Below are 49,656 nucleotides of genomic sequence, written 5' to 3' on the forward strand. Positions count from 1 at the left end.
TCGAAGGGGTAGTGCTTGAGGGTGAACCGGTCCGCGTGACCGCTCTCGGCCGCGACCCGCAGGGCCTCGGCTCCGGTGCCGTCGTCGGAGTTGTTGTCCACCAGCAGCACGTGGTCCACCGCACGCAGCAGGGGCGGCAGCACGAACCGCAGGCTGGGCGCCTCGTTGCGCACCCGCAGCACCGCGGTGGCGCCCCGGCGCAGCCCCCCGGGGCGGCGCCACGGCCAGACCACGTCGAAGTCCGAGTGACCCTCGAGGTTCTTCAGGCCCTCGCCGGAGCCGATCGGGATCACTGCTGGTCCCGGGTCCGGCCCAGTGCCTTGCGCACGCCCTTGCGCACCGACGGGGGGATCTTGGCGCGCACCTCGTGCGGCACCAGGTCGGAGATCGAGCGCTCGTGCGCGTGGTCCTGGGCCGCTGCGGCCGACTCCCGGGCCTGGGCGATCCGGGCCGCCACGACCGAGGACTTGCTGATCGCCTCGGACTCCTCGTAGAGCGAGGTGTAGGCCTCCCGCAGCTGGTCGAAGGTCTGGTGCGCCGCCGGGGTGTCGCCGCCCTCGTCGGCCAGCAGGTTGAGCTGCTCCCAGGTCTCGGCGGTCAGCTCGTGCAGCCGCGGCGGCAGCGCCAGGTCGTCCAGGGTGCCGGTGACCCGGCGCAGGCTCGGGTCGATGAACCGGTGCACCTCGCGGATCTGGTCGCTGCGGGTGTGGATGACCGACTGCACGTCCAGCGCGTGGCCCAGCGCCATCGTGGTCTTGACCCAGTCGTCGAGCAGGTCGGCGTACCGGACGAAGACCCGGCCGCCACCGGCGTGCGGGTCGACCCCGGCGATGCTGTCGCGGGTGGCCCGCTCGGTGTGCAGCAGCATGTTGAGCCAGCTGGCCGCGAGGTGCGCCGAGCCGAGCTTGTTCTGGTAGTACTTCTGCTTGCTCCCGACCACCTCGGCCGGCGGGCGCAGCATGGTGGCGAAGACCGGGGTGGCGCCGGTGCGGATCGCCGCGACGCGCCACAGGCCGAGGAACCAGCTGAGCCTGGGGTCCTTGACCACCAGCTCGGGGTGCTCGGCGAAGTGGCCCTCCAGCCAGTCCGCGACCCGGATCCGCGCCGGTTCGCGGGTGGCGATCCGGCCGGTCTCGAACCACGCGGAGGGACGGCTGTCGCTGACCTGAACGCCGGCCTCGGCGAGCAGGCGGTCGTGCAGCTCCACCGCCCACTGCGGCTCGCCGAACCCCTTGGGGTTGGAGGCGTCGGCGGCGACCTCGGGCTTGGGCACGTGCATGCCCAGCAGGCTGAGGATCCCCGACAGGGTGCTGGTGCCGCTGCGGCCTGCGCCTGCGACGAACAGCACCTTCCGCGGCACTCCTTCGGGGTCGATCTCGTCGGGTGCTCTGTCGGTGCCGGTCACGGGGCGGAGCCTACAAGACCGGACCCGTACCATCTGAGCCGTGACCTGGCCCTTCTCCCGACGCAGTCGCGGAGCGGGCCAGACCCGCAGCACAGCCCGCAGCACTGCCCGCAGCACAGAGCCCAGTACCGCCAGCGTGGGCGTCGTGATCCCGGCGTACGCCGTGGCGCAGTGGCTCCCCGCCTGCCTGGACAGCCTGCTGGCCCAGACCCACACCGCCTGGCAGGCGGTGGTCGTGGACGACGGTTCGCCGGACCGGTCCGGGGAGGTGGCCCGGGAGTACGCCGCCCGGGACCCGCGGATCCGGGTGCTGCGCACCGAGAACGCCGGGCTCGGGGCCGCCCGCAACACCGGCACCGACGCCGTCACCGGCGACTACCTGGCCTACCTGGACTCCGACGACGTGCTGCCCCCGAACGCGCTGGCCGACCTCGTCGGCCAGCTCGAGGCGAGCGGCTCCGACTTCGCCTGTGGCTCCGTGCTGCGCTGGGAGGCCGACCCCCCGGCCGGACGCGGGCTGCACGAGCCGGGGTGGATGCACCGGCTCCACGAGCAGGCCCGGACCGGGATCAGGATCGAGGACCATCCGGAGCTCCTGGGCGACGTGTTCGCCTGGAACAAGCTCTACCGGCGCTCCTTCTGGGACGGGCAGCACCTGTCGTGGCCCCAGGGCCTGCGCTACGAGGACCAGCCGACCACCACCCGGGCCTACCTGGCCGGTCGCTTCGACGTGCTCCCCACCCCGGTCTACCACTGGCGCATCCGTGCCGACGGCAGCTCGATCACCCAGCAGCGCAGCTCGATGGACGACCTGCAGGACCGCCTGATCACCAAGGGCCTGGCGCTGAGCTCGGTGCGCACCCACGGCGACCCCGAGGTCACCCGGGTCTTCCTGGACCGGGTGCTGCCCGGCGACCTGTGGCGCTACTTCGAGGTGCTCCCCGGAGCCGAGGCGGAGTGGGCCGCGCTGCTGCGCCGCGGCGTGGTGGAGCTGTGGGGAGACCACTCGCTGGTGCACTCCGCACTGCCGCCGGTGCACCGGCTCTGCGGCTGGCTGCTGGAGCAGGGCCGGGTGGCCGAGGCCTCCGCGCTGATGGCCTACCTCGCCACCCTGGGCGGGGCACCGGTCCCCCGCACCGCCGACGGCTCCGCCCTGGCGGTGCCCGCACACGTGCTGGACCCGGCGACGGTGGCACCCGAGGCGCTGGCGCTGCGGTCCGGCGAGCGGCGGCCCTCGTCTACGATTTCTCACCAGGAGGACCGATGACCGAGGTGAGCATCCCAGCCCCGCCGGTGACCTCGCGCCGTGCGCGGGTCGCCGCACTGCTGGTCTACGCGGTGGCGCTCGCGCTCTACATCGAGTTCGTGGAGGTGCCCAAGTCGGTCTACCAGGCGTTCGCCTGGATCTGGCTTGCGCTGATCGCCTGGGACGTCCAGGCCCCGCTCCGCTCCCACCTCAGCTTCCTCCGGGACTGGTCGATCCCGCTGCTGGTGCTCACCTTCTACCTCTACAGCCGCGGGCTGGCCGACGAGATCGGCCTCACCCAGGTGCACGTGACAGCGCCGATCGAGGCCGACCGCGCCCTCTTCGGCGGCACCCTGCCCACCGAGTACCTCCAGGCCCAGCTGTGCGGCGTCCCGTGCGAGCGGCAGATGCCCCGGGCCTGGTACGAGGTGGTGCTGACGACCGTCTACTACTCGCACTTCTTCGTCGCCCCGGTGGCCGCCGCGGTGCTGTGGAAGCGCCACCGGCCCGCCTGGATCCGGTTCATGCGCCGCTACCTGGCCCTGAACATCCTCGCGCTGGTCATCTACCTGCTGTACCCGATGGCCCCGCCGTGGCTGGCCTCGCGCAACGGCTACCTGACCTCAGACATCGCCCGGATCACCGGCCGCGGCTGGTACGACCTGGGCCCGGGCAACTTCCAGGACAGCTTCTCCGCGGTCGGGAACCCGGTGGCCGCGATGCCCTCGCTGCACGCCGGGATCGCCATGCTGGTGGTGCTGTATGCCTGGTGGCGGACCAGCGGCCCCTGGCGGGTGCTGCTGATGATCTATCCGCTGACCATGGCGCTGGCGCTGGTGTACTTCGCCGAGCACTACGTCGTCGACGTGCTGGCCGGCTGGCTCGCCGCCGCCGTGGTGATGTGGGGCTGCGCGTGGTGGGAGCGGTCCCGGACCGTCCCACCACGCACCGAGGAGCCCGTGCGCGAGGCTGCCTCGGCTGAGCTGGGTTAGCCGACCAGGCCGCTGTCGCTCAGGAACTGCTGTGCCACGTCCTCGGGCTTGGCGCGGTTGGCCGACACCTCGTTGATCAGCGGCGCCAACGTGTCGTTGTCGAGCTTGGCCATCAGCGCTCGCAGCCGGTCCCCCACCTCGGGGTTGGCCTCGAGGAACTCGGTGGAGACGGCCGGCACCAGGTTCTGCGCCGGCTGGATCCCCTTGTCGTCCTCCAGCAGCACCAGGCCCTGCTCCTCCAGGGTGCCGTCCAGGGTGCCGGTCTGGCCCAGCTGGGCCTCGCCGTCCAGCACGGCCCGGTAGGTCTCGGCGCTGCCGAAGCCCAGCGGGAGCAGCTTGGTGACGTCGAGGTCGTAGACCTCGCGGAGCCCCTTCTCGCAGTCATCGCGACCCTCGCAGTCCGGCGCCGCGGCCAGCACCACCTGCTTGCCCGCGAGGTCGGACAGCGCCTGGACGTCGTTGGCCTCGGCGTACTCCTCGGTCACGAAGTAGGCGTTCTGCGAGGTCGCCTCGGACGGCTCCAGCAGGGTGATCCCGGCATCGTCGAGCAGCGCACTCGCGGCCTCGATGGACTCGCCGGGCTCGTTGCTGGTGATCGGCTCGGCGTCCGGCCCGTTCGCGGCGGTGTTGAGGTAGTCGGAGATGCCGGCCACGTACTCCGGCACGATGTCGACCGAGCCGGGGAACTCCCGCATGTAGACCGACCGGCTGCCCACCAGCTTGGGCTCCACGTCGTAGCCGGCGTCGGTGAGCACCCCGGCGTACATGGCGGTCACCAGGGCCGCCTCGGGGAAGTCCTGGCTGGACAGCGTCACCGAGCCCTTGGCGTCCTGGCTGGAGCCGTCGTCGTCGGCGAGGTCGTCGCCGGCGCAGGCGCCCGCCAGGACCACGCAGGCGAGTGCGGTCGCGGTCGTCGCGAGTCGTCGTAGGTGCATCGTTCTTCCCCCTGTGGGTGTGGTTGTGGGTGTGGTGCGGTCAGGTCGTCGCCGGGGCGGGATGGGTACGTCGGTAGGCGGTGCGCTGCGCCTGCGCCGCCCCGACCTCCAGCACCAGGGCGACCACCGCCACGACGACGGCGCCGGCGATGCCCTGGCCGTAGTCGTTGCGGTAGAAGCCGTCGGTGATCACCCGTCCCAGCCCCGGTCCCGCGACCAGGGCCGCGATCGTGGCGGTGGCCCATACCTGGACCAGTGCCAGCCGTACCCCGGCGGTGACCAGGGGAAGCGCCAGCGGGAGCTCGGCGCGCCGGAACTGCTGCAGGCGGGTCATCCCCATCCCCCGGGCCGCCTCCTTGATCTCCGCCGGCACCTCGGTGACCGCGACGTAGCCGTTGGTGATGATGGGGGGCAGCGCGAAGAGGGTGAGCGCGATGAGGGTCGCCAGCCCGGCCCGGCCGTAGGGGCCCAGGGTGGCGGTGCCGGGCCAGTCCGCGGCCACCAGGATCGCGAGCAGCGCGAACGTGGGCACCGCGCGGCCCACCCCGGAGATGTTGATGATCGCGAAGCCGCCGCGGCCCCGGTGTCCCAGCCAGAGCGCCAGCGGCAGACCCAGCACCACGGCCAGCACCATCGCGGTGCCGGTCAGCAGCAGCTGCTGCCAGAGCAGGTCGAGCATGCCGCCGGAGCCCAGCCAGCTCTCGGAGCGGGTGAGGTAGTCGAGGGTCTCGCCGAACAGGCTCATGCGCGCGTCCAGGGAGTCAGGGCCCGCTGCGCCAGCACCAGCAGCGCGTCGAGCAGCACCGCCAGGACCACGCAGAGCACGGCGGCGGTCAGGATCTGGGCCCGGAAGGACTGCGCCACCCCGGTGACCAGCAGGTTGCCCAGGCCGCCGTAGGAGACCAGGGCGCCCACCGTGGTCAGCGCCACCGTCGAGACGGTCGCCACCCGCAGCCCTGCCATCACCACGGGCAGCGCCAGCGGCAGCTCCACGCGCAGCAGGCGCCTGGACCGGGAGTAGCCCAGCCCGGTCGCGGACTCCCGGACCGCCTCGGGCACCGCGCGGAGCCCGTCGAGCAGGGCCCGCACCAGGATCGTCAGCGCGTACAGGGCCAGGCCGATCACCACGGTGGTGGCGGAGAGGCCGGTGAAGGGCAGCAGCAACGAGAAGAGCGCCAGGGAGGGCACGGTGTAGATCCCGGTGGAGACGGCCAGCACCCCCGCCTCCAGCCGGGGCAGCCGCCGCGCCAGCAGCGCCAGCGGTACCGCGATCAGCAGGCCGACCAGCACCGCGGCCACGGTGATGCCCAGGTGCTGCACGGTGGCGTCCAGGATCTCCGAGCGGCGGTCCGCCAGGTAGGCCGGGCAGAACCAGTCGTTGCGCGCCAGGCTGTAGCACGGCGGCTCGTCCGCCGCCGACGGCACGGCGCCCAGTATGGTCACCGCATGGACGCTACCGCCTCCGACCAGGCGCCAGCCACGACCGGCTCGGGTGAGGAGCCGATGATCCGGCTCACCGGAGTCGGCAAGACCTATGACGACGGCACGGTCGCGGTGCACGAGCTGGACCTCGACGTCGCCCGCGGCGAGCTGGTCTGCCTGGTGGGACCCTCGGGCTGCGGCAAGTCCACGACGCTGAAGATGATCAACCGGCTCATCGAGCCCTCCACGGGTCAGATCCTGGTCGACGGCCAGGACGTCACCCAGGTCGACCCCAACGCCCTGCGCCGCGGCATCGGCTACGTCATCCAGCAGGTGGGCCTCTTCCCGCACCAGCGGGTCGAGGCCAACGTGATGACCGTCCCCCTGCTCTACGGCGAGTCCAGGGCGTCCGCCCGCGCCCGGGCGCACGAGCTGCTGGCCCTGGTCGGGCTGGAGCCCGAGCTCTACGCGCAGCGCTACCCCCACCAGCTCTCCGGCGGACAGCAGCAACGGGTGGGCGTGGCCCGGGCGCTGGCCGCGGACCCCCCGGTGCTCCTGATGGACGAGCCGTTCGGCGCCGTGGACCCGGTGGTGCGCACCCGGCTGCAGGACGAGTTCGGCCGACTCCAGCGCGAGCTCGGCAAGACGGTGGTCCTGGTGACCCACGACATCGACGAGGCCGTCCGGATGGGCGACCGGGTGGCGATCTTCGCCGACGGCGGCCGGCTGGCCCAGTACGGCACCCCGCAGGAGGTGCTGGCCCGGCCCGCCGACGAGTTCGTCGAGGACTTCGTCGGCGCCACCCGCGGGCTGCGCCGGCTGGCGGTGACCCGGATCGACGAGGCGCACCTGGAGCCGCTCGAGGGGGTCACCGCGGGTCAGCTGGGCGCCGCGATCGACCTCGACTCCACCCTCGAGGAGGCGCTGGCGCTGATGATGCGCGACGACAAGTCGATGATCGGCGTACGCCGGGGGCCGCGGTTCCTGGGCGTGCTCACCCCGGCGGGCGTGCATCGCCAGCTGCGGGCCTCCCTGACGCGGTGATGCCCTGACGGCGGCTGGTCAGCGGACCGGCACGTCCTTGTGCCAGGACTCGGTGACGTACTTGGTGACCCAGCCCATGGCGACGTAGAGCCCCTCCGCCCCGGTCGGGGAGTCGGCGTCGACCTCCAGCCCCACGCGGTCCCGGCCGCGCTCCGCGGCGTCGGCGATGATCGTGTGCAGCAGGCCCTTGGCCACCCCGCGTCCCCGAGCGGACTCCAGCACCCCCAGGTAGGAGACGTAGGAGCCGTCCGTGCCGCTGGCGGACTCGCTCACGGTGCCGACCAGGGCGCCGCAGGCCTGCGGCTGCTCGCCGTCCAGGAGCTCCGCTAGCCACCAGTGGTCCCAGCGGTGCCCCGGGTCCTCACGAAGCCGGTGCACGAACTCCTCGAACGTCTCCTCGGAGGAGTTGAAGTGGTCGGTGAAGGCGCCCTCGAGCACCTCGTGGACCGCCCGCAGGTCGGCCTCGTCCGGCATGCCGTCGCCCTGGCGGCTCACCGAGCGGAACCGGACGCCGTTCTCCTCCCACAGCTCGGGTGAGGGCACCAGCTCCGACTCCTCGGGAGTCACCGGCCGGCTCATCTGCCACCAGGTGCGGACCTTCTCGAAGCCCCGTCCCTCCAGCCACAGGTGCTGACGCTCGTCGTCGGCGAAGGAGCCGGTGTCGATCTGCTGCACCGCGACCTCGCGAGCGGCACCGACGGCCTGCGCCTGCGCCTCCGCCCAGGTGAACAGCACCTGCGAGCAGGCCCGCGCCGTCGCCTCCTCCAGGGTGCGGTCCACGATGTGCACGTAGAGCATCCGGCCCTCAGCGCGGTCGTGCACCGAGCCCCAGGCGCGGATGTCGCCGGTCTGGTCGCGCACCACCAGGTTCTCCCGCATGGCCAGGCCGTGCTCGGAGACCTCGACCAGCACGTCGTCCTCCGACGCGCCCGCCCAGCCGCGCCCGGCGCGCTCGTGGTTGCGCAGCAGCGAGGTCAGACGCAGCACGTCGCGCTCGTCGGTGGCGTCGGGGGGCTCGGCGACCCACCCCTCGGGGAGCCCGGGATCCTCGGGAAGAACTGTCGCCGGGTCGCTCTCGAACCTGTTGTCCTCGGGAATCACAAGACCATTCTCCCTCACGCCGGCCGCGACGCAGACAGTCCCCGGCGGTTCGGACGCCACGCGTGGTGGGAGGTCCGAGCCGTCCGGGGACTGCTGCAGAAGGCGGTGAGGTCAGGCGCGCTTGTACGTCGAGGTCGCGGCGGCGCGCTGCCAGGCGTCCAGCTCGGCCCGCAGGGTGTCGATCTCGGCCTCCAGCTCGGCCACGCGCACGATCGCCTCGGCGGCGCGGGTGTCGCTCTGCTCCAGCAGCTCGCCGAGCCTCTTGCCCTCGACCTCGGCGACGTCGGCACGACGGGCCTCGGCGCTCATCTTGAGCGTCGCGGTGGCCGCGCGCTCGAGCGCCTTGCCCAGCTCGGTCTCCAGCTGCCCGATGGTCTCCTCGCGCTCGGTGATGCGCGCCTTCATCGAGTCGGCGAACGCCACGTTCTCCGCCGTACGACGGGCGGTGATGTCGCGGTAGGCCTGCGCCTGGCGGGCCCGGTCCTCGGCGGCCTCGTGCCGGGAGGCCATCAGCTCGGAGTGGGTGATCCGGGTGGAGGCAGCACCGAGCACGACAGCAGCAAGCGCGGAGAGCAGGACCAGGGTTGACTGGCCAGTGGCGATCGACCCGAGTACCAGGGCGGCCGCGATCAGGAGCAGCGCCGAGGCGACCACCAGGCGCGTGCTGCGCTGGCGTCGGCGGGCACTGGTACGAGCAGACGGGGAAGTCATGAGCCTCAGGTTAAGGGTGAGGGTCGGACTTCGGGACGCGACACGCGCGCTCAAGCAACTTGCCGGTAATAAGTATGCCCGCTGCGCCTGCCGCAGCCACCAGGGAACGGACCATCCGGGTCTGCGCCAGCTCGGCCGGGGAGCCGAGCCAGGAGACCGCGTAGCCGACGTAGCAGCCGGCGACCAGGGCCCCGACCAGCATGCAGGCCCGGGCCAGCACCAGTCGGTTGACCGCCCGGCGCGCCTCGAGGTGCTCGCGACGCACGTGCACCGCCCGCCAGGTGACCAGGGCCAGACCGCCGAGGATGGCGGTCACGAAGAAGAGGACCGCGCCCTGGGTCCAGCCCACCACCGGTGCGGTACCGCTCATCTGCTCCGCGACCGGGTGCCAGGCCCAGCCGCCGGCCAGACCCAGCACGATGGCCGCGACGACCGGACCGGGGCCCAGCGGAGCCAGCCGCCCGGGCGGCGTCGACTCCGGCTCGGGCTCGGGCGCCTCGGGCGGCTCGGAAGAGTCCCTCACCAGCGTGCCCTACTGCAGCTCGAGGCTGAGGTCCTCGCGCCTGGTGACGCCGGACAGGTCCACCTTGTCCAGCAGCTGGGCCACGGGACCGTGGTCCAGCAGCACGGCGTCGGGCTCGAGGTCGTGCCAGGGCTTGAGGACGAAGCCGCGCTCGTGGGCACGGGGGTGCGGCAGCACCAGCATGTCGTCGTCGGCGCGGCGGTCGCCGACCTGGATCAGGTCGACGTCGAGGGTCCGAGGGGCGTTGCGCACGTCGCCGCGCTCGCGGCCGAAGGCCGACTCGATGGCCAGCGCCCGCTCCATCAGGCGGTGCGCGGGCAGCGTGGTGTCGAGCAGCACGATCACGTTGAGGTAGGGCTTGGCCTCGGCGGGCGAGTCGACCGGGGCGGTCTCGTAGACGCCGGAGACGCTGGTCAACCACACCTCGGGGGTGTCCGCCATGGCGTCGAGGGCGCCCTGCAGCGCGGTCAGGCGCTCTCCGAGGTTCGAACCCAGGGCGACGACCACCCGACGGATGGGGTGCATCTCGCCGGTCAGGGAGTCGGCGTCGACGATGTGGGGATTGGGGGTCTCGGTCACGAGTCGGTCCTCTTGTTCCTGGTGATGGTCAGCGCCACGTCCCGAAACGTGGCGTCGATGGGTGCATCCGGCTTGTGGACGGTCACCCGCGCCCATTCAACACGGTCGTCGCCGAGGGCGACATTCGCGAGCCGGTCGGCAAGCCTCTCGATCAGGTCGACCGGATCGGTCTCCACCGCGGTCTTGACCTTGGCCACGAGACTCCCGTAGTCCACGGTGTCCCGCAAGTCGTCCGAGGCAGCCGCCGGAGCGGTGTCCAGGCCGAGCGTGAGATCGATGAGGAACACCTGGCCCTCGCGGCGTTCGAAGTCGAAGACCCCGTGGTGGCCGAAGGCCTCGATCCCTGCGATGGTCAGCTCGTCGGTCATCCCTGCTCCTGACTCAGTCTCTGCCACACGGCCAGCGCGTCTGCGGTGGCTCGCACGTCGTGCACGCGGAGCGCCCAGACGCCCCGCTGGGCCAGCAGCACCGCGAGCGCCACCCCGGCGTACTCCCGCTGGGCAGGCGGAGGTACGCCGTCCGGCCCGGCGAGGAGCTGCCCGAGGAACGCCTTGCGGCTGGCACCGACCAGGACGGGCCGTCCCAGGGCCTGGAGCCGCGCAAGGCCGGCGAGCAGCTCCCAGTTCTGCTCCGTGGTCTTGGCGAAGCCCAGGCCGGGGTCCAGGATCACCCTCGACTCCGGCACCCCGGCCTCGGCCAGGGCCTCCAGGCGAGCCTCGAGCTCACGGCAGACGCCGGCCACGACGCCGTCGGGGTAGCTGGTGAACTGCGTCATGTGGTGGGCGTGGGCCCGCCAGTGCATCGCCACGTAGGTGGCCTGCGACCCGGCGATCACCTCGAGCATCCCCGGGTCGGCCAGGCCGCCGCTCACGTCGTTGACGATGGTGGCGCCGGCGTCCAGCGCGGCGGCGGCCACCTCGGCGCGCATGGTGTCCACCGAGACCACCGCCCCGGCGGCGGCGAGGTCGGCGATGACGGGCACCACCCGGTCGAGCTCCTCGGCCACCAGCGGCCTGGTGGCCCCCGGCCGGGTCGACTCGCCCCCGATGTCCAGGATGTCGGCGCCGTGCGCCAGCAGCTCGCGACCGTGCGCCACGGCCGAGGCGTGGTCGTCCCAGCGGCCACCGTCGGAGAAGGAGTCCGGGGTCACGTTGACCACGCCCATGACCAGCGGTCGACCGCCCCGGTCCGAGAGGGTCACCGGGTCCCGGACCGGATGAGGGCCATCGCCTCCGAGCGGGTCGCCGCGTTGTGCATGATGCCGCGGACCGCGGAGGTGATGGTGCGGGCTCCGGCCTTGCGCACCCCGCGCATGGTCATGCACAGGTGCTCCGCCTCGATCACCACGATCACCCCGCGGGCCTCCAGGAGCTCCACCATGGCGTCGGCGACCTGGGTGGTGAGCCGCTCCTGGACCTGGGGCCGCTTGGCGAAGACGTCGACCAGGCGGGCCAGCTTGGACAGGCCGGTGATCTTGCCCGACTCCGCCGGGATGTACCCGACGTGGGCCACCCCGGTGAAGGGCACCAGGTGGTGCTCGCACATGGACCACAGCTCGATGTCGCGGACCAGCACCATCTCGTCGTGCCCGATGTCGAAGGTGGTGGTCAGCACGTCCTCGGGGCGCTGGCGCAGACCTTGGGTGAGCTCGGCGTAGGCCCGGGCCACCCGGGCCGGCGTCTCCCGCAGGCCCTCGCGGTCGACGTCCTCGCCGATGGCGGCCAGCAGCTCGCGCACCGCCGCCTCGGCTCGTGCGTGGTCGAACTCCGGGACGTCGGCCGCATCGCGTGCCGCCAGCCCGATGCGGTCGGTCACGCGGACGGGGTGGGAGGTTGGGGGGCGCTGCCGCCGGGCTCCACGCCACCGTGGATGTCGCCGCCGCTGCTGGGCGGGGTGAGGATCACGCCGCCCTCGCCCTCGGGCATGGTCGCACCGTTGGCACCGGCGCGGGCGCGGTCGCGGATCTCCTGCGGGATCTCCACCGGCGGGATGTCCGACGGGGTGCGCTGCGGCGAGCCGGTCCAGGCCGGACGGGTCGGCCGGCGACGCAGCGGCTCGAAGATCCGCGAGATCTCGGCCTTGTCCAGCGTCTCCTTGTCCATCAGCTCCAGCACCAGGGCGTCGAGGACGTCCCGGTTCTCCTCCAGGATGTCGAAGGCCTCCTGGTGGGCGTTGGCCAGCAGCTTCTTGGTCTCGTCGTCGACTGCCGCCGCGACGTCCTCGGAGTAGTTGCGCTGGTGCCCCATGTCGCGACCCAGGAAGGGCTCGCCCTGGGTGTCGCCGAGCTTGATGGCGCCCAGGCGCTCGGTCATGCCGTACTGGGTGACCATGGCCCGGGCCAGGCTGGTGGCCTTCTCGATGTCGTTGCCGGCCCCGGTGGTGGGGTCGTGGAAGACCATCTCCTCCGCGGCCCGGCCGCCCAGCATGTAGGCGAGCTTGTCGAGCATCTCGCTGCGCGTGGTGGAGTACTTGTCCTCGTCGGGCAGCACCATCGTGTAGCCCAGGGCCCGTCCGCGCGGCAGGATCGTCACCTTGTGCACGGGGTCGGTGCCCGGCAGCGCCGCCGCCACCAAGGCGTGGCCGCCCTCGTGGTAGGCGGTGATGAGCTTCTCCTTCTCGCCCATCAGCCTGGTGCGGCGCTGCGGACCCGCGATCACGCGGTCGATGGCCTCGTCGAGGGTCTCGTTGGTGATCATCTTCTGGTTCGTGCGGGCGGTCAGCAGGGCCGCCTCGTTGAGCACGTTGGCCAGGTCGGCACCGGTGAAGCCGGGGGTACGTCGGGCCACGCTGATCAGGTCGATGTCGGGTGACATCGGCTTGCCGCGCGAGTGCACCTTGAGGATCATGTGGCGGCCGTTGAGGTCCGGGGCGTCGACCTGGATCTGCCGGTCGAAGCGGCCCGGGCGCAGCAGCGCGGGGTCGAGCACGTCGGGACGGTTGGTCGCCGCGATCAGGATGACCCCGCCGCGGACGTCGAACCCGTCCATCTCCACCAGCAGCTGGTTGAGCGTCTGCTCCCGCTCGTCGTGACCGCCGCCCATGCCGGCACCGCGGTGCCGTCCGACAGCGTCGATCTCGTCGATGAAGACGATCGCGGGGGCGTTCTCCTTGGCCTGCTCGAACAGGTCGCGCACCCGGGAGGCGCCGACCCCGACGAACATCTCCACGAAGTCGGAGCCGGAGATGGAGTAGAAGGGCACGCCGGCCTCACCGGCCACCGCGCGGGCCAGCAGCGTCTTACCGGTGCCGGGCGGGCCGTAGAGCAGCACACCCTTGGGGATCTTGGCGCCGACTGCCTGGAACTTGGCGGGCTCCTGGAGGAACTCCTTGATCTCGCCGAGCTCCTCGATGGCCTCTTCGCAGCCCGCGACGTCACCGAAGGTCGACTTGGGCATGTCCTTGGAGATGAGCTTGGCCTTGCTCTTGCCGAACTGCATGACTCCGCGGCCGCCGCCGCCCTGGGCCTGGTTCATCAGGAAGATGAACAGCAGCACGATCAGCGCGAAGGGCAGCAGGGTGATCAGGATGGAGCCGAGCACGCTGGGCTGGGGGACCTCGGTCGTGTACTCCTTGATGTTCCCCTCGTCCACCTGCTGCTGGACCGCCTCCTCGATGCCGTCCTGGGTCCCGTCGAGCCAGTAGGCCACCACCTTGTCCGACCCCTTGCGGGCGCCGTCGTCCAGTGTCGCGCGGATCTCCTGGTCACCGTCGACGAAGGTGACCTCGTCGACCTTGCCGTCGGCGATGTAGGCGTTCATCTCCGAGGTGGTGATCTCGTCGTACCCGTCGTTGGGCGCGAGGAACTGAATGGCCAGCAGAACGCCGAGTGCGGCAATGACCATCCACAGCCAAGGACCCTTGAAAATACGCTTCACGGACTTCTTTCAGATGGGGGCGAGCGGAGTGCTTCGAACTGAAACGGTACCTGTCCGACCCCAGCGTGCTCTAGGAGTAGACGTGCGGGGCCAGGGTGCCGATGTCGCGCAGGTTGCGGTACCGCTCCTTGTAGTCCAGGCCGTAGCCGACCACGAACTCGTTGGGGATGTCCCAGCCGACGTACTTCGGCTCCACCGGCATGGCGAGCGCCTCGGGCTTGCGCAGCAGGGTCGCGATCTCGATGGAGGCGGGGTTGCGGGTGCTGAGGCTGTTGACCAGCCAGCTGAGGGTGAGGCCGGTGTCGATGATCTCGTCCACGATCAGCACGTGCCGGCCGCTGATGTCGGTGTCGAGGTCCTTGAGGATCCGCACCACGCCGCTGGACTTGGTGCCGGCGCCGTAGGAGCTGATCGCCATCCAGTCCATCTCGACGTGGATCGGCAGTGCGCGGGCGAGGTCGGCCATCACCATCACCGCGCCGCGGAGCACCCCGACCATCAGGACGTCGCGACCTTCGTAGTCGGCGGCGATCTGCTGGGCCATCTCGCGGAGCCGATCCTGGATGTCAGCCTCGGTGAAGAGGACGTTGACCAGATCGTTCTCGACGTGGGTCGATTCCATGCGGCGGACAATACCTTGCAGCCCTGCTGCTCAGTCCGTCCGCTCGAAGACGACCGCACCCGCCGACCGCCGTGCCCGCAGATGGCCCGGCAGGTCGATCCACTTCTGCCCGTGCCAGCCGGTGACCAGGGCGTCCAGGGCCAGCACGTGACCGGAGAAGAGCTCCGCGTCCAGCGCCCCGGCACGCAGCGCGGCCAGCCGCAGCACCCGGCGGCGTACGGCGGCCGGCTGGGCGGCCAGCACGGCCACCGCGAGGGCGTCCGGGTCGGCGAGCGCGCTCACCGCGATCTCGTCCAGCGCCTCCATGTCTGTGCGCAGCGAGTCCGCGGTGCGGGCCAGCGTCTCGGCGACCCCGGGGCCGAGCTCGCGCTCCAGCACCGGCAGTACGTCGTGGCGCACCCGCGCCCGCAGGAACCGCGGGTCGGTGTTGTGCGGGTCGCGCCAGAACTCCAGGCCCTGGGCCGCGCACGCCGCCTCGGTGTCCGAGCGACGCAGGTCCAGCAGCGGGCGCAGGTAGCGGCCGAATCCCCGGCGCATGCCCGCGATGGAGCGTCCACCGCTGCCCCGGGCCAGCCCCATCAGCACGGTCTCGGCCTGGTCGTCGAGGGTGTGGCCGAGCAGGACCGCCGCGGCGGCGAACCGCTCGGCGACCTGGTCCAGCACGGCGTACCGGGCCTCGCGGGCCGCCGCCTCCGGTCCGCTGCCCTCGCCGTCGACCCGCACCCGGATCCCGACGGTCTCGGCCACCCCGAGCTCGGCCATCTGCTCGACCACGCGGGCGGCCTGGGCCTGTGACCCCTCCTGCAGCCCGTGGTCCACGGTGACCCCCACGACCTGCCAGGGCCGGTCCCGGGCCTCGAAGACCGTGGCGGCCAGCAGGGCCAGCGAGTCCGCCCCGCCGCTGCAGGCCACCAGCACCGGGGCACCGACGCGCACGGCAGGCGCGTCCGCCAGGGCCCGGCGTACCGCCAGGCGCACCGCGGCGACCGCGGGATGGGGACCCATCGCCGGTCAGCCGTGGACGCGGGAGATCCAGGCCTGCGGCTGGTGGATCTCGTCCTTGGTCGGCAAGTTCGCCGGCTCGGCCCAGACGGCGTTGAAGTCGGCCATGCCGACCTTGTCGACCACCTGCCGGACGAACGCGGCGCCGTCGCGGTACTGCGCCATCTTGGCGTCCAGCCCCAGCAGTCGACGGAGCAGCCGGTCCAGGGTCCCGACGCCGCCGCGGCGCACGTTGAACTTCTGCCTGATCTCCGACACCGACGGGATCACGCTGGGACCCACCCCGTCCATCACCACGTCGGCGTGGCCCTCCAGCAGCGACATCACGCCGGTGACCTGGTCCAGGACTGCCCGCTGCTCCGGCGTGCCGAGCACGCCCATCAGCCCCGCGCCACCCTCACGGGCGCCGCGCACCAGCTCCGAGGCGCGGCGCACCAGGTCGGTGAGGACCACGTCGGGCTCCACCGTGCCGGTGATCTGCGACATCAGGGAGAACAGGTGCTCGCGCATCCAGGGCACGGCGGTGAACTGCACCCGGTGCGTCTCCTCGTGCAGGCAGACCCAGAGCCGGAAGTCGTGGGGGTCGGCGCCGATCTCGCGCTCCACGGCGACCACGTTGGGCGCCACCAGCAGCAGCCGTCCGGAGGGGGCGAAGAACGGGTCGAACTGCCCCAGCACCTTGCCGCCGAGGAAGCCGAGCAGCAGCCCGACCTCGGCGCCGGTGACCCGGGACCCCACGGCGTGGCCGAACCCGCCGGGTGCGCTCTTGCCGGTCATCAGCTTGCCGGCGAGCGGCTCGATGATGGTGGCGAAGCCGTCGGCGTTGGCCTGCACCCACCCGGCGCGGTCGACCACCAGCACCGGCGCCGTCGCCGAGCCGGCCTCGAGCCCGGTGAAGTCGCGGACCAGCCCGGTCGAGCGGGTGGCGCCGGCGCGCAGCTCGGCCACCACGGCGTCCGCCTGCCCGGCCCCGATCTCGGGGCCGTCACCGGCCACCCGGGAGCCGACCCGGACCGCGAGGTCCCAGTCGATCATCGGGGTGCCGCCCTGCGGTGTGTCCTGGCTCATGCAGCGACCCTAGCCAACGGCCCGGCACCGGCACCCGGCCAGCGAGGCCGCCGCCTGGTCCAGCGCCTGGCGCGCGTCGAGGGTCGAGGCGGGCGCCACCTGGTCGGCGGCCAGCACGAACGCCATCGGGGTGCCGTCGAGGTCGGTGGCCAGCCCGGCCAGGGCGTGCACGCCGGTCAGGGTGCCGGTCTTGGCCCGCACCCGCCCCGGTCCCGCCGGGTCGCCGTCGACGAAGCGCCAGGTGAGCGAGCCGGAGAAGCCGGCCACCGGCAGCCCTTCGACCGCCGCCCGCAGCTCGGGGTGGTCCGGCGAGGCGGCCAGCCGGATCGCGGCCAGGAGCGTCTGGGCGCGCACCCGGTTCTCGCGCGAGAGCCCGGACCCGTCGTACACCTGGTCGGCGGAGACGTCGACCCCGAGCGCGGCCAGCGTGGACAGCACGCCGGCGGTCCCCGCGGCGGACGACCCCTCCCCCGAGGTGGCCAGCCCGACGTGCCGCGTCACCACCTCGGCCGCCTCGTTGTCGCTCACCTCGATCAGCCGCTGCACCACCTGGTCCAGCGGTGCCGAGGTGACCTCGGCCAGCTCGGGCGCGGCGGCGGAGGCCGTCACCTGAGTGGGCGCCCCGGCCACTCGTACCCCGGCGTCGGCCAGCGCGGCGGCGAACCGCTCCGCAGCGACGCGGGCCGGGTCGCCCACCCGGCCGTCGCCGTCCTCGTCACGGCCGCCGTCGACCCACAGCGAGGTGATCGGCGCGACGATCTCGTCCGGGACGTAGTCGGGCTGCCAGTGCGGGTTGTCCGCCGGCCCGGAGAACAGGGAGGTGTCGTAGCTCAGGCGCACCTTGCGCCGCGGACGGTCGCCGGCCAGCAGCGCCTCGGCGGTCTCCCGGGCCAGGGTCACCACGTCCGCCTGGTCGGGCTGGCCCCCGTCAGCCACCGGCTCGCTGGCCAGGTAGGGATCTCCTCCGCCCACCAGCACGATGTCGCGCGGTCGCTCGCCCTGGACCACCCGGGTGGAGAACGTGGTCTCGGGGCCGAGCGCCTCGAGGGCCGCGACCGCGGTGAGCAGCTTGGTGGTGGAGGCCGGCACCACGGTCCCACTCCCCCGGGAGTACGCCGGGGGGCTGCCGGCGAGGTCGGCCACCAGCGCGACGACGTGCCCGCCCAGGTCGTCCTGGCGCAACGGCCCGCGCAGGGCGCGCCGGACCGCGCCAGGGTCCAGGGGTGCGACCAGGGCGGGCGGGACCGTCCTCACCGGCGCCGGCTCGGGCAGGTTCAGACCCGCCGGCGGCTCGACTGCGGCACCGGTCGGCGCCTCCCAGCCGAGGTGGCGAGGACCCCAGTCGCCCCGGTCCGCCGCGACCCCGGCGGAGAGCAGTGCCAGGACCAGCAGCACCGGTAGCCAGTGCGCGACCCGACCTGGGCCGCGATAGCGCCCCCGAGTGCGGCCCGCGTCACGTCTCGACACCTGTGTATTCCTCCCCGAGTGTGTGGATGCAGCCATTGTGCGGGACACTGACCCCCATCGGCGCCTTCGGCCTGCTTTACCGCGGCGGACGCCGTCCCCATACACGCGATGATGACGAGGTGAAGTGACGTGCTGGAGTTCGACGTGCTGGTCGAGATCCCCAAGGGCGAGCGCAACAAGTACGAGGTCGACCACAACAGCGGCCGGCTCCGCCTGGACCGGATGCTGTTCACCTCCACGGCGTACCCGGCCGACTACGGCTACATCGAGAACACCCTCGGCCAGGACGGCGACCCTCTCGACGCGCTGGTCCTGCTGGGCGCCCCGACCTTCCCCGGCTGCCTCATCGCCTGCCGCGCCATCGGCATGTTCCGGATGACCGACGAGGCCGGCGGCGACGACAAGGTGCTCTGCGTCCCGACGCACGACCCGCGGATGGCGCACCTGCAGGACATCGGCGACGTCTCCAAGTTCGACCGCCTGGAGATCCAGCACTTCTTCGAGGTCTACAAGGACCTCGAGCCCGGCAAGTCCGTCGAAGGCGCCGACTGGGTCGGTCGCGAGGAGGCGATCGCCGAGGTGCACGCCTCGTTCGAGCGGTTCAAGACCGAGGGCCACGGCGACGACGTGGCCAACCTCGCCGACGACAGCCTGGGCGAGAACGCCTGACGCACCCCACCAGCACGCCACTCGGACGCCCTGACTCAACGAGTCGGGGCGTTCGTGGTCTCACCGTGTTCGCGCTCGCCCGTCGGCCAGTCAGCCAGTCAGCCAGTCAGCCAGTCATCCGAGCACAGTCGCCGCTGAGCCGTCACTATGGCCTCGAGCTGCGCCGTGTCGGGTGGGACGATAAGCAGCCGGTGTTCCGTCCCATCCGGCACGCCTGGCGCGTCGAGGGTCGCCCCCGGCACGCACCCCCAGCCGCGGCCTGACCCCGTGCGGAATACGGCAGATGAGTGCGTTTAGCCTTTCAGTGCGGCAGCCCGCTACCAGTTCTCGCCTCGGTTGTGGCCGATCCAAGCGTCCGCGTGTTCGGCGCGGGTGGCGCGGACGTGCGTCGTCGGGCGTAGGAGACGGTGACTGCGGCGAGCATTGGTCCCCAGGCGATCAGCGGCAGGTACAGCAGGCCGACAACGTGGACTCCTGCCGGCGTCATGTCGGTGTGTGGGACGCTCCACCAGAAAAGCAGTTGAGTCCACAGGAGGATGAGGGCGACCGCGCCCGCCGATGCCACTATGACGACCGGTCGCGTGCGGACGGGGCGACCGCCGAAGCGGGGCACCCAACGCGGTACGACTTCGCCCCACGGCTGCACGAGGCCGAGGGTGAGCAGTGCGGCAGCTTCGCTGATCACACTGAGGACCACCAGGTAGACCAGGCCGGATCCGGTGGGGTCGAGGTCGGTGAGCCCTTGCTCGGTGAACCCGCCGGAGAAGCCGAGGACGAGAGCGAGCCTCCACAGGGCGGAGGGCAGCGGTGTGAGCGCCGCGGCGTGCGCCGCCACGCGAGCCCATCGCGGAGGGGGCTCCGCGGCTAGACGGAGGCTCTGGACGCTTTCCGCGGAAGTCACAATCGGACACTAGGAGCCGCGGCGACGTCGTCCTAATCACCCACTCTCGCTTCTGACGTATGTCTTGGAACGGTGCGCCCATGGCTGGGAGCCCAGGACCTGGCCATTGGACAATCGCAACTTGTGTAGCGGTGTCACCAGGCGTCCCACGGGCTGTCGGTCACGGCTGCATTTTCGCGCACGTCCGCTCATCGGCTACTTGTCTCATTGACCCAGGACCGGTGCCGCAGCCGGGTCCAGTCTCGTCCGCAAATGGGACACACCTACTTAGCTATCTGGCCGACTGCGGCCGACGTCCGCTATCTGCGCCGGCTGTAGCGGACGTCGCCGTTGGGCAGGCGTTGGTGCAGGTAGCGATCGTCGTGGATGCGGTGGTGGTGGAAGGAGCAGAGCAGGAGCGCGTTGTCGAGGTCACTGGCGCCTTCCCGGGACCAGGGGACCAGGTGGTGCGCCTCGCACCAGGTAGCCGGGATGGTGCACCCGTCGGCGCGGCACTGCTGGTCCCTGAGCGCCAGCGCCTTGCGCTGCGCCGGTGAGAAGAGCCGGGCGGTGCGGCCCAGGTCGAGTGGTTCGGACTTCGTGCCGAGGACCGCCGGAACGAGATCTGCGGTGCACGCCAGGCGCCGGGCCTGAGCGGCGCTGATGGTCTCCCCGCCGGCCAGGGTGCCCACGCCCAGACCTTTCAGCAGGTCGGACAGGTCGATGGTGATGACCAGCTGGGTGGCGGCACCGCCGTGCAGCGGCAGTCGCGACGGGTCGAGCCCTTCCAGGAGGGAGCAGAACGCGTGTCCGAGCCGCAGGTCGCAGGGCACCGACTCCCCGGTGGCGTCGCCCGCCGTCCCGCGAGGGTTGGTGAAGGCCTCCAGGGTGGTGACCAGACGAGTGGCGACGTGGGCGGGGACGCGTGCCTTCACCAGCGTGGTGCCGTCGCCCAGGTCGCGGGTGCTCAGGGAGGTGACCCGACGGGCGTGCCGGTCCTGGTCGGCCAGCCTCCGACCCTCGGCGTCCTCGTCGAGGTGCGGGGCGATGACATGGAGGATCCGAGCGCCGAGCCGGGCCAGCTCGCGAGGCCCGAACACGGCGGCCTGCTCGAGCAGGTGGGCCTGTGCCAAGGCGAGGACCTCGGCACGCTTGTCCGGGGTCACCGGCGGCGCCACCCGGGCGTCCGCGGCCAGGTCTGCGAGCACCCGGTCCAGGTCGCCGAGCGCGCGGGCGATCACGTGCCCCTGGTCGGTGTTCACCGCGCCGGTCTGCAGCGCGGCGCCCAGGTCGCGCCACCGCTCGTCGCAGTCCAGCGCGAGGCGCTGCAACCGGCGGTGATGGTCTCGGTCCCGCCGGGTGCGGTGGGTCATCCAAGACGCGACGTCGCGGTGCCCCTCGGCGGCCGCCACCTCGCCGGAGGCCGCCATGACCCGGGTCTGCAGCACCGTCACCCGCGACGTCAACCGGTCCAGGAGCAGCAACGCCTCGCGCTGGGCGGTCACGCCCATGAACATCGGGTCGAGCGCGGCCACCTCGTCCAGGGCCCGGTCGATGACCGCCGCGCATCCCAGGATGGGGTGGGGCTCTTCGGGGGTCACGGACCAGCTCATGACCAGAATCTACGCTCGACCTCCGACAGTTCTGACCTGTATTCGATCAGCCGTTCGAACGCGAGAATGGACCCGCCCTGGCAACTGGCCGCGCCCTAGGATGCATCGCGCTCAGTGGTCTGCGACAGGATGGTGCACATGCGCCACGTGACCGACAGCGAACGTCGGCGGCGGCTCGCCCGCCGCCACGCGCTGGCACCTGGGCATCGCGTCAAGAGCGCTGAGGCAGCGACGCGAGCCATGACGGTCCTGCACGCCACGGAGTCGCCGAGCGTCTACCTCTCCCTCTGGGCGCGCGTCGACGGGCTCAGGGTCGAGGACGTCGACCGTGCGCTGTACCAGGACCGCACCCTGGTCAAGCAGCTCGCGATGCGTCGTACCCTGTTCGTCTTCCCCCGGGACCTGCTGCCCGCAGCCTGGGGAAGCGCGTCGGCGCGGGTGGCCGCCGCCCATCGGGTCCGCCTCGGCAAGGACGCCGAGCTCGGCGGGCTCACCGAGGACGGTGCCGCCTGGGTCGATGCCGCCGAGAGGGCCACGCTCGCCCATCTCGCGGACGGTGTCGAGCGCTCCGCGCAACGGCTCCGCGCGGAGGTGCCGGCGCTCGCCGGCCGGATCGAGATGTCGCCGGGCACGTCATACGGCGGCAACAACCCGATCGCACCGCGACTGCTCACCCAGCTCGGGGTGGAGGCGAAGATCGTGCGCGGCCACAACGGCGGCCACTGGCGCACCGCCCGGCCCCAGTGGACCACGATGGCGGCCTGGCTCGGCGAGGTGCCCGAACCGGCCACGGAGCGAGAGGGGTACGCGGAGCTGGTTCGGCGCTGGCTCGCGACGTTCGGTCCCGGCACTGAGGCCGATCTGGTGTGGTGGCTGGGCTCGACGAAGTCGGCTCTGCGCGCCGCCCTCGCCGACGTGGCCGCGGTCGAGGTCGGGCTGGACGGCGGCGGCACCGGCTGGGTGCTGCCCGACGACCTCGAACCGGAGCCGGACGTCGAGCCCTGGGGCGCGCTGCTGCCGGTGCTCGACCCGACGGTGATGGGCTGGAAGGAACGGAGCTTCTACCTCGGCACGCACGGACCGCTGTTGTTCGACACCAACGGCAACGCGGGGACGACCGTCTGGCTGGACGGCCGGATCGTGGGCTGCTGGGTGCAGGACCCGGACGGCGTCGTGGTGATCAACCTGCTTGAGGACGTCGGCGCCGACACCCGCGCCGCGCTGGATCGGGAGGCGGAGCGGCTCACCACCTGGCTCGAGGGCCACCGGGTGAGCACTGTCTACCCGTCCAGCGCGATGAAGGAGACGTTGATTTCCTGACCCGCGAGAGTCAGCCGTCGACGCCCGCCGCCTCGTGCGACAGCAGCTCCTCCGAGCGCAGCACCACCCGCGGGATCGCGAACGCGTCCACCAGGTCGACCGCGATCGGCCGGACCTTGCGGCACAGCGCGTTGACCTCCTTGGTGATCGCCTTGGAGCGGGCGATGCTGAGCCGACCGTGCTCCATGAACCACGCCCGGTCGGCCTCGATGGTGGTCAGCGCGAAGAGGTCGCAGAGCAGGTTGAGCGCGACCTTGTTGTCCCCGTCCGGCAGCGCCGCCGTCTTGGCGACGAAGGCCTCCAGCACCAGTCGCTCCACGTGCGCGCGGGCCGCGGCGATCACGTGGTCCTGGACCTCGGAGAAGACGGTGCCCGGGTTGCCGCCGCCGCCCACGCCGGCCCGGATCCGGCGGGCCACCCCGCCCAGCATGTGCTCCTCGCGGAAGCGCAGCATCGCCAGCTGGTAGTTCGGGTCGAGCAGGCCGGCCTCCTGGTCCCACTCGTCCCCTCCGGGCAGGACGTCCTTGATCCGCTCCAGCAGCTTGTGCACCGCGGTCTTCTCCAGCACGGTCTCCACCGCGAGCCCGGCGACGAAGCGCACCATGCCGAACTGGTCCATCTCCTCGAACTCGCCGGAGTAGTCGGTGAGCAGGCCCTTGGCCACCAGCTGCAGCAGCACGTGGTTGTCGCCCTCGAAGGTGGTGAACACGTCCGTGTCGGCCTTGAGCGCCTGGAAGCGGTTGGTGGAGAGATAGCCGGCGCCACCGCAGGCCTCGCGGCACTCCTGGATGGTGCGGGTCGCGTGCCAGGTGCCGAGCGCCTTGGTGCCCGCGGCCGCGGACTCCAGCTTGCGCCGGGCCTCCTCGTTGTCGGTGATGCCGGAGAAGACGTCGTGCAGCTGTCCGGCCACCACCTCCTGGGCGAAGTGCATCGCGTAGGTGCGGGCCAGCAGCGGCAGCAGTCGGCGCTGGTGCATGCCGTAGTCCAGGAGCAGCTGCTCGGTACCCGGGTCGGCAGCCTCGAACTGGCGACGCTGGTCGCCGTACCGAATGGCGATGGCCATGGCGACCTTGGCCGCGTTGATGGCGGCGCCGCCGACCGAGACCCGGCCCTGGACCAGGGTGCCGAGCATGGTGAAGAACCGGCGGTTGGCGCTCTCGATGGGGCTGGAGTACACCCCCTCGGGGCTGACGTCGGCGAACCGGTTCAGCAGGTTGGTGCGCGGGATGCGCACCCCGTCGAACCAGAAGCGGCCGTTGTCGACGCCGTTGAGGCCCATCTTGGGCCCGCAGTCCTCGATGCGCACGCCGGGTGCCGGGCGGCCGTCGACGCGGACCGGTACGACGAACGCGTGCACCCCGTGGGAGGTCCCGGCCACCTCGAGCTGGGCGAAGACCACCGCGAGCTCGGCGTGCTTGGCCGCGTTGCCGATGTAGTCCTTGCGTGCGGACTCGGTGGGGGTGTCGATGACGAACTCGTCGGTCTCGGGGTCGAAGCGTGCGGTGGTCCTCAGCGCCTGCACGTTGGACCCGTGGCCGGTCTCGGTCATCGCGAACGAGCCCATCAGCTCACCGGAGACGATGCCTGCCAGCCACGCGTCGTGGTGCGCCTCGGTGCCGAGCTGGAGGATCGCGCCGCCGAAAAGACCGAACTGCACGCCCACCTTGACCAGCACCGACAGGTCGCCGAGGCCGAGCGTCTCGAACGCCGCGATGGAGGCACCGATGTCGCCGCCGCCGCCGTACTCCTTCGGCAGGCCCATGCCGGTCTGACCGGTGGCGGCCATCTCGACCACCACCTCCTTGACCCGCTCGCGGAAGGCGTCGCTGCTCATGGTCTCGGCATCGCTGAGGATGTCGGCGTAGTCGACCAGGTTGTCGCGCACCAGGTTGCGCACCTCGGCGTACTTCCCGTCCAGGATGCGCGTCAGGCCCTCGACCTCGACCACCGGTTGGCGGTACCCCTTGTCCTGGAGGTCCTTGTCTGCACTGTTGGTGGCCGCTGCGGCAGTCTCGGTCGACATGGGCAGAACCGTACCTGCGGCGCGATGAGGGGGTAGGCACATGGGCAGGCTGGTCTACGCGGCACTGACGTCGCTCGACGGCTACGCGGCGGACGAGGAGGGCCGCTTCGACTGGGCCGCCCCGGACGCCGAGGTGCACGACGCCGTCAACAAGCTGCAGGCCGGGGTCTCGACCATGCTGCTGGGACGCCGGATCTACGACGTGCTGGTCGCCTGGGAGACGGTGCCGTCCACGGTCACCGAGCCCGGCGGCACGGACGTCTCGCCCCAGGAGCGGGACTACTCGACGCTGTGGCACGGCTGCGACAAGGTGGTCTTCTCGGCCACCCTGGCCGAGCCACCCAGCGCCCGCACCCGGATCGTGCGCGACCTGGACCCCGACGAGGTACGCCGGCTGAAGGCGGAGTCGCCGGGAGACCTCGCCATCGGCGGCCCCACCCTGGCCGGGCAGGCGCTGGCGGCCGGGCTGGTGGACGAGGTCCACCTGTTCGCCTTCCCGGTGCTGGTGGGCGGCGGGCTGCGCGCGCTGCCCTCCGGCCTGCGGGCCGAGCTGAGACTGCGCGAGGCCCGCAGGTTCGATTCGGGGGTGGTGCACTCCGGGTACGACGTGGTCCTGTCGTAGCCTCACCTGCGTGAGCGCGACCGGAGCCGACCAGGAGACCCCGTTCGGACGGCTCGCCTACAACTTCTCCATCGTCGGGACCCAGAAGTCCGGCACCTCCACCCTGTCGGGCACCATCTCCCAGCACCCGCTGGTGTGCCGCCCGCCGCGCAAGGAGGCGCACTTCTTCAACGACGAGGAGTACGACTGGGCGCACCCGGACTACGAGCGCGACTACACCGCGCCCAAGCGGGCCCGGATCCACCGCATGGTGGGGGACTCGACGCCGGTCTACCTGATGTGGCCCCAGGCGCTGGAGCGGATGGCGGCGTACAAGCCGGACATGCCGCTGATCGCGGTCTTCCGCGACCCGATCGAGCGGCTCTTCTCCCACTGGACGATGCTCCGCAGCCGCAACGACGCCTGGCCCGACTGGTCGGACTTCATCACCGAGTTCCGACCCAGCACCCTGCCCCTGGAGCTGCCCCCCGGCGAGCGGGCGATGCGCTACAAGCACATGTCCGGGGTGGCCCGCGGCTACTACGGCGCCCAGCTCGAGCACGGGTTCTCCGTCTTCGACCGCGACCAGTGGCTGCTCCTGGAGTTCCGCGAGCTGCTGCGCGACTACGACGTCGTGGTGGACAGGGTCACCGACCACCTGGGGCTGCCGCGGTTCGCCGAGCGGCCACCGCTGCGCAACCGGTACGCCGGGGCGGACCGGGTCACCGGCACGCCGCCGACCCCGGACGAGATCGCCGACCTGGCGACGCTGTACGCCGCCGACCTGTCGCTGTTCAACCGGCTCTCGGGCCTGGAGACGGCCCACTGGCCGACGAGCCGGATCCTCGCCGGCACCCTGGACCCGGCCGAGCTGGCCGAGAAGCTCTCCGCCCGGGTGGTCCCCCGCCCGTCCTGAGGCCCCGTCCTCGAGCCTCAGGGACGGGCGAAGAAGTTCGGCGCCTGCCAGTAGTACATCGACTCCCGGACCACCGGCCGCCCGGTGCGCGGGGCGTGGATGATCATCCCGCTGCCGGCGTAGAGGGCGACGTGGTAGATCGAGGACGGGCTGGACGAGGAGCCCCAGAAGACCAGGTCCCCGGGGACCAGGTCCGCAGCGCGGATCGGCGTCGAGGCGGTGTACTGCCCGACCGAGTAGTGCGGCAGCGAGACGCCACCGGCCTGCCAGGCGCCCGCCGTGAGGCCTGAGCAGTCCCAGGCGTTGGGACCTGCGGCGGCCCACTGGTAAGGATCGCCGATCTGCCGGGCCGCGAAGGCCACCGCGGCGGCAGCGCCGGTCTCCGGGGCCGGCGGGGTCGCCGGCGTCGGTGTGGGCGTGGGGGTGGGCGTGGGGGTGGGCGTCGCACTGGGCGTCGTACTGGGCGTCCGGGTCGGCGCCACCGTCGGGGCCGGCGTGGGCGTCGGCGTGGGCGTCGGCGTGGACCGCGGCGTGGGGGTCGGGGTGGACCGCGGGGTGGGCGTCGCAACGACGGTCGGGGTGGACCGCGGGGTCGGCGACGCGGTCGGCTTCTGGGTCGCCTTCTGGCTCTCCTTGGCCTGCTTCGCGGCAGCCTCCTGGGCCGCTGCCTGCTCCGCCGCCACCTGCTGGGCCGCCACCTGCTGGGCCGCCACCTGCTGGGCCGCCACCTGCTGGGCAGCCTCCTGAGCCGCCTGGCGCCGGCTCTCCTCCGCCGCGGCGGCCGCGGCGGCCGCCCGCTCCTCGAGCCGGGTCTGGCGCTGCCGGGCCAGGGAGACGCTGATGCCCTGCAGCTGGGCGAGCTCGCCGATCAGGCCGGCGCGCTGGACGGCGACCGCATCGGCCTCGGTCTGGGCGGCGTCGGCGGCCGCCACGGCGGTGCTCATGGCGGTCGCGGCCTCCTCCTCCAGCCGAGCGGCGCGGTCCTCGGCCTCGGTGGCCGAGGTCAGGGCACTGTCGGCCAGGGTGGAGGCGACCTGGAACGCCTGGTAGCGGGTCTCCAGGGCATCGACCGCGTTGTCGACGGTGGCCGAGCGCTCGAGGTAGGTCCCGATGCCGTCCGACTCCACCATCGCGACCATGCCGGCCACCTCGGGGGCCGACTCGTAGGAGCGGACCAGCGTCTGGCTGTAGGCCTCCTGCTGGAGCGCGACGTCGGCCGACGCGGAGTCGGCGGCGGTCCGGGCCTGCTCGGCACCTGCGCGGGCCTGCTCGAGCTCCCAGCTGGCGCGGTTGTAGGTCTCAGCCGCCTGCGCGGCGGCGATGGTGGCACCCTGCATGCGCTGGTCGGCGAGGACCAGGTCGGCGCGTACGGCGGCGAGGTCCCGGGCCTTGTCGTCCGCGGCCCGCTCGGCTGCGGCGACGTCGTCGGCGCTGGGGATCGGGTCGTCGGCGCCCTGGGCGCCTCCGGAGGCGGCGATCAGGAGCAGGATGCTGATTGTTCCGGCGAGAGCACTGCGGGTGCGCACGGGCGTTCCCCTTGCTGGTGAGCCTGCGCCGGAGAGAGAGCTCTCTCCCACGGCGATGTCTCGGGCGGCTTCCCCACCGTCCGAGACACAACAGGCACGTTAGTTCCCATTCGCCCCACAGGGAACATCTTTCCCAACAAAGTTATGCAACTGTCGGCGTGTCGTCTTGACTACTACACCGATGTAATTCGCTGGCGGCGCGACGTGCGCCCGCGTCTCACTCCCGGTCGGAGGAGTCCGCCGGCGACGCGCTCGCCGTCGGGATCTCGGCGGTCGCCGAGGTCGGATAGGAGCGCAGCCCGTGTTTGGTGAACTTCTGCCCCGACGCCAGACCGCCGACGTAGAAGGAGACCAGGGCGATCGCGATACCGGCGATGTCGTCGGCGACGTAGTGCCATCCGAAGTACAGGGTCGCGATCACGGTGAGGCCGAAGTTGACCCAGAAGACGATCTTCACGATCTGGTTGCGGACCGTGTACTGCACCATCAGCGCCACCAGCAGGGTCACCCCGGTGTGCAGGCTGGCGAACCCCGCCACGGACTGCACCGCACCCTCGACCCCGTCGTGGATGACCCCCTTGCGGGCATAGAACAGCGACTCCATCAGCGCGCTGGTCCCGCTCTCGGGGAGGTCGGCGTACAGCCACGGGTAGCGGAACCCCGGGCCCAGGGTGGGCAGCGCGTAGTACGACGCGGTGCCGAGGGTCCAGATCAGCACCTGCGAGGTGACGAACCAGTAGCCGAAGGCGATGTTGCGGGACCAGACCAGGAAGACCGCCACCCCGATCGGCACCAGCGGCAGGAACCACAGGTAGATGTAGGAGAGCACGTGCGCGCTGACCCCGGTGCCGAACATCGCGTGCAGCACGTTGGCCGGCTCGTGACCCATGAACATCGCCCGGTCGAGCACGTGCAGCTCGCGGTCGTACTTCTTGTCGCCGGTGATGAACGGCAGGAACGACTTGAGGTTCCGGTAGCTGACGTAGGTGACGTAGAAGCAGACGATCCCCAGCACGTTGAGCGTGAGCCGGTCCCGGTTCCAGTGGGTGTGCCAGCGCTTCTTCATGGCGGCCCAGCCCTGCACGGGGTGGCCCTTGGCCTCCCAGAAGTACCGCGGCAGCATGTCGGCCAGCAGCGCCGCGAACAGCAGCAGCGGCAGCCGGAGCCAGGACGGGCCCAGGAACCCCTCAGGGTCGACCAGGGGTCGATCCAGCGAGATCGACGCGGCCAGGGCGAGGACCCCCATCACGACGGTCACCCCGATGAGCAGGACATAGGCGCGGCGATACACCCCGGCAGTCTAGGGACCCGACGCTCACGCGTCCGAATCCGGTATCCGGGCGATACGGGACGCCTCCACCACCAGAGGCACCTGCTCCCCCACCGCCACCCGGGCATCGAGGCGGGCCACCGCGTGCAGCCGCCCGACCCCCGGCACGTCGACCTGGAGCCGCAGCAGCTCCGGCGTGCTGAGCACCGCGGTCACCGTGCCGGTCAGCCTCCCGGCGGGATCCACCACCAGGGCCGAGCGCCGCAGCGCCAGCAGCCCGCCCGGCTCCAGGCCCGCCGCGACCGCCATCCGACGCGCGGCATCGTCGCGCAGCACCCCGGCGTAGCCGAGGAACTCCGCGGTGACCGCGTCCACCGGCTCCGCCCACACCCCGGAGATGGGTCCCTGCTGCACGACCCGCCCCGAGAACATCACCGCGATGCGGTCGGCCACGATGAACGCCTCGTCGTGGTCGTGGGTGACCATCAGCGCCGTGGTCCCGGACTCGCGCAGGATCCTGGCCAGGTCGGCGGCCAGCGACTCCCGCAGCGCGGCGTCCAGCGCGGAGAGCGGCTCGTCGAGCAGGAGCAGCCGGGGCTGGACCGCGAGCGCCCGGGCCAGCGCCACCCGCTGCCGCTCGCCCCCGGACAGGGTGGCCGGCATCCGGTCGGCGTACCCGGCCAGCCCGACCAGCTCCAGCAGCTCGGCCACCCGCGCCGCGACCGTGGCGGGGGGGACCCGCCGCAGCCGCAGCGCGTAGCCCACGTTGCGGGCCACCGACAGGTGGGCGAAGAGCTGCCCGTCCTGGAACATCAGCGCGAACCCCCGCCGGTGCGTGGCACGCCCGGCCAGGTCCTCGCCGTCGAACCGGACCGTCCCGGCGCTGACCGGCTCCAGCCCGGCGATGCTGCGCAGCAGGGTCGACTTGCCGCACCCCGAGGGACCGAGCACGGCCAGCACCTCGCCCCCCGGCAGGTCCAGGGAGACGGAGTCGACGGCGACCAGGTCGCCGTAGCGCACGGAGACGTCGCGGAGGGAGAGGAGGGCAGCCATGTCGCTAGAAGGCTCCCACGGCCGGCACCCGCAGGCGCTCCACGGCGAGCATCACCGCGGCCGTGACGCCGGCCAGCAGCACCGACGCGGCCAGCGCCATGCCGTAGTTCATCTCGCCGGGATTGCCGATCAGGCGGAAGATCACCACCGGCACGGTCGGGTTCTCCTCCCGGGCCAGGAAGGAGGTGGCCCCGAACTCCCCCAGCGACGCCGCGAACGCGAAGCCGGTGGCGGCGAGCAGCGGCTTCCAGACCGCGGGGACGTCCACGGTGAGGAAGGAGCGCAGCGGGCCGGCCCCGAGCGAGGCCGCGGCCTGGCGCTGACGGTCGTCCAGGCCGGCCAGCACCGGGACCAGGGTGCGGACCACCAGCGGCAGCGCCACCAGCGCCTGGGCGATCGGCACCAGCAGCGCCGAGTCCCGCAGGTCCACCGGCGGCCGGTCCAGGGCGATCAGGAAGCCGAACCCGAGGGTGACCGCGGAGACTCCCAGGGGGAGCATGAACAGGCCGTCGAGCCAGGACCGCAGCCGGCGCTCGGCCCGGGTGTGGGAGCGACGCGTGACCATCACGGCCAGGACGAGCCCGAGGACCAGCGCCATCGTGGTCGCGTCGGCGGCGGTGCGCAGCGAGGTGGCCAGCGCCTGGGTCACCGGGACCAGCAGCGCCCGGTCCTCACCGGTCCCCGAGAGGGCCCGGTAGTTGCCCAAGCCCCACTCGCCCCCGACCCGCAGCGAGCCCACCACGAGGGTGACCAGCGGCGTCGCCACGAACACCACCAGCACCCCGGTCATCGCCAGCGCCGGGAGGTCGTGCCGGCTCGGGCGTCTCGGCGCCACGGCGCGACGCGACACGGTCGTGGCGCCGTTGCGGGTGCGGCCGGTGAGCACCAGCAGCCCGGTGATCAGCACCAGCTGCAGCACCGAGAGCGCGGCGGCCGCCTGCAGGTCGAACAGGGTGGTGGTGAGCAGGTAGATCTCGGTCTCCACCGTGGCGTAGCGCACCCCGCCGAGCACCAGCACGATCCCGAAGGCGGTGGCGCAGAACAGGAACACCACCGAGGCGGCGGAGACGATCGCGGGCCGCAGGGCCGGGAGGGTGACGGTGCGCAGCACCTGCCACGGCGAGGCCCCCAGCGCCGCCGCCGCCTCGCCCGGCCGCGGGTCCAGCCCCTCCCAGGCCGCCCCCACGGAGCGGATCACCACGGCTGCGTTGAAGAACGCCAGGCCCGCGACGATCGCGACCGGGGTACCGTCCAGGCCCAGGAAGCCCAGGGGCCCGGACTCACCGAGCAGCTGCCGGAAGGCGACCCCCACGACGACCGTGGGCAGCACGAACGGCACCAGCAGCACCGCTCGCAGCACGGCGCGTCCGGGCAGCGCGAGCCGGCTCAGCGCGTACGCCGCCGGCAGTCCCAGGAGCAGCGAGAGCGCGGTACCGGCCAGCGCGGAGCCCAGGGTGAAGGCCAGCACCCGCGCCACCCGGGGTCGGGCCAGCACCTGGAGCACGCCCGGGACGTCGAGCTGCCCGTCGACGACGAAGCCGCGGCTCACCATCGCGGCGACGGGCAGCACGAAGAAGACGCCGAGGACCAGCAGCGGCCCCGTTGCCAGGGCGCCCAGGACCAGCAGCCGCCGGGGCGGCCGCACCCCGCTCGCCCACTGAGGAGTCACTCGGTGGTGAGGTCGGTCCACCGCTGGAGCCACGTGTCCCGGTTGGCCGCAATGTCGGCGGGGTCGACCGTGTAGGGGTCCTCGGGGCGGGCGGCGTAGCGGGCCCAGTCCTCGGGCAGGTCCACGCCCGTGACCACCGGGAAGACGTACATGCTCTCCGGCAGCGCCGCCTGGGTCTCCGGCTCCTGCAGGAACGCGACCAGGTCCCTCGCGCCCTCGGGGTTGGCCGCACCCTTGAGCACCCCGGCGTACTCCACCTGCTGGAAGCAGGTCTCCAGCAGCGCGCTGGTCGTGGACTTCTCCGACCCCTCGGGCACGGTGAACGCGGGTGAGGAGTCGTAGGAGACCACGATGGGCCGCTCCCCGCCCTCGCCCCCCTGGGTGAAGTCGGTGTAGTAGGCGTCCGACCAGCCGTCGACGACCTTGAGGCCGTTGTCCAGCAGCTCCGACCAGTACGCCGGCCACTTCTCGCCATAGGCGGCGACCGTGGTCAGCAGGAAGGCCATGCCCGGCGAGGAGGTCGACGCGGCCGGGGTCACCATCAGGTCCCGGTACGCCGGCTTCGTCAGGTCCGCCAGCGTCCGCGGCGGGACCACGTCCTGCTTGGCGAACCAGGTGTCGTCGATGTTGACGCAGACGGCCGCCACGTCGACCGGGGTGAGCCGGTCGGAGCCCTCGGGGAGCTCGTAGCGCCCGGCGCCGGGGGCCTGCGGCGGGTCGTAGGGGGCGAAGACCCCTTCGTCCAGGACTCGGGAGGCGAAGGTGTTGTCGACCCCGAACGCCACGTCGCCCGTGGGGTTCTCCTTGGTCAGCGCCAGCTTGGCGCTCAGCGCGCCGGCGTCGCCGGAGGAGCGCACCACGACCTCGTGGCCGTACTGCTCGCGGAACTCCGCGAGCAGCTCCTCGGGCAGCGTGAAGGAGTCGTGGGTGACCAGCACCACCTCGCTCGCCCCGCCCGCCTCGGCGCTCTGGTCCTCACCCCCCAGCAGGCTGCAGGCGCCGAGCAGCGCACCGGTCAGTGCCAGTGCCGTCGCCCGGTGGAACGTCGACCGGTGGGACGTGGTGAGCCTTGAGCCCGTGCAGGCGTGCGTGTTCACGTGATGACTCCCTTCGCCGGTGCTAACCGGAGCAGGTTCTTAGGGTCTGCGGCGGATCCGCACTCTCAGCACCCGAGTCCTCGCGGACGAAGTGCTCCCCTGTCTTGTGCCGGCCAGCCTACAGATAGCCGAACCGCTTCAGCAGCGGCCACGCGATCGCGGTCACCACCGCACGGTCCGAGCGCGACATCTGGGTGCGCCAGGCGTCGTCGGCGCGCAGCTCGGTGATCCCGGTGCGGAACCGCATCGGGTTGCCCGCCACCGAGTGGCTCGGGTGCAGCTCGATGCTGTGGTCGTCCACCATCGGCAGCCCCGGCCGGCCAGGCAGCCCGAGCGCGTCCCAGGCCCCGGCGACCGCCTGGGCCGGGGAGGCCACCAGGTCCTCGTAGCGCAGCCGGGTCACCGGGACGCCGCGCCAGGCCAGCCCCTGGACCGTCAGGTTGCCCGACATCCACAGGGCGGTGCTGCGGGCCGGGGAGAAGCGCGGCATCGGCTCGCCGTCCGCCTCGGGCCGGGCCACCACCTTGGCCCAGGAGTGCGCCACCCCGCGGGCGTCGCGCACGATGTGCAGCACCCGCAGATCCAGGTCCTCCAGGTGGCTCAGGGTCACCGCGGTGGGGATCTCCTTGCTGGAGTCGACCAGGATCCGGGCGCCGCTGACCTGCTGCGCCGCGGCGTAGACGGCGCGGAACCAGCCGGCGTACTCGTCGATGGCGGCGCGGGTGGCGGCGTCCGGGCGACGCCGTACCGTGCGCGGCAGCCGGCGCTGGCGGTCCACCTGCGACTTGAGCTCGGCGATCCGGTCCACCTCGACCTGCTCCCACCCCCCGAAGGCGAGGCGTCCCACCTCGCTCCAGAAGGGGCACTGGTGGAACGGGCGCTCGCACGCGCACAGCTGGTCCTCGCGCACGCCCCGCTCCCACAGGTGCACGACCTCCCCGAGCAGGGTGACGCCGTCGATCTCGGCGAGCAGCCGCTCCGCCAGGGTGGACCCGCTGCGTCCCCAGCCGGCGATGTAGAGGACCAGCGGGTCGCCGGGCTGGCCGCCCATCTCAGGCCCCGTCGTCCAGGCCGCCGACGCGCCGGTAGACGTCCACGCCGTCCACGTCGGCGACGGTGACGTCGCCGCGGGCCACCAGCAGCACCAGGTGGGCCCGGGTCTCCATCGTGGCCAGGGCGGTGTTGAACACGTCCAGGCTCTCCAGCCGACGCTCGTGCCGGGTCCACCCCAGTCCGCCCGCCACCTCGTACGCCGTCCGCTCACCGGAGCCCACCAGCTCCAGGCATTGCGCGAGCCGGTGCTCGTGGTGGGCCAGCAGCTCCTCGGCCCGGGCGTGCGAGGAGGGCGCCAGGGGTCCGTGGGCCGGGAGCAGGCGCAGGTCGGGCAGAGCCCGGACCTTGGCGAGCGACGTCATGAAGTCACCCAGGGGCTGCTCGGGGGTCCCGCCCTCGAAGCCGATGGACGGGGTGATGGTGGGCAGCACGTGGTCGCCGGAGAAGAGCAGCCCGGCCGCGGTGTCGGCGAAGACGAAGTGGCCCTGGGTGTGACCGGGGGTGGAGACGGCGTCGATCCGGCGCTCGCCCACGGCCACCGTGTGGTCGCCCTCCAGCCAGGTGTCCGGGTAGCCCCAGACCGAGGGGTCGGGCTCGGCCTCGCCGGCGTGGTTGCCCCAGATCTTCGCCACGTCCGCGGCGCCGGCGCGCAGCAGCATCGCCAGATGGGGGTCCCCGGAGCTGAACCCGTCCTGGATCTCGTCGAGCGACCCCTTGTCGCCGATCCCCAGGCTGACGTGGGCGCCGTGCTCGGTGCGCAGCGCGACCGCCTGGGTGTAGTGGTCGCGGTGCGCGTGGGTGACCAGGAAGGAGCGGATGTCGGCGGGGGTGTGGCCGAGCAGCGCCAGCGACCGCTCGAGCACCGCGCGGGAGGCTTCGATGGCCCAGCCGCCGTCGATCAGGGTGAGCCCGTCGTCGGTCTCCACGGTGTAGACGTTGATGGCGCGCAGCCCGTCCAGCGGCAGTGGCAGTGGGATCCGGTGCACTCCGGGCGCCACCGGCCAGGCGCCCTCCTCGGTCCAGGCGAGGCCCGAGTCCGGCGACACCGCACCTGCGGTGGAGGTGGGCGTGGCGGCGGGGGTGGTCTCATTCATGGGACCGCCACTGTAGGCGGGGCGGGCGCCGGCCTTGCCTACCGACGCGGGGAGAGGGACCATCAAGAGGAAGGAGGGACGTCGATGGAGACCCTCGTTTCAGACCTGGACCGGACCCACCAGGCGCTCGCGCTGCGCCTGGATCGCGCGGAAGCCGCCCGCCCGCACCCCGAGTCCATGCGTCCGCGAGACCAGTACCCCGCGACCGACACCTTCCTGCTCAGTGCCAGCCGGCACCTGGGTGCGGTGAACGAGGTGCTGGTCCCCGCGGCCCGGCACCGCCTCCCCGAAGGCCGGCACCGGGCGTCGGAGTTCGTGGCCCAGTGCCGGGCGCTGGAGGTCGCCCTCAACCAGGTCAAGGCCAAGCTCTACGGCTCGGCGTACGCCGTCCGCCGACCGTGGTCCGACATCTGGGGCGAGGTGCACCGGGCGTTCGACGCCGTGTGGGAGTCCGAGCGGGAGCTGGCCGTCGACCTGGTCGCGAACCAACGCGACGGGGACCCGGACTGGTCCCAGCGGCTGCACGTCGCCGAGCTGCACGCCCCGACGCGCCCCCATCCCTACCTCCCGCACCAGGGACTGCCCGGGAAGGTCACCCACGCGGTGGCGCTGCGCGTGGACAGGTTCTGGGACACCGCCGAGGACCGGATGGTGCCGGAGCCGCTGCACCACCATGAGCGGTCCCTCGACGGCCCGCTCACCCAGTACCTGCTGGCCGACCCGCACCTGCCCGACGACGACGACTCGCCACCCGCGACCTGAGACGCCCCGGAGGCGAGTCTCAGTGCTCGAGTCTCAGTGCTCGAGTCCCTGGTGCGCGCGTGCCCGGGGTGCGGCAGGCTGTCGCGGCATGACGGTGCTCGTGACGGCGACCGGGACGCCCTCGGCCACGGGGCTCCCGGCGCACTGGCGACGCGCGCCCCTGGCGGCCGCCGCCGGCTTCGCGGCCACCGCCCTGACGGCGCTGGTCGTCGCACTCCTGGTGCGTCAGGACTCCATGTCCGCCTCCGAGGTGCTGACCACCACCACGATGCTGGTGGGGTCGGCCTTCGGCGGTGTCCTGGTCGGCGACGTCAGCGGTGACGCCTTCGTGGTCAGCGGCGAGGTGTCCGGCGTCGCGCACGCGAGTCCGGTCACGCTCTCCCTGGTCGGGCTGGCGACCCTCGCCCTGGTCTTCCAGCGGGTCACGCAGCACCACCGCCGGGGACGGGCGGTGGCGCTGGACGCCCTGGCCACCGCCCTGCTCCTGGCGCTCGCCGTGCTGGGCATGAGCGTGGCGTTCCGCTCGGGTTCCGGGCCCTTCCTGGTGGCCACCGACAACCTGGAGCCGCGCGACGTCGGCAACGTGGGCGGCGAGGTGGGCGTCGCGCCGGTGAGCGCGTTCCTCGCCACCTTCGCGCTGACGCTCGCGGTCCTGGCCCTCGCCTCAGTGCGCCCCGCGGACTGGCACGGGGCGCGGATGTCCCGGTGGGAAGAGCGCTGGCGTGCCCCGCTGCGGGGCGTGCTCACCCTGCTGCTGGCCCTGCCGGTCGCCGGCGTGCTGGGCGCGCTGATGCTCGCCGGCGGCCAGGAGACCTCGCTGCCGGCCGACCCGGACCCAGCCACCGGCGTGGGCCTCGGCCTCGCCACGGTGGCCAACTGGGGGTACGCCGTGCTGGCCCTGGGCGCCTTCGCCCGGGTGGGCTACTCGGTGGACGGGACCGCCAGCGGCGGCTTCGACGAGATCGACGACGTGTCGGCGTACGAACGCCTGGGCCACTGGACGGCCACCGAGCCCGGTCTGTGGGGGTCGGTCGCGGTGACCTGCGCGGTGCTGCTGCTGTGCGCCGCCGTGGTGGCGCGGCACTCCCGGGGACCGGCCCGCCTGGCCGGCGACCTGGGACGGTGGCTGGTCCTGCTGGCCCTCGGCCTGCCGGTCCTGGGCCTCGCCGCCCGGCTCCGCGGCACCGGCCAGGCGCAGGGGCAGGCCTGGGGCGAGCCCGGTGCCTCGGAGTTCTCCGGGACCCTCGGCGTCTCCGTGCCGGAGTCGGCGGGCCTGCTGCTGCTCGTCGCCGCGGCCGCGGCGCTGGTGGTCGCCGCCCTCGTCCGGCGTCGCGCGCGCTCGTCCGGATAGCTACCGATCAGTCAGTCTTGTCCGCCACGGATCCGCGGCGGACACTTGAACCCTCGGACGGATGAGGGCCATGGAAAGACTGCTTGCCGAACTGTCAGCATCGCGCCGGGCCCTGACACGCAGGCTCGGAGAGGCGATGGTGGCCGAGCCTGATCGGGAGACCGGGTCGCACCCGAGCATCGAGGCCTTCTTCTCCGCGATCAGCCGGCACGCCGCCGCCGTCATCGTGGTGCTCCTCCCGGCGGCACGCGTCCGCCTCCCCGATGGCCGGGCCCGGGCCCGGGCGTTCGTCCAGGAGACCCGCCGGATGGACCTGGCTCTGGGTCAGGTGCAGTCCAAGCTGGGCGGCCTGGCCCCGGCCTCGCGCCGGAGCTGGGACTCGATCTGGGCCGACGTACGCCGGGAGCTCTACACGCTGTGTCGCCTGGAGCACCGGATGGCCCGCGACATGGCCGACGTCTCCCGCGAGGACGACCCGGACTGGCGGGAGCTGATCCGGGAGGCGGAGTCCCAGGTGCCGACGAACCGCCGCCCGCGGTCGCCCCGGCAGCGCCTCGACCGCGTGCTGTGGCGGCCGAGCTAGCCGCGATCGGGCTCCATCGACCAGCTGACCTCCGAGTACGGGTCGTGGCGTTCGTTGATCTGGACCGGATCGGGCACTCCGGCGGTGATCCGGGTGCCGTCGGCACGGATCCCTCCGCTGTGCGGCTTGTCCCCGAGCAGGCCGTCGAAGCGCGGACCCTGGTCGGGCAGCGGGATCTTCAGCGTCCGGTCCGAGGTTAGCGTGTACGGCTCGCCCCGCACGGTCAGCGCGACCGGGCCGTCGCCCTTGACGAGCCGCAGCGAGAGCGCGTCCTGGGCAACCTGGACCCCTAGCCTCGACCCCTGCCAGGCGAGCGAGAAGGCGATCGAGTCCCAGGTGCTGGGCAGCCGCGGGTCGAAGGAGAGCTGGCCCCCGTGGTCCCGCATCCCGGCGAAGCCGAAGACCAGCGCCTCCCACACCCCGCCCGAGGACGCCACGTGCATCCCGTCGACGGTGTTGTGGTGCAGGTCCCCCAGGTCGGTGTACAGGGCGCGCTGGAAGTAGTCCATCGCGACGTCGTGGTAGCCGACCTCGGCTGCCATGATCGACTGCACCACTGCCGAGAGGGTCGAGTCACCCGTGGTGATCGGGTCGTAGTACTCGAAGTCGGCCTTCTTCTCCTCCGGCGTGAACCGGTTGCCGTGCAGGAACATCGCCAGCACCACGTCGGCCTGCTTGAGCACCTGGAACCGGTAGATCACCAGCGGGTGGTAGTGCAGCATCAGGGGCCGCAGGTCCGCAGGCGTGCGCGAGAGGTCCCAGACCTCACGGTCGAGGAAGAAGTCGTCCTGGGGATGGATCCCCAGGCCCTCGTCGAAGGGCACGGTCATGCCGTCGGCGCAGCGCTGCCACTCCTCGACCTCCTCCTTGCGGAGCCCGAGCCGCCCGACCAGCTTGTCGTGCGCGACCGGGTCGACCTCGAGCAGCCGGCTGGTGGTGCGGGCCGCGGCGTCCAGGTTGAACCGGGCCATCAGGTTGGTGAAGAGGTTGTTGTTGACCACCGTCGTGTACTCGTCGGGACCGGTGACCCCGTGGATGTGGAACGTCGGGGCGCCGCCGTTGGTGCGCCAGAAGCCGAGATCGCTCCACATCCGGGCGGTCTCCACCAGCAGGTCGACGCCGTCGAGGCGGAGGAAGTCGTGGTCCCCGCTCCCGGTGACGTACTGCATCAGCGCGTAGACGATGTCGCCGTTGATGTGCATCTGGGCGCTGCCGGCGGCGTAGTAGGCCGAGGCTTCCTCGCCGTTGATGGTGCGCCACGGGAAGAGAGCCCCGCTCTGGGCCATCTCCTGGGCGCGGATGCGCGCGGCCGGCAGCATCCGCCGACGGAAGTGCAGCGCGTTGCGGGCCAGCTGGGGCTGGGTGTAGGTCAGGAACGGCATCACGTAGATCTCGGTGTCCCAGAAGTAGTGACCCTCGTAGCCCGAGCCCGTCACCCCCTTGGCGGCGATGCCCAGCCCGTCCGCGCGGGCGCTGGCCTGGGCCAGGGTGAAGAGGTTGAAGCGCACCGCCTGCTGGACCTCGGTGCTGGCACCGACCTCGACGTCGGCGGCCTCCCAGAACCCGTCGTACCACTCGCGCTGCTTGTCGCGGTAGTGCTGGAGCGTGTGGCGGGCCACCCGGTCCAGGGTCCGGTCACACCGGTCCCTCAGCTCGCGCGGGCGGACCCCGCGGGAGGTGTGGTAGGTGACGACCTTCTCCAGCCGGACCGGGGTGCCCTCGGTGGCCTCCACCCGGAACACCGCCTTGGCCAGGTCGTCGCTGCTGCGCATCACCACCTCGTGCCCGTCGGTGGTCTCGAAGCGGTGCTGGACCGCGACGCCGATGGTCATCCCCGAGTGCGCGCACTGGTAGCCCAGCGCGAGCCGGTCGTCGCTCGCGTCGTGGTACCTGGGCAGCAGCACCCGACCCTCGAAGCCGGAGGCCTTGCGCGGGTCGGTCGGGCCCGAGCCACCGCCCTCCCGGCGGTAGTCGTCCTGCCCGTCCTGGCGGTTGAGCAGCTGGGAGGAGATCACCAGCGGGGCGTCCCCGGTCAGCATCGTCACCTCCAGGGTCATGCAGGCCAGGTGCCGCTCGACCATGGAGACCATCCGCGTGGACTCGACCTTGACCCGCTTGCCCGCCGGCGTGCGCCAGATGAGGCTGCGGCACAGCATCCCGGACCGGAAGTCCAGGCGTCGCTCGTAGTGCTCGAGCTCCGAGGTGCCCAGCATCAGCGGCTCGTCGTCGACGTAGATCTTGATCAGCTTGGCGTCCGGCACGTTGACGATGGTCTGTCCGGTGCGGGCGAACCCGAAGGCCGCCTCGGCGTGCTGGATCGGCCAGGTCTCGTGGAAGCCGTTGATGAAGGTGCCGTGCTCGGCGGCCTCGCGCCCCTCCTCGGGGTTGCCGCGCATGCCGAGGTAGCCGTTGCCGACGCTGAACAGCGTTTCGCAGGCGCCCAGGTCGCCGCCCGAGTACGACGTCTCCACCAGCTGCCACGGGTCCGCCGGGAACCGGCGCCGGTCCATGGGGTCGGAGAACCCCCCGGTCGGGCGGCTCACTGGTCCTGCCCTCCGTCCTCCACGAGCGCGGCCAGGTCGCTGACGACGAGGTCGGCACCGGCGTCGGTGAGCACCTGCTCGCCGGCCCCACGGTCCACGCCGATCACCAGGGCGAAGCCACCTGCGGCACCCGCACGGACCCCGGAGACGGCGTCCTCGAGCACCACGGACCGGTCCACCGCGGCGCCGACCTCGTGGGCGGCGTGCACGAAGGTGTCCGGGGCGGGCTTGCCCGGCAGACCCAGCTCCTCGGCCACCGCGCCGGAGACGACGGTCCGGAAGCGGTCCGACAGGCCGGCGGCCTCCAGCACCGAGGGGGCGTTCTGCGAGGAGGAGACCACCGCGAGCGGCAGCCCCAGGTCACGCAGGTGGTCCAGCAGCAGCACGGAGCCGGGGTAGGCCTTGACGCCGTCGCGCTCCAGCACGGCGTTGAAGGCGTCGTTCTTGCGGTTGCCCAGGCCCGTGACCGTCAGCGCTTCCGGGGCGTCGTCGGCCGAGCCCTCGGGCAGCTCGATGCCGCGGGAGGCGAGGAAGTCGCGCACCCCGTCGTAGCGCGGCTTGCCGTCGACGTGGTCGAAGTAGTCCTGATCGGTGTACGGCGACCGGTCGCCGCCGCCGGGGGCGTCGGGATCGGCGAGGAAGCCGTTGAACATCTCCGACCAGGCACGCATGTGCACCTCAGCCGTCGGGGTGACCACCCCGTCGAGGTCGAAGAGCACTGCGTCGTAGTCGGTCCAGGTCACGAGTGGCAGAGGGCTGGGCACCCAGCCAGCGTACGCGGCGCAGGCCCCGAAGTGCTCAGCTAGTGAGGAACGCCTCCAGCAGCGGTCCGGCGGTCCCCGAGCCCGACTCGCCGCGCTCCACGAACACGGCGACGGCGAGGTCGTCGCGGAAGGCGACCATCCAGGTGTGGGTGGGCAGCTCCTGGTCCGGTCCCGGCGTGCCCCACTCCGCGGTCCCGGTCTTGGCACCCACGTCCCCGGGCAGGTCGGAGAGGAACGAGCCGGACCCCTCGCTGACCACCGCGCGCATCAGGGTGCGCAGCTGCTCCACCTCGCCGCCGGCCAGCTCGCGGGCCGGGGCGCCGCCGGTGACCTGGTGCTCGGGGACCAGCACGGGAGTCACCGTGCGACCGGCCACCACCGAGGCGACCGCGGAGGCCATGCCCAGCGGGCTGACCAGCACCTTGCCCTGGCCGATCTGGGAGGCGGCCAGCTCGGTCTCGCCCTCGGGCGCCGGCACCTGTCCGAAGTACGCCGGGTAGCCGACGTCGCGGTCGAAGCCCAGGCCCAGCGACCCGGCGGCCTCGGCGAGCGCCCCTTCGTCCAGGCGCGTCCCGGAGTCGATGAACGCGGTGTTGCAGCTCTGGGCGAATGCGGTCCGCAGGCTCACCGGACCGAGCTGGGACGCCGGGTAGTCGTCGTAGTTCTTGAAGATGCGCCCGTCGACCACGGTGGTGGCCGGGCACGGCACCACGTCGGTGAGCCGGGTGCCGGAGCGGATCAGCGCCAGCGCGGTCGCGAGCTTGAACGTGGAGCCGGGCGCGTACTGCCCGGCGGTGGCCACGTTGAGGCCATCGGTCCCGGGACCGGTGGCCGCGGCCAGCACGTGGCCGTCGGAGGGCCGCACCGCCACCAGGGCGGAGGCGGCGCCGGAGACCGACGCCAGGACCTCCTCGGCGCGCGTCTGCTGGGCCGGGTCGAGGGTCAGCGCCAGGTCGCGCCCGGGGGTGCCGCCGACGGTGACCAGGCTGCGGGACTCCCCCTCCTGGCCGGTCGCCGTCACGGTGGTGCTCCGGGCTCCGGCCAGCTGGTCGTCGTAGCGCGCCTGGAGGCCGGAGAGCCCGGTGGTGTCACCTTCGGCCAGCCGCCCCTGCGACTCCTCGATCAGCTCCGCCGTCGCGGGACCGACCCGGCCCAGCAGCTCCAGCGCGAAGTCGCGGGTGGGCGCCAGCGGCAGCTCGCCGTCGATCGCCACGGCGCCAGGTACGTCGGCGAACGCCGGGGGCACGTCGGCGGCCTCCTCGGCCCGCAGCACCACCGCCTCCACGAACGCCTTCGGCCCGTAGGCCTTCACCCGGTCGACGAACGGCTTGCGGTCCACGCCGAGGATCGTCGCCACCTGGCGGGCGCTGGCCACCGCCTGACGGGGGTCGAGCTGCGCCTTGTCGATGCCGTAGCGCACCACGGGCCGGTCGGCGACGATGGGCTCACCGCCCGCACCCAGGATCCGCCCCCGGGCACCGCGGCCGTTGCTCAGCGACACCGTGTCACCCGGAACCAGGTCCGGGTGGAGCACGGCCGGCTCCCAGGACAGCGCCCACTCGTCGTCCTGGTGGACCAGCGTGGCCGAGGAGGAGTACTCCCAGGTGCCGCCGGGCAGCTCCCAGGACCAGTCCAGCAGGGCACTGGCCCGGTCCTCACCGGCCGCCTCGCCCTCGCCCTCGGGCATCTCGGTCACCTGCGCCAGGGACACCGCCACCGGGGCGTCGGCGAAGGGTTCGAGGAGCGCGGCGAGCTCGTCGGCCACCTCGGGGCCCGACCCGGGCACCAGTGGCACGTCGTCGAGGGTCTTCTCCGAGAGGCTGGCGGCCACCTCGGCGGCCAGCGTGTCCGGACCTGACTCGTCCCCCTGCCCGCTGCAGCCGGTGAGGGCGAGCAGCGCACCGCTGAACGCGGCGAGCAGGGGGCGCAGTCGTTGCCGGGGGCGTCGCATGCAGGTGATCCTGCCTTGTCGTCCCCGGCGCTCGACTCAGACCTCGGTCGCGTGGACCACGTCGCGCTCCTCGGCGAAGTGGCAGGCGCTGGGGTGGGGGTGCCCCGGACGCGGGATCAGCAGCGGCACCTCTTCGGCGCAGATGTCCTGTGCCTTCCAGCACCGGGTGCGGAACCGGCAGCCCGACGGCGGGTCGGCCGGCGAGGGCACGTCCCCCTCCAGCACGATCTCGTCGCGCATCCCGCGCAACGTCGGGTCGGGCACGGGCACGGCCGAGAGCAGCGCCTGGGTGTAGGGGTGGGTGGGGTGCTCGTAGATCTCGGAGTCGGTGCCGACCTCCATCACCTTGCCCAGGTACATCACGCCCACCCGGTCGGCGATGTGGCGCACCACCGAGAGGTCGTGGGCGATGAAGATGTAGGACAGGTCGAACTCGCCCTGGAGCCGCTCCAGCAGGTTCATCACCTGCGCCTGCACCGAGACGTCGAGCGCGCTGACGGGTTCGTCGCAGACGATGATGGCCGGCCGCAGCGCCAGCGCCCGGGCGATGCCGATGCGCTGCCGCTGACCCCCGGAGAACTGGTGGGGGTAGCGGTTGATGTGGTCGGGGTTGAGGCCCACCAGGTCGACGAGCTCGCGGACCTTCGCGCGCCGATCCCCCTTGGGCGCGACGTCGGTGTGGATCTCGAAGGGCTCGCCGATGATGTCGCCGACGGTCATCCGGGGGTTCAGGGACGTGTACGGGTCCTGCATCACCATCTGGATGTCGCGACGCGCCTTGCGCACCTGCTCCTGGGAGAGGGTCGACAGGTCCGTGCCGTTGACCACGATGGAGCCCGAGGTGGGCGTCTCCAGGCCGGTGAGCAGCTTGGCCAGGGTCGACTTGCCGCAGCCGGACTCGCCGACGATGCCGAGGGTCTCCCCCCGGCGGAGCTCGATGTTGACGCCGTCGACGGCCTGCACGGCCCCTACTTGACGCTTGAACAGGATCCCCTGGGTCAACGGGAAGTGCTTGACCAGGTCGTGGGTCTCGAGGACGATTTCACTCACCTTCGCGGACCTCCTTCCAGAAGTGGCAGGCACTCGTGTGCTGCACTGCGACGGCGTACTCCGGCGGCGGCGGGTCCTGACGGCAGACGTCGCGGGCATAGGCGCAGCGGGGGTTGAACGGGCACCCCGGCGGGATGTTGGTCAACGCCGGGGGCAGGCCCCCGATGACCGCCAGGTCCTGGCCCTTGCGGTCCAGGCGCGGGATCGACTCGAGCAGGGCCTTGGTGTACGGGTGGGACGGACGCGCGTAGATGTCGAAGACCGGGGCGTGCTCGACGACTCGTCCGGCGTACATCACCGAGATCTTGTCGGCCACGTCCGCCACCACACCCATGTCGTGGGTGATGAGCACCAGCGACATCTTGCGCTCGTCGCGGAGCTCGGCGAGCAGCTTCATGATCTGGGCCTGCACGGTGACGTCCAGGGCCGTGGTCGGCTCGTCGGCGATCAGCACGTCGGGGTCGAGCGCCAGCGCCATCGCGATCATCACGCGCTGGCGCATGCCGCCGGAGAACTGGTGCGGGAAGTCCGAGACCCGCTGCTTGGCCGCAGGGATCTTGACCAGGTCCAGCATCTCGATGGCGCGGGCCTTGGCGTCCTTGCGCGACAGACCCCGGTGGACCCGGAAGAGCTCGCCGAGCTGGTAGCCCACGGTGAAGACCGGGTTCAGCGCGGAGAGCGCGTCCTGGAAGATCATCGCGATGTTGTTGGCCCGGTGGTGGCGGCGCTCGTCCGCGGGCAGGGTCAGCAGGTCAGTGCCGCGGTAGAGGATCTGGCCTCCGGTGATGGCCGCCGGGGGCGACTCCAAGATCCCCATCACGGCCTGGGCGGTCACGCTCTTGCCACAGCCCGACTCCCCGAGGATCGCCAGGGTCTCACCCTGGTCGACCCGGAAGCTCACGCCGTTGACAGCGTTCGCGACGCCGGCCCGGGTCCGGAACTCCACGTGCAGGTCCTTGACCTCCAGTGGAGCCGCCTCCTGCAGCATCTGCCCACCTTGGGAAACCGAGCCGTCCTGGCTCAGCACCTCTTTGTTGTGATCAGTCATCGGTCCCTCACTGGAGCTTCGGGTCGAGGGCGTCGCGAAGTGCGTCGCCCGCGAGGATGAACGACAGGACCGTCCCCACCAGCAGGCCGACCGGGAACAGCAGCAGCCAGGGGTCGGTGTCGAAGTACTGCTGGTGCATGTTGATCATCACGCCCCACGATGCCGAGGGCGGCTGGAGCCCGACCCCGAGGAACGTCAGCGTCGCCTCGGCGCTCACGAAGCTGCCGAGCATGATCGTCGCGTAGACGACCACGGGGGCGAGCGTGTTGGGCAAGATGTGCTTGAACATGATCCTGCTGTTGGTTGCACCCAGCGCTCTGGCCGCCTGCACGTAGTCGAGGTTGCGCGCCTCGATGACGCTACCTCTCAGGATCCGCGCGATCACGGTCCAACCCAGCACGGTCAGCACCATGGCCACCGTCCAGATGTTGCGCGAGCTCACCATCGCCAGCACCACCAGGGCGCCGAGGAGGAACGGCAGCGCCAGGAAGATGTCGGTGACGCGGGACAGGATCGCGTCCAGCCAGCCACCGAAGAAGCCCGACAGCAGGCCGATGGCGCCACCGATCAGGATCACGGCGCCGGTGGCGACGACCGCGATCGAGAGCGACGGGCGCGCCCCGTAGATCGCGTGCGCGTAGTAGTCGCAGCCCAGCAGGTTGAAGCCGAACGGGTGACCATCGGTGGGTGGCTGTCGCGACTGGCTGATCGAGCAGTTGAACGGGTCCTGACTGGTCCACAGCTTGGGGAAGACGGCCATGGAGGTCACCACGAGCAGGTAGAGCAGCGACAGCATGAAGACGGGGCTGCGCACCAGCTGACGTCGAGCGTCTCCCCAGAGGCTGCTGGGCTTGCCCTCCTGCGACGCGCGCGTCACCTCTTCCGGACCCGTGCCCAACGTGGGCGACTCCAGCGCGGGCGACATGGTCGGAGGGGTCAGGGACGGGTCAGTCATAGCGGATCCTCGGATCGAGAACGGCGTACAGGATGTCGACCAGGAGGTTCACCACCAGGAAGACCAGGACCAGCACCGTGACGATGCCGAGAACGACCGACGGCTGGTGCTGGGTGACGGCACGGAAGATCTCTCGACCGATCCCCGGCACACCGAAGATCCCTTCCGTAATGATGGCACCACCCATCAAGGTGCCGAAGTCGACACCGACGTAGGTGACGACCGGGATCAGCGAGTTGCGCAGCGTGTGCACGCCGATGACTCGCTTCTCCGGCAGGCCCTTGGCCCGAGCGGTCCGGACGTAGTCGGCCCGGATGTTCTCCAGGATGCTCGTCCGGGTCAGGCGGGCGGTGGCGGCCAGCGAGACCGCCCCCAGCACGATGCCGGGGATGATGAGACTGGCCCAGGGGTAGTCAGGTTTGTAGACGGGGCTCAGCACTCCGAAGGCGAACCAGTCTGGCCAGTCCCCGCTGTCGCGGAACCAGTTGCCCACCTTGACCAGGAACAGGTCACGGACCACGAAGCCCAGGACGAAGACGGGCACCGAGATCACGAGCACGGTGCTGATCTTGACCAGGTAGTCGAAGAAGCTGCCAGAGCGGAGGCCGGCGAGGACGCCGGCTGCGACGCCGACGATGACCTCGAACACGATCGCGATGACCACGACCTTCACGGTGTAGCTGAGGCCGTCGGAGATGATGTCGGTCACCGGGCGCCTGGTGAAGTTCGTGCCCAGGTCGAAGTGCAGGAAGATGTTGTTGAGGCGCTCGAAGTAGAGGCCGATGCACGGGTCGCCGACCCGCGTCAGGCACTCGTCCCCGAGGCCGAGCGAGTCGGCCATGGCGCTCATCTGCGCCTCACTGGGGCGTCGGTCGCCGAAGAGGGCCCGAACCGGGTTGCCGGTGAGCTGGATGCTCAACGATGTCAGGTAGTGCAGCAGAAAGATGGCGCCCAGGACAGTCGGGATGAACTGGAGCAGGCGCCGAATGACGTAACGTCCCACGCGGGGATCCTCCTCGAGAGCGGCTCGTGGTGGCGACGGCCCCCGCGAGGGGAGCCGCCGCCACCACTAGGCCAGCCGGATGGTGCGAACTATCGTCAGCTGCTCATCGAGAGCTGGCCGTAGTCCACGTCCGTGATCGGGTTGTGCACCATCTCGGTCACGTTGTCGCTCCACACCACGGTGGTCAGACCCCACCACATGGGGATGACCGGCATGTCCTCGGCGAGAAGGTCCTCCGCCTGCTGGTAGAACGGGATCGCGTCCTCGAGGGTGTCGGCGCCGTCGCCCTGCTTGATCAGGTCGTCGAACGTCGCGTTGGCGTAGCCGGAGTTGTTGCTGCTCGCGCCGGTCGTGTACAGCGGCGCCAGGTAGGTCTCCATCACCGGGTAGTCCGGGCCCCAGCCGAGGCGGTACGGACCGGTGAACTTCTTGTCGTCGGCGATCTTGAGGTACGCACCGAAGTCGTTCACGTCGACCTTCAGCTTGTAGTCGATGCCGAGCGTGCTCTTCCAGCCGTCACCGATGGCCTGCAGCCACTCCTCGTGACCGGCACCACCGTTGGCCCACAGCTCCACGGGACCCGTGATGCCCTCGGACTCGTCGTACAGAGCCTTGGCGGCGTCGGGGTCGTACTCACAGAACTCGCAGATGCCCTCGCGAGCACCGTCGAAGTTCGGCGCGACGAAGCCGGTGGCGGCCGCGAGGGAGCCGTCGAAGATGGCGTTGATGATCGACTCGCGGTCGATCGCCATGGAGAGCGCCTGACGGAGCTTCTTGTCCTGGAAGCGCTTGTCGTAGGTCGGCAGACCCAGGTAGGTGAAGCTGGAGCTCGGCTCCTTGAGCAGGGTGTCGCCGTAGTTCTGCTCGACCTCGGAGATCTTGTTCGGCGGGACGGTGTACATCACGTCGAGCTCGCCGCCCTCGAACGCCGCGTACGCGGTGTCGACGTCGTCGAAGATGCGGTAGATGAGGTTGTCAGGCTTGCCCTTGTCCTCGCCCGCGTAGTCCTCGTTGCGGGTGAGCTTGATCTGGACGTTGTTCTCCCACTCGCCGTCGATCTTGTAGGGACCGTTGCTGATGGGGGCCGAGTTGCAGGCGTCGAAGTCGTCGAGGCACTCCTGGGCGACCGGGAAGAACCCGGAGTAGCCCAGCACCGAGACGAAGCCCGAGAACGGGCTGGACAGCTCGATGGTGAAGGAGGAGTCGTCGACCTTCTTCAGACCGGAGAAGGTGGCGTCCTTCTTGACGCCCTCCTTCTGCATCTCGTCGAAACCGGCGATGCGGTTCATGAAGTAGGAGTTGTTCTGCGCGTTGTTCACGTTGCCGGCGTAGTTCCAGGCGCGCAGGAAGGAGTCAGCGTCGACGGGCTCGCCGTTGGTGAAGGTGTAGCCATCCTTCAGCGTGACGGTCCAGGTCTTGTTGTCATCGGACTCGATCGACTCGGCGATGTCCATCTCGGGCTCGCCGTCCTGGTTGTACTTCACCAGGCCGCGGTACATCTGGCGGACCACGAAGATCGACGGCTCGTCGTCTGCCGCGGTGGGAACCAGGAAGGCCGGCTCCGAGCTGTAGATGCGCAGATCGCCGCCGGTCGCCGCGGCGGAGTCGCCGTTGTCGTCGTCCGAGTCCGATCCCCCACAGGCCGCAGTGAGCATTCCGAGTGCCGCGACTGCTGCCGCGAGCCTCACGCTTGCTGTCCTTCGCATATTGCCTCCATCTGGAACGCCGTTCCCGGCGCACGGTCAGGACGTGTTCGTCCCGGTGGTCACCATGTCACCGAAACGCAAAAAGAACGAGAGGGTGTTATCGACTTGTAACTGCACCGATGCCGGAGCGACGCGCCAGGCCCTCCCGGGTTCGCGTAGCGGCTAGTGGGTCAGCCGGGAGCCAGGTGGTGGTTGATCAGGTGCAGCTCGGCGCCGGTGGCGTCGCGGTAGCGCTGGCCCTGGCGGTCGGTGAGGGGTCGGGTGCCGTGGGGCCCGACGAGGTAGTGGTGGCCGTGGGGAGTGGTCCAGGCGTAGGTCGCCGGGGCGACCTGACGGGAGCGGAACCCGGCGTGGGTCTTCCACCGGTGGTGGCGTCGGGACAGTGGTGCGCAGTTGTGGGTGCCGGTCTGGGGTGGCTGATCCGGTGGCTGGCCGGGTGGTGTGCTGTGGCGGTAGGGGGTGGGGTGGTCGTGGTCGAGGCCTCTGCTGCCTCCGGTGGCCCAGGGGAAGGTGTCGCGGGCGCCGACCAGGAGCCGGATGCGTTCCTTGAGGCCTGGGGAGTGTTCGTAGGCGGTGCTGGTGATGGTCTCGGCGAGGTCGATGTCGGGTTTGACGGTGAGGTGGGTGTGGGTCAGCCAGGTGGCCACCTGGGTGGCCAGGGCCGGGCCGTGGTCCTCGATGCGGGCCACCCCGGTCTCGGGGTGGGCCAGGGTGTGGTCGGTGAGGTGGAGGTAGAGCACCGCGGCGGGGCGCAGCCGGGTGGGGTCGATGCTGCGCAGCGCGGTGAGCAGGTCCGCGGGGAACGCCAACGCCCGGCTCAGGCCGGGGCCGTCCTGGGGGTCCTGGGGGTCCTGGGGGTCGGTGGGGTCGGTGGGCTCGGGCTGGCCGGGCTGGTCGGGTTGGTCGGGGGTGGTGTGTTCGAGGAGGAGCTGGAGCAGCTCCGCGGGACGGGCCAGCCATCCCAGGGCCTCGGCCCGGAGCTCGTCACGGCTGGGCCGTGACGCAGCCCCGGCTGTCCCAGCCTGGGTGGCTGCCTGGTCGGTTGTCTGGGTGGCTGTCTGGGCGTGCTGGGTGGCGAGGATCTCTGCGACCCGGGCCACCATCGCCTCCACATAGACCGCGTCCCCGGCCTCGACCCGGGCCACCAGGTGCCGCAGCCCGTGC

The 49,656-nt window shown here is 71.7% G+C and carries 45 protein-coding genes, 1 pseudogene and 1 riboswitch (1 of these 47 running past the window's edge); of the genes and pseudogenes, 10 read left to right on the top strand and 36 right to left on the bottom strand.

From position 1 onward, the window contains the following. Nucleotides 1-293, bottom strand: partial view of a glycosyltransferase gene (locus C5H89_RS03600; RefSeq protein WP_104105689.1) — the beginning only. 643 nt of this gene lie to the left of the window's left edge; 293 of the gene's 936 nt are visible here — the first part of the coding sequence; the start codon lies at nt 291-293; the stop codon falls past the left edge of the window. Then, entirely contained in the window at nt 290-1,405 is a 1,116-nt protein-coding gene (locus C5H89_RS03605) for a sulfotransferase family protein (RefSeq protein ID WP_240181674.1), read from the bottom strand. Before C5H89_RS03605 ends, C5H89_RS03600 begins: the two co-directional genes overlap by 4 nt. A gap of 40 nt (nt 1,406-1,445) precedes the next feature. Between C5H89_RS03605 and C5H89_RS03610 the strand changes: the two genes are divergently transcribed. Next, on the top strand, nt 1,446-2,672 hold the full coding sequence (locus tag C5H89_RS03610; protein ID WP_240181675.1) for a glycosyltransferase family 2 protein: 1,227 nt from the start codon (nt 1,446-1,448) through the stop codon (nt 2,670-2,672). Further along, complete coding sequence (locus C5H89_RS03615) at nt 2,669-3,643, top strand: phosphatase PAP2 family protein (RefSeq protein ID WP_104105691.1); 975 nt, start codon at nt 2,669-2,671, stop codon at nt 3,641-3,643. The genes C5H89_RS03610 and C5H89_RS03615 overlap by 4 nt, the downstream gene beginning before the upstream one ends. Here the strand turns inward: C5H89_RS03615 and C5H89_RS03620 are convergent. From C5H89_RS03620 to C5H89_RS03630, 3 genes are read right to left on the bottom strand one after another with little or no spacing between them, the layout of a single operon-like run. After that, nucleotides 3,640-4,578 (bottom strand): ABC transporter substrate-binding protein, encoded by a 939-nt coding sequence (locus C5H89_RS03620; RefSeq protein ID WP_104105692.1) that lies wholly within the window; start codon nt 4,576-4,578, stop codon nt 3,640-3,642. The genes C5H89_RS03615 and C5H89_RS03620 overlap by 4 nt on opposite strands. Before the next feature lie 40 nt (nt 4,579-4,618). Further along, nucleotides 4,619-5,323 carry an ABC transporter permease gene (locus tag C5H89_RS03625; protein ID WP_104105693.1) on the bottom strand — a complete coding sequence of 235 codons (705 nt, stop codon included), beginning with the start codon at nt 5,321-5,323 and terminating at the stop codon, nt 4,619-4,621. Beyond that, nucleotides 5,320-6,021 (bottom strand): ABC transporter permease, encoded by a 702-nt coding sequence (locus tag C5H89_RS03630; protein ID WP_104105694.1) that lies wholly within the window; start codon nt 6,019-6,021, stop codon nt 5,320-5,322. The genes C5H89_RS03625 and C5H89_RS03630 overlap by 4 nt, the downstream gene beginning before the upstream one ends. Before the next feature lie 60 nt (nt 6,022-6,081). On the opposite strand from C5H89_RS03630, the gene C5H89_RS03635 reads away from it, so the two are divergent. Next, nucleotides 6,082-7,044, top strand: a complete 963-nt coding sequence (locus tag C5H89_RS03635; protein ID WP_104105764.1) for an ATP-binding cassette domain-containing protein — start codon at nt 6,082-6,084, stop codon at nt 7,042-7,044. A gap of 18 nt (nt 7,045-7,062) precedes the next feature. Here C5H89_RS03635 and C5H89_RS03640 read toward each other — a convergent pair whose 3' ends face one another. The 12 genes from C5H89_RS03640 to dacB all read right to left on the bottom strand — a co-directional run bounded on the left by C5H89_RS03640 (nt 7,063) and on the right by dacB (nt 17,992). Beyond that, entirely contained in the window at nt 7,063-8,145 is a 1,083-nt protein-coding gene (locus tag C5H89_RS03640; protein WP_205304835.1) for a GNAT family N-acetyltransferase, read from the bottom strand. Between the two features lie 111 nt (nt 8,146-8,256). Then, nucleotides 8,257-8,856 (bottom strand): hypothetical protein, encoded by a 600-nt coding sequence (locus C5H89_RS03645; protein WP_104105695.1) that lies wholly within the window; start codon nt 8,854-8,856, stop codon nt 8,257-8,259. Between the two features lie 10 nt (nt 8,857-8,866). Continuing rightward, nucleotides 8,867-9,379, bottom strand: a complete 513-nt coding sequence (locus tag C5H89_RS03650; protein ID WP_240181676.1) for a DUF3180 domain-containing protein — start codon at nt 9,377-9,379, stop codon at nt 8,867-8,869. A gap of 9 nt (nt 9,380-9,388) precedes the next feature. Continuing rightward, nucleotides 9,389-9,958, bottom strand: coding sequence for a 2-amino-4-hydroxy-6-hydroxymethyldihydropteridine diphosphokinase (gene folK, locus C5H89_RS03655; RefSeq protein WP_104105696.1), 570 nt, complete (start codon nt 9,956-9,958; stop codon nt 9,389-9,391). Further along, nucleotides 9,955-10,326, bottom strand: a complete 372-nt coding sequence (gene folB, locus C5H89_RS03660; protein ID WP_104105697.1) for a dihydroneopterin aldolase — start codon at nt 10,324-10,326, stop codon at nt 9,955-9,957. The genes folK and folB overlap by 4 nt, the downstream gene beginning before the upstream one ends. Continuing rightward, nucleotides 10,323-11,123, bottom strand: coding sequence for a dihydropteroate synthase (folP, locus tag C5H89_RS03665; protein ID WP_104105767.1), 801 nt, complete (start codon nt 11,121-11,123; stop codon nt 10,323-10,325). Before folP ends, folB begins: the two co-directional genes overlap by 4 nt. Before the next feature lie 32 nt (nt 11,124-11,155). After that, nucleotides 11,156-11,755: a GTP cyclohydrolase I FolE gene (gene folE / locus C5H89_RS03670; RefSeq protein ID WP_104105768.1), complete on the bottom strand. Its 600-nt coding sequence runs from the start codon at nt 11,753-11,755 to the stop codon at nt 11,156-11,158. Nucleotides 11,756-11,769: 14 nt separating this feature from the next. Next, nucleotides 11,770-13,800 carry an ATP-dependent zinc metalloprotease FtsH gene (ftsH, locus tag C5H89_RS03675; RefSeq protein WP_104105698.1) on the bottom strand — a complete coding sequence of 677 codons (2,031 nt, stop codon included), beginning with the start codon at nt 13,798-13,800 and terminating at the stop codon, nt 11,770-11,772. Between the two features lie 103 nt (nt 13,801-13,903). Next, nucleotides 13,904-14,455 (bottom strand): hypoxanthine phosphoribosyltransferase, encoded by a 552-nt coding sequence (hpt, locus tag C5H89_RS03680; protein ID WP_101525539.1) that lies wholly within the window; start codon nt 14,453-14,455, stop codon nt 13,904-13,906. Nucleotides 14,456-14,485: 30 nt separating this feature from the next. Then, on the bottom strand, nt 14,486-15,460 hold the full coding sequence (gene tilS / locus C5H89_RS03685) for a tRNA lysidine(34) synthetase TilS (RefSeq protein WP_104105699.1): 975 nt from the start codon (nt 15,458-15,460) through the stop codon (nt 14,486-14,488). 6 nt (nt 15,461-15,466) lie between these two features. Then, nucleotides 15,467-16,525, bottom strand: a complete 1,059-nt coding sequence (locus tag C5H89_RS03690; protein ID WP_240181677.1) for a zinc-dependent metalloprotease — start codon at nt 16,523-16,525, stop codon at nt 15,467-15,469. A gap of 9 nt (nt 16,526-16,534) precedes the next feature. Next, nucleotides 16,535-17,992, bottom strand: a complete 1,458-nt coding sequence (gene dacB / locus C5H89_RS03695) for a D-alanyl-D-alanine carboxypeptidase/D-alanyl-D-alanine-endopeptidase (protein WP_162799186.1) — start codon at nt 17,990-17,992, stop codon at nt 16,535-16,537. 132 nt (nt 17,993-18,124) lie between these two features. Between dacB and C5H89_RS03700 the strand changes: the two genes are divergently transcribed. After that, on the top strand, nt 18,125-18,661 hold the full coding sequence (locus C5H89_RS03700) for an inorganic diphosphatase (protein WP_104105769.1): 537 nt from the start codon (nt 18,125-18,127) through the stop codon (nt 18,659-18,661). Between the two features lie 301 nt (nt 18,662-18,962). Here the strand turns inward: C5H89_RS03700 and C5H89_RS03705 are convergent, their stop codons facing one another. Both C5H89_RS03705 and C5H89_RS03710 read right to left on the bottom strand, forming a co-directional pair. After that, complete coding sequence (locus C5H89_RS03705) at nt 18,963-19,496, bottom strand: hypothetical protein (RefSeq protein ID WP_205304836.1); 534 nt, start codon at nt 19,494-19,496, stop codon at nt 18,963-18,965. A 365-nt stretch (nt 19,497-19,861) separates the two neighbouring features. Further along, nucleotides 19,862-21,154: an HNH endonuclease signature motif containing protein gene (locus tag C5H89_RS03710; RefSeq protein WP_104105702.1), complete on the bottom strand. Its 1,293-nt coding sequence runs from the start codon at nt 21,152-21,154 to the stop codon at nt 19,862-19,864. 138 nt (nt 21,155-21,292) lie between these two features. Between C5H89_RS03710 and C5H89_RS03715 the strand changes: the two genes are divergently transcribed. After that, the gene (locus C5H89_RS03715; protein ID WP_104105770.1) at nt 21,293-22,474 is read left to right on the top strand and encodes a winged helix DNA-binding domain-containing protein; all 1,182 of its coding nucleotides are present in this window, start codon (nt 21,293-21,295) and stop codon (nt 22,472-22,474) included. A 10-nt stretch (nt 22,475-22,484) separates the two neighbouring features. On the opposite strand, the gene C5H89_RS03720 is transcribed toward C5H89_RS03715, so the two are convergent. Next, nucleotides 22,485-24,497 carry an acyl-CoA dehydrogenase gene (locus tag C5H89_RS03720; protein WP_104105703.1) on the bottom strand — a complete coding sequence of 671 codons (2,013 nt, stop codon included), beginning with the start codon at nt 24,495-24,497 and terminating at the stop codon, nt 22,485-22,487. Between the two features lie 40 nt (nt 24,498-24,537). On the opposite strand from C5H89_RS03720, the gene C5H89_RS03725 reads away from it, so the two are divergent. Together C5H89_RS03725 and C5H89_RS03730 are read left to right on the top strand one after the other, a co-directional pair. Continuing rightward, complete coding sequence (locus tag C5H89_RS03725) at nt 24,538-25,119, top strand: dihydrofolate reductase family protein (protein WP_104105704.1); 582 nt, start codon at nt 24,538-24,540, stop codon at nt 25,117-25,119. 10 nt (nt 25,120-25,129) lie between these two features. Then, a complete protein-coding gene (locus tag C5H89_RS03730; RefSeq protein WP_162799187.1) occupies nt 25,130-26,014 on the top strand; it encodes a sulfotransferase domain-containing protein in 885 nt (294 codons plus the stop codon). A 17-nt stretch (nt 26,015-26,031) separates the two neighbouring features. Here the strand turns inward: C5H89_RS03730 and C5H89_RS18800 are convergent, their stop codons facing one another. The 7 genes from C5H89_RS18800 to C5H89_RS03775 all read right to left on the bottom strand — a co-directional run bounded on the left by C5H89_RS18800 (nt 26,032) and on the right by C5H89_RS03775 (nt 34,776). After that, nucleotides 26,032-27,540: a C40 family peptidase gene (locus C5H89_RS18800; protein WP_162799188.1), complete on the bottom strand. Its 1,509-nt coding sequence runs from the start codon at nt 27,538-27,540 to the stop codon at nt 26,032-26,034. A 217-nt stretch (nt 27,541-27,757) separates the two neighbouring features. Beyond that, nucleotides 27,758-28,831 carry a phosphatase PAP2 family protein gene (locus C5H89_RS03750; RefSeq protein WP_240181678.1) on the bottom strand — a complete coding sequence of 358 codons (1,074 nt, stop codon included), beginning with the start codon at nt 28,829-28,831 and terminating at the stop codon, nt 27,758-27,760. A gap of 24 nt (nt 28,832-28,855) precedes the next feature. Then, complete coding sequence (locus tag C5H89_RS03755) at nt 28,856-29,863, bottom strand: ABC transporter ATP-binding protein (protein WP_104105706.1); 1,008 nt, start codon at nt 29,861-29,863, stop codon at nt 28,856-28,858. Nucleotides 29,864-29,867: 4 nt separating this feature from the next. Then, on the bottom strand, nt 29,868-31,508 hold the full coding sequence (locus C5H89_RS03760) for an iron ABC transporter permease (protein WP_240181679.1): 1,641 nt from the start codon (nt 31,506-31,508) through the stop codon (nt 29,868-29,870). Nucleotides 31,509-31,528: 20 nt separating this feature from the next. Further along, the gene (locus tag C5H89_RS03765; RefSeq protein WP_240181680.1) at nt 31,529-32,629 is read right to left on the bottom strand and encodes a thiamine ABC transporter substrate-binding protein; all 1,101 of its coding nucleotides are present in this window, start codon (nt 32,627-32,629) and stop codon (nt 31,529-31,531) included. Next, a riboswitch (TPP riboswitch) is annotated at nt 32,621-32,740 on the bottom strand. It overlaps the preceding gene by 9 nt. A 7-nt stretch (nt 32,741-32,747) precedes the next feature. Beyond that, nucleotides 32,748-33,680, bottom strand: coding sequence for a sulfotransferase (locus C5H89_RS03770; protein WP_104105707.1), 933 nt, complete (start codon nt 33,678-33,680; stop codon nt 32,748-32,750). A gap of 1 nt (nt 33,681) precedes the next feature. Continuing rightward, complete coding sequence (locus tag C5H89_RS03775; protein ID WP_104105775.1) at nt 33,682-34,776, bottom strand: MBL fold metallo-hydrolase; 1,095 nt, start codon at nt 34,774-34,776, stop codon at nt 33,682-33,684. 84 nt (nt 34,777-34,860) lie between these two features. On the opposite strand from C5H89_RS03775, the gene C5H89_RS03780 reads away from it, so the two are divergent. The 3 genes from C5H89_RS03780 (at nt 34,861) to C5H89_RS03790 (ending at nt 37,472) form a co-directional block, all read left to right on the top strand. Continuing rightward, on the top strand, nt 34,861-35,538 hold the full coding sequence (locus tag C5H89_RS03780; RefSeq protein WP_104105708.1) for a hypothetical protein: 678 nt from the start codon (nt 34,861-34,863) through the stop codon (nt 35,536-35,538). A gap of 88 nt (nt 35,539-35,626) precedes the next feature. Beyond that, entirely contained in the window at nt 35,627-36,889 is a 1,263-nt protein-coding gene (locus tag C5H89_RS03785) for a hypothetical protein (protein WP_104105709.1), read from the top strand. A gap of 139 nt (nt 36,890-37,028) precedes the next feature. Continuing rightward, nucleotides 37,029-37,472: a hypothetical protein gene (locus tag C5H89_RS03790; RefSeq protein ID WP_162799189.1), complete on the top strand. Its 444-nt coding sequence runs from the start codon at nt 37,029-37,031 to the stop codon at nt 37,470-37,472. Here the strand turns inward: C5H89_RS03790 and C5H89_RS03795 are convergent. The 9 genes and pseudogenes from C5H89_RS03795 to C5H89_RS18805 all read right to left on the bottom strand — a co-directional run. After that, on the bottom strand, nt 37,469-39,982 hold the full coding sequence (locus C5H89_RS03795) for a glycosyl hydrolase family 65 protein (RefSeq protein WP_104105776.1): 2,514 nt from the start codon (nt 39,980-39,982) through the stop codon (nt 37,469-37,471). The genes C5H89_RS03790 and C5H89_RS03795 overlap by 4 nt on opposite strands. A 29-nt stretch (nt 39,983-40,011) precedes the next feature. Further along, nucleotides 40,012-40,779: a beta-phosphoglucomutase family hydrolase gene (locus tag C5H89_RS03800; protein ID WP_240181681.1), complete on the bottom strand. Its 768-nt coding sequence runs from the start codon at nt 40,777-40,779 to the stop codon at nt 40,012-40,014. 34 nt (nt 40,780-40,813) lie between these two features. Next, on the bottom strand, nt 40,814-42,730 hold the full coding sequence (locus tag C5H89_RS03805; protein ID WP_104105712.1) for a penicillin-binding transpeptidase domain-containing protein: 1,917 nt from the start codon (nt 42,728-42,730) through the stop codon (nt 40,814-40,816). 36 nt (nt 42,731-42,766) lie between these two features. Beyond that, a complete protein-coding gene (locus C5H89_RS03810; RefSeq protein ID WP_275887098.1) occupies nt 42,767-43,813 on the bottom strand; it encodes a dipeptide ABC transporter ATP-binding protein in 1,047 nt (348 codons plus the stop codon). Continuing rightward, a complete protein-coding gene (locus C5H89_RS03815) occupies nt 43,773-44,768 on the bottom strand; it encodes an ABC transporter ATP-binding protein (RefSeq protein WP_104105714.1) in 996 nt (331 codons plus the stop codon). The genes C5H89_RS03810 and C5H89_RS03815 overlap by 41 nt, the downstream gene beginning before the upstream one ends. A gap of 67 nt (nt 44,769-44,835) precedes the next feature. Beyond that, on the bottom strand, nt 44,836-45,783 hold the full coding sequence (locus C5H89_RS03820; RefSeq protein WP_205304838.1) for an ABC transporter permease: 948 nt from the start codon (nt 45,781-45,783) through the stop codon (nt 44,836-44,838). Further along, nucleotides 45,776-46,786, bottom strand: a complete 1,011-nt coding sequence (locus C5H89_RS03825) for an ABC transporter permease (protein ID WP_104105716.1) — start codon at nt 46,784-46,786, stop codon at nt 45,776-45,778. Before C5H89_RS03825 ends, C5H89_RS03820 begins: the two co-directional genes overlap by 8 nt. 95 nt (nt 46,787-46,881) lie before the next feature. After that, nucleotides 46,882-48,474: an ABC transporter substrate-binding protein gene (locus tag C5H89_RS03830; RefSeq protein ID WP_205304839.1), complete on the bottom strand. Its 1,593-nt coding sequence runs from the start codon at nt 48,472-48,474 to the stop codon at nt 46,882-46,884. A 188-nt stretch (nt 48,475-48,662) separates the two neighbouring features. Beyond that, nucleotides 48,663-49,656 (bottom strand): annotated as a pseudogene (locus C5H89_RS18805) (hypothetical protein); the annotation flags it as partial.

The sequence above is a fragment of the Nocardioides sp. 616 genome (genome assembly GCF_002930065.1).
In the GTDB taxonomy this organism is placed as follows: Bacteria; Actinomycetota; Actinomycetes; order Propionibacteriales; family Nocardioidaceae; genus Nocardioides; species Nocardioides houyundeii.

Bases quoted from the DNA above. Each gene is read 5' to 3' on its own strand.
- C5H89_RS03615 (WP_104105691.1), top strand. From the start codon at position 2,669: ATGACCGAGGTGAGCATCCCAGCCCCGCCGGTGACCTCGCGCCGTGCG.
- C5H89_RS03620 (WP_104105692.1), bottom strand. From the start codon at position 4,578: ATGCACCTACGACGACTCGCGACGACCGCGACCGCACTCGCCTGCGTG.
- C5H89_RS03625 (WP_104105693.1), bottom strand. From the start codon at position 5,323: ATGAGCCTGTTCGGCGAGACCCTCGACTACCTCACCCGCTCCGAGAGC.
- C5H89_RS03635 (WP_104105764.1), top strand. From the start codon at position 6,082: ATGATCCGGCTCACCGGAGTCGGCAAGACCTATGACGACGGCACGGTC.
- C5H89_RS03645 (WP_104105695.1), bottom strand. From the start codon at position 8,856: ATGACTTCCCCGTCTGCTCGTACCAGTGCCCGCCGACGCCAGCGCAGC.
- folB (WP_104105697.1), bottom strand. From the start codon at position 10,326: ATGACCGACGAGCTGACCATCGCAGGGATCGAGGCCTTCGGCCACCAC.
- folP (WP_104105767.1), bottom strand. From the start codon at position 11,123: ATGGGCGTGGTCAACGTGACCCCGGACTCCTTCTCCGACGGTGGCCGC.
- ftsH (WP_104105698.1), bottom strand. From the start codon at position 13,800: ATGGTCATTGCCGCACTCGGCGTTCTGCTGGCCATTCAGTTCCTCGCG.
- hpt (WP_101525539.1), bottom strand. From the start codon at position 14,455: ATGGAATCGACCCACGTCGAGAACGATCTGGTCAACGTCCTCTTCACC.
- tilS (WP_104105699.1), bottom strand. From the start codon at position 15,460: ATGGGTCCCCATCCCGCGGTCGCCGCGGTGCGCCTGGCGGTACGCCGG.
- C5H89_RS03690 (WP_240181677.1), bottom strand. From the start codon at position 16,525: ATGAGCCAGGACACACCGCAGGGCGGCACCCCGATGATCGACTGGGAC.
- C5H89_RS03710 (WP_104105702.1), bottom strand. From the start codon at position 21,154: ATGAGCTGGTCCGTGACCCCCGAAGAGCCCCACCCCATCCTGGGATGC.
- C5H89_RS03715 (WP_104105770.1), top strand. From the start codon at position 21,293: ATGCGCCACGTGACCGACAGCGAACGTCGGCGGCGGCTCGCCCGCCGC.
- C5H89_RS03720 (WP_104105703.1), bottom strand. From the start codon at position 24,497: ATGTCGACCGAGACTGCCGCAGCGGCCACCAACAGTGCAGACAAGGAC.
- C5H89_RS03725 (WP_104105704.1), top strand. From the start codon at position 24,538: ATGGGCAGGCTGGTCTACGCGGCACTGACGTCGCTCGACGGCTACGCG.
- C5H89_RS03755 (WP_104105706.1), bottom strand. From the start codon at position 29,863: ATGGCTGCCCTCCTCTCCCTCCGCGACGTCTCCGTGCGCTACGGCGAC.
- C5H89_RS03770 (WP_104105707.1), bottom strand. From the start codon at position 33,680: ATGGGCGGCCAGCCCGGCGACCCGCTGGTCCTCTACATCGCCGGCTGG.
- C5H89_RS03775 (WP_104105775.1), bottom strand. From the start codon at position 34,776: ATGAATGAGACCACCCCCGCCGCCACGCCCACCTCCACCGCAGGTGCG.
- C5H89_RS03780 (WP_104105708.1), top strand. From the start codon at position 34,861: ATGGAGACCCTCGTTTCAGACCTGGACCGGACCCACCAGGCGCTCGCG.
- C5H89_RS03785 (WP_104105709.1), top strand. From the start codon at position 35,627: ATGACGGTGCTCGTGACGGCGACCGGGACGCCCTCGGCCACGGGGCTC.
- C5H89_RS03795 (WP_104105776.1), bottom strand. From the start codon at position 39,982: ATGGACCGGCGCCGGTTCCCGGCGGACCCGTGGCAGCTGGTGGAGACG.
- C5H89_RS03805 (WP_104105712.1), bottom strand. From the start codon at position 42,730: ATGCGACGCCCCCGGCAACGACTGCGCCCCCTGCTCGCCGCGTTCAGC.
- C5H89_RS03815 (WP_104105714.1), bottom strand. From the start codon at position 44,768: ATGCTGCAGGAGGCGGCTCCACTGGAGGTCAAGGACCTGCACGTGGAG.
- C5H89_RS03820 (WP_205304838.1), bottom strand. From the start codon at position 45,783: ATGACTGACCCGTCCCTGACCCCTCCGACCATGTCGCCCGCGCTGGAG.